Raw genomic sequence first — 57,671 nt, 5'->3', positions numbered from 1 at the left:
CATCGCTAGAGGTCTCCCCGCTTTCATACGGACTTCGCTGCCGTTTTGCCGGACCCAACCTGCTTCCTCAAGCTTTTTTTCCGCCATGCCCGGATCGTAGTTCCGCTGCTTCAACTCGACATTGGCATAGTTGACGTTGGAAGAAAACAGCGTATTTGCGGGCGTCTCCGTGTCGTCAAAGATTTGCTTGCTGATTGTTTCTCTGTCAATCGAGTGCCAAATCGCTTCGCGTACCGCCTTTTCATGCACAGGGCTATCCGCTTTGCTGCTGTTGGCCGCAATTATTTTCGTATTCATCGGCTCGCTGCGAATAATCCGGTAATCCCCTGAATCCGCCAGCTGCTTCATGGCTTCCACATCAATGCTGTCCGCGCCCCAATCATCCGTAAAGACGAAGTTAACCTCGCCTTTTTTCAGTGCCAAAAATGTCGTTTCTCCCGCTGGCAGCACCTTTGAAACAATCCTCTTCACTTTTGGCACACCGCCCCAGTAATTTTCATTGGCTTCAAATACGGCATATTGATCGGTTTTATGTTCGGTAAGCTTGTAAGGGCCTGTGCCGTGATAACCGCTGACACCGTCTTTGGTTTCCCCATTGATAAAGTCTTTGGGGGAGATGAACACATAAGGTCTCGTCATCGATAATTCGACCAAAGCCGGGTAATAGGGCTCCGATAACACCAATTCAACCGTATGCTCATCGATCACGTTGCAGCTTACGATCCTGGTCGACAGCTTGATCCAGGAATGCTTGCCGGCATTACTCTGCACTGCATCCATATTTTTCTTTACCGCTTCCGCGTTAAACGGTTCTCCATTATGGAAGGTCACGTCCTTTCTTAAATGAAAGGTGTAAACCTTCCCATCCTCAGAGATGTCCCAGGATTCGGCCAGCAACGGCTTGATCCCGTCTTTCGTGTTTTCAACCAGTGATTCGTATACCATCCCTTGCGCAGGCATGGACCCCGGATACAGATGGGGATTCATATCATTGATATCTCTTGCTGTCGCGGATATCAGTTCTTGAACTTTGTCTGTTGCTCCTGTTTTTTGACTGTTGCCTTCCCCGCAGCCGATCAGCAGCAGCACCAATAATGTCATGACTGCAGATACTGAAATTGTCATTTTTCTTTTCATCATAAAAAACAGTCCCCCCACGGTACTTCTCGTTTACTCGTTTTTTAGTTGAAATCATTCGGTTCCACACTCGTTGCGGTCTCGCCGCTGATCATCTTCACATCCTCTTCGAAGCTTTGCACGGCAAAGGCGTCGGATAACGATTTGCCCTTTAGTGCATGGGCAGCTTCCTTCAGCTTTTGCTCATAGATGGCGATAAATTTATCGATTGTCGGACATTTTAAGCCCAATCCCCTCGCAATCCCTTGTATGATCTTAATCCGGTAGTAATCTTCTTTGGGCATTCGCGGAACATCCCATTCTCCTTCCCTGTTTACGAAAACCTGCCGGATGGGAACCGCAGAGAAATCGAAGTACCGTCCCTCCGTGTCCGGTTCAGAGAATGGATCGATCAACAATGAAGCATATCGGATGTACAACAAATATTCCTGGTGAACCGGTTCCAAATGAATGAAGTTCTCGATATCATGACGCGACAGGCTTTCCGGCCTGACCGGATAGTTGTCATCTGTCATGAACTTCAGCAGATTCACACCCTTGAACCCCAGCCTTTCGATGATTTGCGTCAATTCCTTCCAGGCTGCCAGCATGTCGCGAATCATGGCCTGTGTAATGGGCCCTTCGGGAAAAAGCTTGTACACGTATTTCTTGCCGGGTGCCTTATCGAATACGGCGTTAAGCGAAAAAGCGTTCATAAATAGCGGCGGGTGGACGTACAAAGAAATATTTCTGCTCTCCGCTTCGATGGGGGAAGACATGACTTCCAAGCCGATGCCCAATTGCCCGAACAGCTTGTAGAGCCTTTTGACGTTATGTGAAGAACCTTGAGTCGAACCGATGAAAACCTTTCTTTTTACCCCGGTAGTGATCACGCGATTCGAAGGCTCCCCGCTCTTCCAGCGCGTATCGCCCAAGTAGGTGGAGAAGCTGATGATTTCCGCCTCCGATTGAAGCTCATTTATGTAATGATGGACCAAATGGTTTGAACCGAAGGTCGGGGAAATTAAAATGATGCACTTCGCCTGCTTTAAAATCCGGGTATCGAGCCGGCGCAAGACTTCGAGATATACATCTGTTGTAACTGACAATATAACGGTATCCCATTCGCCCGTCACAGTTTCGTACCCGTGAAACACATCGTCCACGAGGCATTCTCCTTCCAACTGCCGATGTTTTGCATTTTGAGTCTCTGCAAATATCCGCTTTTGGCTGCTCTGAAGGGACGCATAGAATAAATCAGAACGAAGGGAATCTCTTCCCGCAATTCCTATGCAGCAATTCAACCTATTGTTTAGCAAGACGGCCAGCTGAACGGTAGTTGGTCCTGTTCCTAGGATTAGAGTCCGGTTAAAATTGTCCATACGAACCTCCTTTTTCGATGTGGGATTTATACTTTTTTGTATAAAGCGATATCAAATACATGGTCGGGACGCAAAATGGTATCAGCCAGCCTCCACTTGCGCTCATCCACAGCTTGCATAGGATAATTGAATAGAGATTTCAACGAGTCTCCGTATCTCATCGCCACAACCACGTTCTCATGGGTTAGCGGATGCAGCCGATCCAGCAGCTCATACTTGTCAGCGACCGTTGAACTAAAAATGATATGGGTCACATTCCTTATCTCAAACTGTTCTGCACTCCCCTTATCCAACCTGATACGCAAGCCGCTGCCCAGCTTTTCTGTTACCCTTCGTCCAAGCTCGACGGCCTCCTCGTCAATGTCTATGCCCACGACTTCAGCATTTGTTCGCTTCGCAATCAACAAAGGCGTCATCGGGAATGAACCCGAACCTACCATAAACACCTTAGAATCAGGGGTAACCTGAAAGCTTCCGAATTCTTGTTCGATGCAGTCTTCAATATTTTTAAAATAATCGGTCCGTCCGGCATTTCCGTTCAACAGCATCATTGCACGATACTTTTCCATAATGGCAACACATTGCGCCGACGTCTTTCTTAACTTCGCCACAAGCTGGCTGATGTCATCAGCGCTTTGTTTCTCGAGCTGCTCCCACGCCGGTTGATTCTTCTTATCGGTGATGAAAGCAGCGTAAGCGTCGACGGTGAACGCCAGCTCCGAGCTGTGATGGACAGTGCCGTCGTAACTTGCCGCCAGAGTTTTGAACTTATCCAGATATCCCTTCATTAAATCCAAAAGTCTTGCTGTCCTGTTCATCCGTTCTCCTCGCTCCCGTGTCAATTTAGATATTGAGATATGCCTGGCCCTGCGCTACGATTTCAACGCTGCCTTCAATGCTCAAATTTGTAATCTCATTATTGCTGCTATCGGCAGCAACGTGAATGATTCCGCCTGGTTGGTTGATTTGCACCGCAATTGCGCCTTTGTTTTTCCAAGCCATGTAGGCTCCAAGTGAAGCTGTTCCTGAGCCGCATCCTTTTTCCCAAATCATGCTGTCCAGCGATGGCACATAAATAAGTGGAGCCAATTCGTTAGCTGCCGGCCTGAACAATAAAACTCCGATTACACTGAAACCTGATGTTGTTCCAAGTAATTTGGCTAATCTCTGTGCCTTTTTCCTCACAGCTTTGTTGAACCTATCCACTTCGAGCACAAGATGAAAGAATTCATGGTACCTGACAATAGCAATCGTTAGATCCTCGCCTTCATACCTTACGGTCTGCTGTTCTATTTTCCGGGGGACAGGCATATCCATCCGGCAGATATAGCCTTCCTTGATTTTCTTGACCTGACAGCTAACTATTTGCTCACTCCCCGATGCCTCCAATTCGATGTTCATCACACCACCCGCAGCGATCCCTTTCTCGGACGCTATTAAGGCGGCCAAAGCCATGCAAGCATTACCACAAAACTCACCTCCCGCCATTTGAAGATGAGCAGCCGCTTCAGGTTTAACCGGCTGTTCGATGAAGCCCACTTGTTCGGCATAAACGTTCTCATAGGACATCACTTTTGAAGCAATGTGGGCATATTCCTCCGCACGATGCTTTGTTGTTACAAGAATGGTCATGTTTTGTGTGGGGTTTACTTTGACAAATTCGATTTCCCGCCTCATCTCCATCTCCCATCCATCAAAAATAATGATTGAACTCCTTGTATTTAATAGTAATAATTACAATTAACTGTTGTAAATTATATCCACCTTATATGTTGTCGTCAATATAAAAAATTACGGGTTATTCTCGTATGGTTCATAAATTTGACAATTTGCTCGTCAACTTCTATACTTTTAATAGTAATTTTTACTATTAAGGGAGGACCCTTAGCTAAGGAGTGAAATTAATGGCAACTTTACAAGACCCCCGCATTCCCGTAACGGTATTGACCGGGTTTCTCGGCGCAGGAAAAACAACACTGCTTAATCATGTATTAACTGCAGAGCATGGCCAGAAAATTGCGGTCATTGTCAACGAATTCGGAGAAGTTGGCATCGATAACCAGCTTGTCGTGGGAGTTGACGAAGAAATCTTTGAAATGAACAACGGCTGCATTTGCTGTACGGTCCGGGGCGATCTCATCCGCATTCTCGGTGATCTGAAGGATGCGAAGCTCGGAAAGGGAGGCCGCAAGGCCGACTTTGACCGTGTGCTGATTGAAACCACTGGCCTGGCCGATCCTGCTCCGGTGGCGCAAACCTTTTTTGTCGACGATGAAATCGCCGAATTCTATAATCTCGATGCGGTCGTTGCGCTTGTGGATGCCAAGCATGCGGGCCAGCACCTGGATGAAGGCCATGAAGCGCAGGAGCAGGTCGCTTTCGCCGATGTGCTGCTTTTAAACAAAACCGATCTCGTTTCGGAAGAGGAGCTCGTGCATCTGGAGCAGCGCTTGCACGCGATGAACCAGGCGGCCAAGATCTACCGCACCCGCCATTCCCAAATCGAAATCGAACACATTCTGGGCATTGGCGCTTTCGATTTGGAGAAAAAACTGGAGATTGAACCCGGCTTTTTGGAAGAAGACCATCATGATCATGATGACGAGGTTTCCTCCGTCTTTTTCCGCGAGTCCCGCCCGCTTGATCTAAAAAAGGTGGAGCGTTTCATTCATGAATGGCTGGTGGATCATGGTGTGGATACATTCCGCTACAAAGGGGTCTTAAATATCAAAGGCACTAACAAAAGAGTGGTATTCCAAGGAATACATATGCTGTTTGGTGCGTACCCGGACCGGGACTGGAGACTGGATGAAGCACGGGTCAGCGAATTCGTCATCATCGGCAGAAATTTGGATGAAGAGTGGTTCCGCACACAGTTTGCCGCTTGTGTGGCAGAATAGAAGGATATAAGCACTTTCCCCATGCAGACAGCTAAGGCCGTCCAGGTAGAATAACTCTACTTCGGACGGCCTCTTTTTTCACTTTCTGACAGCAGATTACTTTTCCTGACCTGTAACCGAAAGCCCGGAGGATACAAAGCGTTCATCGAACGAGTAAACGATTTGCTCCTCCAAGCGGCCTCCGGCAGCATGTCGACGGACCAGCTCCCTGCCCAGCTCGGGAGTGATATGTTTATACCAAACGCCTTCCGGATAAGCGATTACCACACAGGCATCGGCACAGCGTCCGTTGCAGCGTGTGCGCGTCGTATGTATTTGCCGGTCCGCTGCGAGCAAGGCAATCTCGTCCCTTATAGCTTGCGTCACTTCTTCGGCCTGCCGCCGCATGCAGCTGCTTCCATTACAAATAAGGAGATGGCAATTTGTTTCTTCCAAATTCCAGGTTGTCATAATAATCCTCCTTCTTGAACAGCCTCTCCCCTCACAAGTATGCTTTTGTGGAGAGAACATGCTCACTTACGGATTTGTTTTTCAGGATACAAACCTGCTGCCAGCGTCTTTAACGCGATCGGGGCCCGTATGCCGATTGTCTGACGGAGCCTTACTATCAAAAGAGTCGTTCATTTGGGCCATAAAAAAACTCCCCTGGGCGAAACAGGATTTCATGATTTCACCTGTCTGCCTATAGAGGAGCATTTGAACATTTCTGATTTAATCAGCATCTAAAGAGTTGATTTTCTTTTTACATTCAGGAGAAACAGGTATGTCATCGTCTATTTCCTCTTCTTTTTTCGAGGATTTCCCCCCATCTTTTCTATCTTCGGCCTTTCGCGAAAACTCAGGTAAATAGTAAAGAAAAAAATCAAAAAACTGTTCCTTAAAGACTAATAAATCCCCTTGCTCTTGTTCTTCCTTTTTATTTAATTTCATGGTTTCACCATCATCTCTTTTCCATAAATAGGGAATATCTTAAAAAACGATCTTTAGCTATAACTGCATCCATTTGTCCTTAAAGAATAAAGTAAAGACACGCACCGCAATGATCTTCACGATCATATAGAGAGGAATAACAACGATCATCGCAATAATGCCCCCAATATCGCCGGCGGCCAGCACCAGGATGATGGTCGTGAGCGGGTGAATGTCCAGGCTTTTCCCGAACACATAAGGGGCGATCAAGTTGTCTTGAATCTGCTGGGCTACAAGTATAATAACAAGGGACCATATAGCCGTTGATGGCGACTGCGTCAGACCGACAATGATGATCGGAATCGCGGACAGGATGGCTCCTATAAAAGGCACAAAATTCGCGATCACGGCTACCGCCGTCAGTAAAAAGGCGTATGGCAGGCCAATAAGAATAAAGCCGAAGTACATCAGCACCCCTAACGCCAGATTGATCAGCACTCTCCCGATAATAAATCCGCTCAGCACTTGATCAATTTCTGTGATGATGGAACGGGTATCGTCTTGGAAACGGGTTGGCGCCGCACCGACGATCCGCTTGCCTAACTTTCCCTCTTCCTTGAGCATGAAGAACAGGAGGATCGGGAACGTGAACAGCACAACCGTGAAGTTGGATACAAAGGAGACAACTCCTCCTACAGAGTTCGTCAAAAGTGCGAGACCCTTGTTCAAATAATCGGTCACCGAAGACAGCGGGCTGGCGCCCTCCGGAAACAGCGATGAGAGAAATCCGCTTTGCTCCAGCTCGTTGATCGTCTCCCCCAAGGCATCGAACAGGTTCGGGATATTATTCAGAAAGCTGATCAATTGCTCCTGGAGCCGTGGCCACTGGCTGGCGCTGAACCAAACCAGCGCGAGAGCGAAGAGCAAATAAATAAGCAGAATCGAAGCGGTCCGGTTAATCCTGTATTTTGCCATATATCTGACGAGCGGCCTGATCAGGTAGTAGAAGAATACCGCGAGCAGCAACGGAACAGCTACCACCTGAATCAATGAAAGCAATGGCTGAAAAACAAAGTTTACCTTCGAGCCTAAATAAATGATTAACAGCACGAAGATGATGAATAGGGTGAAACGCAGAACCTTGTTTTTTATAAACAATGACTTCCCTCCAACGGACCAAGTATTATTTTTCTAGGTTTATCCCGTTCAAATTTCTCTCGCAGATTGCTGATATGTACCATGATGGTACTATATTCGTAAACATAATGATCCCCCCATACGGTTTCAGATATACACTTACAGTAGTGGAAGCAGGTGACGCCCATAATATACCATGCCAAGTCATACAAATAACATTTTATGTACTTATGCATTTTTTCTCCCAGAACGCAAAAAAGCCGTGAGCACAAAATATGCACCATAGGCGCACTTTTTCCCTCACGTTTTTTTACATTAATCCAATTTTTCATCTTTTTTCGAGGGTTTATTGCCCTCTTTCCTGTTTTCTGCCTTGTGAGAAAACTCAGGTAAATAGTAAAGAAAAAAATCAAAAACCGGCTCCTTGAGACATAGATGCTCTTGTTCGTCCTTATGAATTGAATTCATTCCTCTCCCCCTTTGAGAGATTACACATCTCCTGATTTAGATGTTATATTAATGACCAAATAAAAAAATCGTACAAAAGGGCAAGACCCTTATGTACGACCGGGCAATCATAAATGGAGAATCCCCCGTTCTACGGAAACAGCCACTGCTTCCGAGCGGGAATCGACACCCAATTTGTTGTAGATATTTGTAAGATGAGCCTTTACGGTCCTTTCGGAAATGCCCAGATCAAAGGCTATTTCTTTGCTTCTGCAGCCGCGGGCGATCGATTGCAGAATGAACATTTCTTTCTCGCTAATTAAGCTTTGTTCGCGGACTGGAGCTGTAGCCGTCTCTTTTTTCAATCTGTCCGCAAACACTTTTGCCGTAATTTCCGGTTGAAGCAGAGTTTCTCCGCGCAGGGCGGATTCAAGTGTCCGAAATAAATTTTCCCGGCTTGTGTCCTTGAGTAAGTACCCTTTTGCTCCCAACGATAGGCCTTTAATCATTAAATCATCTTCATTATATGTCGTCAGAATAATGACAGGTGTCTTGTTATTTCTTTCTCTAAGCGCCTCCATGGTTTCGAGCCCACTCATTCCGGGCATGTTCAAATCCATCAATATGACATCCGGAGCCAACTCCTCGATTAGGCTGAGAGCAGTGCGTCCCTCTTCCGCTTCCCCGGCGACTTCGTATTGGCTGTCGGTTTCAAGAATAAGCTTTAATCCTTCCCTGACGACCCAATGATCATCAACAATGAACACTTTAAATTTCATAACGAGCCTCCTTTGCCAATGGCATCTCAATTTCGATAGATGTCCCTTCCCGTGCAGAGCTTTGAATGTTCATGCTTCCACCAAGCAATCGCACGCGCTCTTGTATCCCGATCAATCCGTAATGTCCGGCTTTTCTTCCAATGGTTTGAATGTTAAATCCTTTTCCATTGTCTCTTATTTGCATACGCAACACCTGTTCAATATTCATCATACGAATGTATACAATCTTGGCATGAGCATGCTTGGCCACGTTGGTTAAGCATTCTCTTACGATGTGCTGCGCATGCTCTGTAACCAGCGTAGATAATGAGGCTTTCACATCGAGTTCCAGGTCAACAGGGATGCCTGTAGCCATGGTGAATCGCTGTGCTTCTTCCCGAACAGCCTCCTTAAAATCAACTTCTACAGCGGATTTGGATCTGAGATCATCGATGGCTCTTCTCGCTTCGGACAGAGACCGTCTGGCCTGAGACATGGACTGCTGCACGATTTCATGCGCTCTTTTCGCTCCGCCTTTTGTCATGTGTGCATCGATGGCTTCCAGCTGCATAATAAGCCCCGCCAGTCCCTGGGCAAGCGTATCATGCAGGTCACGCGCCATACGCTGCCGTTCATTAGCCAGCGTAAGCTCCTCCACCTTCTGATGGGCGATCTCCAGCTCGCGGAGAAAGGTCTGGGTCCTGACTCTGGCATGGACCTGCTGATAGAAAAGCAGTGCATACGCAACGACCACGACAATCAGCATAATAAGAACAGGCATGAGAATGCCGATTTTTTCCCCATTATGAAACCAGATCACCACAGCACAAAACAGAAGATAGAGTGCCAGAAACAGCATCGTTACCTTCAACGGTTGATAATAAACGCCCACTCCTTGACCGATCAGAACGGGAATCAGGCAAACCAGGACAATCGGAAAGCCGACGGGCAGAAGAAATGAGCTTACAAAAATGATAGCCCCTTGCAGGACAAAATATAGCCAGGGCCCATACCTTACAAACCTGTGCCCAAACCAATATAGCCAGGGTCCGTACCTTACAAGCCTTTCCGAAAACCAATATAAACAGGAATGCACTGCCATTGCCACTGTAAACAGAATACTCCTCAGAAGCATCGGTTCACTGAGAAGCTGAAATATCATGACCTCGCTATATATGATGGCCACCCAAATCAGAACCGGAACTCTGGAAGTCAAGATTCTCTCCGTTTCATTTGGAGTGGCAGCTCTTTTATTATTCATTTTTCACCTCTATATGCCTATGCCAAAAAGAATGGTCATTCTATACAAGCATTATTATATAATACGGGAAAATGCCAACAAAAAAAACGTACACAAGGGCAGTTCTTGTGTACGTTCGGGCAATAGCTCATTCATTTCCAAAATTCGGGCGTGTTCATTGATTCAAGATAGATACCTGCGCACCGTCAGTAAGCATGGTGGCACCCTTTACAACGATTTGCTGCCCTTCCGAGAGACCTTCAGTTACTTCCACCTGTTTGGCACTCTCTTCTCCCGTCGTGATCTCCACCTGTTTGGCTGCATTCCCTTCTACAATGTAGACGTATTTTGTCCCCGCCTTTTCCGTTACAGCAGCCTGAGGAATAAGCAGCCCCTCCGCTGCCCCGGATTGGGTATATACATTGGCTACCATGCCTGCTTTAAGCGTATTAGACGGGTTTTCTATGGATATTTCAACTGGAAAAGCCCGCAGGTTTTCATCCATTACAGAGCTGATTGCTGTGACTTTGGCATTGATTCTTTTCTCCAGTGAAGGAATTTCCACCGCAACCGAGGATCCCAATTTCACATTCATCATTTCAGATTCGGCTAAATTTACTTTCACCAGGACCGGATTCGTATTTGCAATGGTGACCACGGATGCCTGTGAACTGACAAGCTGGCCTGCTGTTCCGTTAACGGCGGAGATGGTCCCCGACATCGGTGCTTTCACTGTCGCGTCCGTCAGTTGGCTGCGTGCTGTCTGCAGATTGGAGCGGGCTTGATTGACGCTCGCACGGGATACATCAACCGCGGATCCGTTACGGGCAAGCTGAAGCGACTTCACAGCGTTGTTATAGGTCGTCTGTGCGCTTTCCAAGGAAGATTGCGCATTTCTAAGCGTGAGTTTGGCATTATCCAGAGCGCTTTGCGCTTGTCTGGCCGTAGTCTGCGCCTGTTCAAGTTCCGTTTGGGATACGGCTCCGGCGGCAAACAACTGCTGAGTACGGTTCAGCATATTTTGTGCATCGCGCAGAGAGCTCTCTGCATCTGCAACGGAGCTTTTCGCTTGTTCAATTGAGCTTTGCTGCTGAACGAGGGCGCTTTTAGCCTGGTCTACGCCCGATTCAGCCTGCTGTACTGACTGCTCTGCACTATTCTGCGCTTGTTTCAGATCTGCTAGCGCCACGTTATAGGATTCTTGAGCCTGAGTAATGCTATCCTCAATGTCCTTCTGATCCAGTATAAACAGGACATCCCCCTTATTTATATTTTGGCCAATGTGCAAGTTGATGCTTGCGATCGCCCCGGTAATCTCCGGAGCAACCTGAACCGTTTTATTAGGAGTCAGCGAACCGACTATACCCGCCTCTGCTTCAATACTTCCCCTTGTTACCTGCCCAACTTCGATAGACACGGCTGCTTGTTCCGCGGGTGCAGCTGCCGGAGACTCTCCCCCGGAGCATCCGGCCAGCGCCGCGGATAAAGCAAAAGCCGATATCATGGTCATGCTTTTTGTATTCATTTTTTCCCACCTCACTATGTTCTGCTTTTAGGGCTGTACACTGTTTTGCTCAAGCTTGCCTTGCTTTCTGGCATCTCTTTCCTGCTGGCGTTTTATTTTGCGGTTGTTGTGTCTGACCGTCATGTTATCCAGCAAAATATAGACGACAGGAATCAGTATTAAGGTAATGATCGATGAGAAAGAAAGACCAAATACAACGATCATTGCCATAGGAGCTATTTCCTGGTTGCTTGGCTCTTGGGAAAATGCCACTGGCAGCAAAGCAAGAACTGTTGCAAGCATCGTCATCAGAATCGGCCGCAGCCGCTCGGTAGCCGCCATCAGGATCGCTTTTTCCCTGTCCATTCCTTCCTTGCGGAGTTGAATAATAAAATCAATCAAGACAATCGCATTGTTAACAACAAGTCCTGTGAGCATGATATATCCGATAATAGCCAGTACACTCAAAGTCGTTCCTGTTAATACCAATCCCAGTACTACACCTATAAAGGTTGGCGGGATGGAGAACATAATCACAAACGGTGTAAAGAGAGATTCGAACTGACCGGCCATAACCATATAAATCAGTACAATAGACAGCAGCATCGCAATACCGAGGTTTATAAATGATTCTATCATCTGCTCCTCTTCGCCACCGCTGGTGTCGGTAGAGTAGCCTTCAGGCAGCTGCAGATGGCTTAAGAGGTTGGCCACATCCCGATTAACAGCAGTTATGTCTCTGCCATCAATATCGCCCGTAATTTTAACCTGACGTACCTGATCTGCACGTGTAATCGTGTCAGGTACTTGCACTTGGCTTAAAGTTGCAACCGCAGACAGCGGAACGTCGAGTCCTTGGGCAGTTGTTATCCGCAGCCTTTCCAGGTAAGCGAAGTCCTGTTTGTATTGTTCGGGCAGTGAAATCCGAACATCAATCTGGTCATCTCCGGTACGGTACGTTGTAGCGACAGAGCCATCGAAGGAAGTACGCACAGCCGACAAAATTTGCGCTGCCGACAGTCCGTACCGGGCTGCAAGCTGGCGGTTAATGGTCACTTCATACTCTTCCCTTACAGAATCCAGTGTGCTGGCAACGTTAACTGTTCCTTCAATATTTTTAACTTGCTCGACGAGCTGATCGGAAAGCTCCCTTAATACGTCCATATCGTCGCCTTTTAAGTTGACTTGCACAGCAGCACCGGAAGAGAAGCTTTCTGACGCGCTGATTGTAACCTCCGCATCCGGCAGGCTGGTAATCTTGCCACGCAGTTCCGACACAACCTGGTCTGTAGAACGCGTGTGCCCTTCCACCAGGGTTACATTGAGTGTTGCTGCATTCGTCGGATTTACGGTACTGTACCCGCCAGCAGAACCTACGGTTGCCGTCATCTTATCCAATTCAGGGATATTCAATATTTCATTTTCGATTTGCTGGACGATCCTCTGGGTCTCCTCCAGCTTTGTTCCATTTGGCATTTTAACCGATACGCTGAATTGTCCTTGATCGCCACTTGGGATAAACTCCATCTTGACCAAAGTTGTCAGTGCTCCAGCACCTATAAACATCAGAAGGGTAGCCACGATGACGGTTTTTCTGCGATTCATGCTCCAATTCAGCGTTTTGCTGTAGCCTTGTTTGAACTTCTCGAATCCAATATTAAACCAAACGATCGGATTCACGCCGCGGTAAGCGCCTGACGTATATAGCGACTCATCCGGAACTTTGGGCAGGAAGCGGGAGCTCATCATCGGAACAAGCATTAAGGAAACAACCAATGCCGCGATGTGGGAGAAGATGACTGTCAAGGCTAGTGGTATGAACAGTTGCCCTGCAAGACCCTCTACAAACAGAACCGGGAGGAAAACCACAATCTGTGCGAGAGCAGACGCCATGACGGCATTGCCGACCTGCTTTGAACCTTCGAGAGCTGCCTGCAGCATGCTTTTCCCCTCATGCCGCTGTCTGAAAATATTCTCAATGATCACGACCGCAAAGTCTACAAAGGAACCCAACCCGAGCAGCAAACCGGCAAGAGAAATGATGTTAATGGTCTGATTTGTGAAATACATCATGATGAATGTAGCCACAAATGAAATCGGAATAACAATGGTCGCGATGATCGTCGAATGCGCGCTGTTCAGAAACAACAATAAGACAATGGCTGCGATAACAATTCCCAAGATTGTATGCTCTATTAACAGGTACATAGAATCGTTAATCGACTCAGAGGAATCTGTAACCAGCTCAAGCTCGGTGCCATCCGGCAGCTTCTGCCGGATGGAATCCAGGCTTTCCTTTACAGCCTTGGCAATCTGCAGCGTATTGCCTCCAGACGCTTTTGTGACCCCGATGTTGATACTCGGTTGTCCGTTGTAAGTAGAAATGGAAGTGACATCGGAGAAATCATCCACGATCGTAGCAATTTCTTTCAATTTGACTGTTCCCGAGCCAACTGGAATCGGAGTTTCTCCCATTTCTGAAACCGCCTTGTATTCTCCCTGAATACGAATCTGTACTTCAGTGCTTCCCTTTGCCACGGCCCCGGCGGAGCCCGACAGGTTATGATCTGAAAGCGCCTGGGTCACCTGGTCCAGTGTGATCCCATAGCTTTCAAGTTTCAATGGATCCAGCGTGATACGAATTAAACGGTCTTGCCCCCCTGTTACACTTACTGAGGCAACCCCAGCTATTCTTTCAAGACTCGGCTGGACAACATCCTCAGCAATTGGCTTTAAGGTATTAACATCTATATCCCCGGTTAAAGACAGGTTAATGATTGGCTCTGTATTTACGTTGAGCTTCATGATCCGTGGAGATTTGGCGGAATCCGGTAAAGAGTCCCTGACGCTGTCCAAGCTATCCCTGATATCTATCGTCGCCTGATCCAGATCAACGCCCCAATTGAACAGAACGGTAACCATGGATGATCCTTCCTGAGATTCAGAACTGATCGTATCCACGTTCTCTACCGAAGCAAGACTGCTTTCAATCGGTTTGGATACCAATTCCTCAACTTCCGACGGTGTAGCGCCCGGCACGCTGGTTACGACTGTTACAACAGGAGATTGCATTTCAGGCATCTGCTCAACCGGAATCCTTAACACAAAGATGCCGCCCCCGATCAATAAAGCCATAACCAGCATAAAGACGGTTACGGGACGGCGTATTGAAAACTGTGACATTTACTCACTCCCCAGTAATTTTTATATGTATAGATTGGGTTCTAACCATTCGTATTATAGGAAGTCACTCTTAAAATTGCTTAAATTCGATCTAAAGGTTGCCTAAAGAAAATTTTCCAGTTCATACCATGTCAGAAGGCACTTTGATTTGTGTAGAAATGAAAAAAAGCCGCAATATGCGGCTTCCTACACGTTTTTCTTTTCTTCAACTTCTGCGGAACTATTGTCTCTCAATTCGTCACATTTGACCGAGGATTTTTCAGGTAAATCGTACAGAAAAATATCAAAAAACTGTTCTTTAAAGACAAGTAAATCCCCTTGCTCTTGTTCTTCCTTATTATTTGATTTCATGGCCTCACCATCATCTCTATTTCATAAATAGCGAATATCTTGTAATAGCTTTGGCTATAGCTGCATCCACTTGTCCTTGAAGAACAAAGTAAAGACACGTACCGCAATGATCTTTAAGATCATATACAGGGGGATCACAATGATCATGCCGATAATGCCCCCAATATCGCCGGCGGCCAGCACCAAAATAATGGTCGTAAGCGGGTGAATGTCCAGGCTTTTCCCGAACACATAAGGGGCGACCAGGTTATCTTGAATCTGCTGGGCTACAAGTATGATAACAAGGGACCATATAGCCGTAGATGGCGACTGCGTCAAACCGACGATGACAATCGGGATTGCGGACAGGATGGCTCCTATAAAAGGCACAAAATTCGCAATTACGGCTACCGCCGTCAGTAAGAAGGCGTAAGGCAGATCAATAAGAATAAAACCAAAGTACATCAACACCCCTAACGCCAGATTAATCAGCACTCTCCCGATAATAAACCCGCTCAGCATTTGATCAATTTCGGTAATGATGGAACGGGTATCGTCTTGGAAACGGGTTGGCGCCGCACCGGCGATCCGCTTGCCTAACTTTCCTTCTTCCTTGAGCATGAAGAACAGGAGGATCGGGAACGTGAACAGCACAACCGTGAAGTCGGATACAAAGGAGACAACTCCTCCTACAGAGTTCGTCAAAAGTGCGAGACCCTTGTTCAAATAATCGGTTACCGAAGACAGCGGGCTGGCGCCCTCCGGAAACAACGAAGAGAGAAATCCGCTTTGCTCCAGCTCGTTGATTCTTTCCCCCAATTCATGGAACAGGTTCGGGATATTATTCAGAAAGCTGACCAATTGCTCCTGAAGCCGCGGCCACTGGCTGGCGCTGAACCAAACCAGCGCAAGAGCAAAGAGCAAATAAATAAGCAGAATCGAAGCGGTCCGGTTGATCCTGTACTTTGCCATATATCTGACGAGCGGCCTGATCAGGTAGTAGAAGAAAACTGCGAGCATGAATGGAATAGCCACAACCTGAATTAATGAAAGCAGCGGCTGAAAAACAAAGTTCACCTTCGAGCTTAAATAGATGATCAGCAGCACAAAAATGATGAAAATGGCAAAACGCAAGACTTTGTTCTTTATATACAATGGTTTCCCTCCAATAAACCCATTCTTAAATCCACTCTTATTTTTTTAGATGTATCGTAAATATGGATAATTCTTCATTCTCGGAGCGCAAGGTGAGTGTGCCGCCCATCTTTTCTGTATTCTTGAGTGCAATCGCAAGGCCTAGTCCAGTGCCGCCTGTATGGGTGCGGGCTTGGTCACCACGGACGAACGGATCAAAAATCGTGGCCCACAGCTCCTTCGGAATGCCGATACCGGTATCGGCAATTTCGATACGCACTTCCTCGTCATGTTCAACCAGTTCAACCCGTATATGAGTACCTGCCGGATTGTATAACAAAGCATTGGCGATCAGATTTTGGATCACCCGGCCCAGCAGCTCCGGATCGTATTGGGCATACACATCATGGTCGGGGACGGAAAAATCCAGCAGCAAACCATTTCGCTCCACATCATCATAGACATCGGCAATACGTTCCCGCAAAAACTCACCGATTTCTTTTCGCTCCACATGAGGCGTGAAATCAAGCGCATCCACCTTGAATAGCTCCAGCATATTCTGTATCAGTCTTGTCATCTGGGTGGACTTGTTATAAATGTAGAACAAATATTTATTTTGCCGCCCCCTGTCTTCCACTCTCCCTTCCACCAGTGCCTGTGCATATCCGTGAATGCTTGTAATCGGGGTTTTGAGATCATGGGACAAATCCATCATCAACCGCTGCTTGCTTTCCTGGGCAATACGCTTCTCATAAGTGGCTCTCTCGATGACATCCGCCATATAATTGAACGTTTCCCCGATAAGATTGAATTCTTTTTCGGCGGAAATAGACAGCCTTGTATTATAGTTGCCGGCAATCATTTCATGAAGTCCGTCCAGAATCGATGCCAACGGTTTCTTGATTCGGCGCGCAATCCAGTAGCTGTATACGAAGACCAGAAGCAAGATTGAACTGATGGCAATAAAAAGGAGAAGTGATACGATCCGGCTTATGGACGGGTCATCAACAACGGAGATGCTGATCAGTTCACGTGGGATCTTGACGATTAAATATTTGATCGTTTCCTCCGGATCATTGACGGCAGTTATAGAACAGTAGTAGGTCTGATCAGAATCATTTGCCAGCATATCATAGAGTTCAGCTTCTGAATATTTATACAGGGAGTCTTTTTTGTTCCCCACTACTTGCTCTACCTGTCTGTTCGCATCAAGAAGCTCAAGCCAGCCCCCGCTTTGTTGAAGCCTGTCCAGCTCGAGACCTCCCCCCTGTTTCCAGTCTGCTATATAGTCATGTGCCGCAACAGCATCGAGCCCGAGGTCGGTATCCCTCTCTTTTGAGACAATGTAATTAATACCGAGCGGGACCGTGAAGCGTAAAACAATAATCAGCAATATAAAGAACAGAATAAACAACAAAAAATCAATGACCAGAGAGGACTGCAGCTTCCGATTATTTCTAAATTTCCATAGGCGCTTCAATTTTATATCCCAATCCTCTTATCGTTTTTAAATATTGCGGCTTTCTTGAATCCTGTTCAATCTTCTCGCGGATATTGCTGATATGTACCATGATGGTGCTATCTTCGTATGCATAATAGTCCCCCCATACGGTTTCATATATACGTTTCCGGGTAAAAACACGGCCAGGCGCAGACATTAGCAGTTCCATTATTTTATACTCTGTGTATGTAAGAGCTACAGGTTCTCCCCGCTGAAAGAGAATGCACTGGTTTTGATCCAAGGCGAGCTCGCCCAGAACCAGCTGCCTATTTTCTCCTACAGAATTGGATGCCGTTTCAAAGCTGTAAGCCCGCCTGAGCAAGGCTTCCACACGGGCCACAATTTCCAGAGGATTAAAGGGCTTCGCTATGTAATCGTCAGCGCCCAGATTAAGGCCGAGAATTTTGTCAGTCGCCTGGTTTCTGGCTGATAAAAAAAGCACCGGCATCAGGTGGGACTTGCGTATTTTCTTCAGCAGCTGCAGCCCGTCAATTCCCGGCATCATGATGTCAAGGATGGCCAAATCAATACGCTCGCGCTGAATAATGTCCCATGCCATTTGCCCATGCACCGCACAGGTTACCTCATAATCCTTTTCAAGATATAATTGCAGCAGCTCCGCAATCTCCGGCTCATCATCTGCGATCAGGATACGATATTTCATAATTCCCCACTTTCATTAAGGTAAGTTATATCATCCCGGTTATTGTTTTTTCAGCTGGTTTCTCCACCATGAAAAAATTATAAGGATCCACTCTTAATATTGTATAAATTGAATCTAAAGATTATCTAAAGAAATTTATATTTCATTTTTTATTTCTACGTATACAATTCTGAGTCCGTTTCTTATCTTCGGCTTTTTTCGAAAACTCAGGTAAAAAATATAGAAAAAACGGCTTCGGTCTGCGGAGCCGATCGGATCGGTTCCTCCTGATTCCTGTATATGCTCGTTCAGCTGTGAAGTAAATTGGAACTAAACTCTGCCTCTTACTTTATTAAAAAAGGACGCTCCCTCACCTTCGCTTGGGCTACGTCCTCAACACTATATTCTTAAAGAACATAAGCAGCATGTAACTGCTTTAAACAAGAGCCTTTGCTTTACTAGAGCGTGTATTCAAACTCAAGCAAGCCATTGGCGAGAGGTCAAGACATACATTTAATAATGATCCAAATTTTCCTGCATTTGAGACAGCACATTCTCAAGCACCAGGCGTTCTTCTGCGCTGACATTGGCGAGCACTTTCTTCATAAAATGCTCTTTTACTTCCAGGGAAGATTCGATCTGTTCACGGCCATGATTGGTTAAGCAAACAAGTATTATACGGTTGTCCTCAGACTTCCTTCTTCTTAATACCATACCGTTGGCTTCAAGCTGTTTGACATGTCTTGTGATGGCCGCACTATCGATATTCATCTTTTTTTGAAGGTCACTTTGACTGATCTCGTCAACTTGATAGAGCACTGAGAGTATTTCCAATCGTGATTGGCTGATACCCGTGCTTGCTTCAAACTTCGTGCTAATCATTTTGTTTACCCAATACAGTTGAAGAAAAATCTCAGCTTCTTGTGAAGAACGTGTTCTCAAAACCATCCCATCTTTCCTGTTGCGTGATTATTGATGCATCAACAATTGATATCAGCAACAAATATACAACTATATATCCGTTTTTACAAGTGATCTTTTTGGACGCGGAAGCAGATCAGATGTTGTGCATAAATCTTTTTATTCAAATCAGTATTTTGCTAGAGTGCCGTCGTAATTAATCACTTGTCCATTATGATTTTCATCATCCAAAACAAAGCTCACGATCAACTCCGCAGCCTGAGCAGGTGTTTTTACAAAATCTCCGGTTATATGCCCATTCAAATCCGTCGAAACCGCCCCTGGCATCACCGCAAAAATCTCCACAGGTATATTCTGCTGCTCAAAACTCATTGCCCAAGACTTTGTCATAACATTCAAAGGTGCTTTGGCTGTTTGGTAGGCAAACGCATTGAAGAAAGGTAGTGGCTCAATAGGTATGCTGATATTTTCAATAGTGCCATGATTGGCGATCAATAGTGGCAGCAAGCCTTTTGAAAGTGCAAAAGGACCTATAAAGTCAACTTGATGGGTTGCCTGTAGCTCTTCAACCGTAAACTCCCATCCAGGTTTATGCATATCACCTGGAATACCCGCATTGTTAACCAAGAGCGTCAAATCAGGGTAATTCTGCTTAATTGTTGTCACTGCATGATCAATACTCTCCAGGTCAGCAATGTCCAATAGCACCAACTCTGCATCACCAAATTTTCGGAGGGCAGTTACTGCCGTTTCTCCTCGCTTCTGATCACGTGCCCCAACTAAAACACGATACCCCACTTCTAACAACTGCTTCGCAATCTCAAATCCAATACCTTTATTCGCACCAGTTACTAACGCTGTCTTTGTCATTTTTCATTCTCCTTTTTTCTATTTTTAATGTGTATTGCCAAATATCATCTTATGTTTATCGCCACACCACAATATCTTCGAGATGTTGTCTTGCTTTTGGACGTTTGGGATCATCTTGGCGATATCCGAAAGCGGCCATACAAGCTACGCCGAATTCGTTGCTGTTAATGATACCTTCCTGTTGTAAGATAGAGGTCACCTGCTTTTGATCAAAACCTTCGATCGGACAAGAATCAATACCAATTTGAGCCGCGGCTGTCATCATATTTCCCAATGCTATATATGTTTGTTTACATGCCCATTCAAAAATGAGTCGGTCATTATCTTCGAGTTCTGTTTCGATAAAGGATTTATAGATTCTGGAGGCAAACTGTACAACTTCTTCAGGCATATGTTGGATGTCTTTCATCATCTTTATAACGTGATCCGAATCAGACCGTAGTCCTCCTCTTCTTCTGGCCAAAATTATTACGAAATGGCTCGCAGTGGGCAGTTGTCCTTGAGCACCACCACATACTGGTCTTAATTTTTCACGAAGCGCAGCCTCCTGAATTACAACAAACTTCCAAGGCTCTAAACCAAAAGAGCTTGGCGATAATCTTCCGGTTTCCAAAATAAAATGAAAATCATCATCTGAGATCTTTTTGCTGGTATCAAATACCTTACAAGCATGTCTGAACTGGTAAGCTTTTAAAATTTCTTGTTTTTTATTTTCTGTTATCATGTGTAATCAGCCTTCCATCTCTTTTTTTAAAAGTTAAACGATTGATTCATCAATATTTGATGGATCATTTATTGATATATCAAATGTTGATGAATCAATAATATAATGCATGATATTTTTTTGCAAGTGATTCCTTTGCTTTGGCACTGAACTTCCCCTAGAAAGCGAAAAAGAGAAAGCGTCACCGCTATGGCAACGCTTTAGCAAATTTCACTTATATCAGGTGCTTCAGTCCTCTATAGGTAGAGGTATTGTGGTATTGCGAAGATCATATTTTCAAGCTTATGAACGCAGATCCTGAATCCCGGTGTTCGCCTTTACGAGAATTTCGTCGAATTTCGCGTCATCACGCGCGGAGGAGAAATACGTTCCCAGAAATGCGCCCAAAAATCCCAGCGGGATCGAAATAATGCCCGGGTTAGTAAGTGGGATTAGCGGAGTGCCTACTAGAATCGCTTTGCCAGCAACCGGGTCCCACACGTTGGGACTGATCATGACCAGAATGATCGCGCTTAATAGACCAACCAGCATGCCTGTAACCGCTCCTGCGGTGTTAAAACGTCTCCAGAATACGGTGAAGACAAGCACAGGCAGGTTTGCGCTGGCGGCAACGGCAAAGGCAAGCGATACGAGAAAAGCGACGTTGAGCTTTTGCGCAAACAGCGCTAATAAAATGGAGATTATAGCGACTCCGACGGAAGCCAGCTTAGCTGCTCTTACCTGCTCCTTTTCCTCTGCTGCGCCCTTCCGGATAATATGCGCGTAAAAATCATGCGCGAAGGCAGACGCCCCGGACAGTACCAAACCGGCGACGACAGCCAGAATGGTGGCGAACGCAACGGCAGACACAAAGGCAAACAGGAATTCCCCGCCGAGGGCTTTGGCCAGGAGCGGTGCGGCCATATTGCCTGCGGCGTTGGCTTCCACGATGGCGCTTTCCCCTACGAAAGCAGCAGCACCGAACCCGAGAAACAGCGTCAACACGTAAAACACTCCTATGATCCATGTGGCGACAACGACGGATTTTCTCGCCGTGGGCGCATCTTTAACGGTAAAAAAGCGGATCAAAATATGCGGAAGCCCTGCGGTTCCCAGCACCAGTGCCAGATTCAGCGAAATCGTGTCCAGTCCGTTGGCAAATTTATTGCCAGGGTGGAGAAAGGCTTCCTGAAGCGGTGTGGATGTCCGCATGTCATGAAACATTTGCCCGATATTGTAATCAAACCTGGCGAAGACGATCAGTGAAATGATGAAAGTACCTGCCATGAGGAGCACACATTTGATGATTTGCACCCAGCTTGTCGCCGTCATGCCGCCAAACACGACATAAATGGTCATCAAAACCCCAACAATGAGCACGGACATCGTATAATCAAGTCCCGGGATCAAAAGCTGGATCAAAGCTCCTGCGCCGACCAGTTGGGCGATCATGTAGAAAATGGAGATGACGATGGAGTTCAGGGCGGCGACGCCTCGGATCTTCTTCGTATTGAAGCGGGCGGCAATCATGTCAGCCATCGTATATTTACCCAGATTGCGCAAGGGCTCCGCGATGATGTACAACACGACCAGATAAGCGACAAGGAAGCCGATGCTGTAGAAAAATCCGTCAAACCCAAACAGTGCAATCATGCCCGCAATGCCCAGGAAGGAAGCGGCTGACATGTAATCGCCGGCGATGGCCAGCCCGTTCTGCCAGCCGGTCAATCCGCCGCCGGCGGTATAAAACTCGCTGGCTGTTTTTGTTTTTTTGGAGGCATAATAGGTAATCACGAGGGTGCCGAGTACGATCACTAGGAACAGGATAAATGCCGTATTCATAATGGACGCGCCCCCTCATCTTTTTGAGCTGTTTGCGCCCTAAGCTCATTGCACATGGCATCAAACTTGACCGACTGTCTGGTATATAGATAACACAGCACCCAGGTCATGATGAACTGCGCGAAGGCAAAAACCCATGCCCAGGTAACCGAGCCGAAAGCAGGTTGATTCAATACATCGGAGTAGGACGTCAAAATCGGAAGAGTAAAGTAAAACGCCAGAAAAAACACGGACAGCGGAATAATGAACCTTTTCTTCTTCGCCATCAGATTGCGGAAAGTTTCCGTTTTGGCAGCTTCGCTGTATGTCATTCGCTTGTTGTCCAAATAAATTCCCTCCTCAGCTCATATTTAATTCAGTCCCCATCGGATGGCGCGGCTGACTCCATAGTCCCCACCATTTTTTGATCGCCGTAACAAAAATGACGACTCCCAGTACAAGCATGATGATGGACAGGATACCATTGAGGACGTTATACCCCTTATTGCCTTCATTCAGATAGACATTGGCGATCATCCAGCAGCCTGCGTAATTGACGGTCACGAATAAATAAACGAGCGGGATGAAGCAGGTAAGTGCGTACCAGCGTTTATCCGCTATTTTCAAAATGACAGTAGCGCCGACAATGAGCCCAATGGAAGCCATCAGTTGGTTCGATACACCGAACAACGCCCATACGGAGCTGATGTCTCCGGACAAAAGCAGATACCCCCACATGAAGCAGGCCAAAGCGCTGGCAAAGATGGAACCCGGCAGCCAGTCGACCTTTTTCAGCGGTTTGTATACTTCTCCGAAAAAGTCCTGGATCAAATAACGAGCCACCCGTGTTCCCGCATCAATGGCGGTCAGAATAAACACAGCTTCGAACATAATGACAAATTGGAAAAAGTACGGCGCAAGTCCATGGAACCAGGGAATGCTGGTGAAAATATACGTCATGCCGACCGCAAGCGTTACGGCCCCGCCTGTTCTGCCCTCCAGATCCAGACCGATCTCCTGCGCCAGCTGCGGCAGATTGACGACATTCATGCCGAGGGTCTGAAACACTTGCGGTGTCGAGTTAATGGCAAAATAATCAGCAGGCTGCAGCGCCGCCGCGGCGATGAGCGCCATAATGCCAACCAGACACTCCACGAGCATCGCACCGAAGCCGACCGCTTTGATATCGCTCCAGCGGTTGATCATTTTCGGCGTGGTGCCGGAACCGACGAAGGCATGAAAGCCGGATATCGCGCCGCAGGCAATCGTGATGGAGATAAACGGCCAGACCGGCCCGGCAATGACTGGCCCCCCTCCTCCTACAAAGGAAGTGAAGGCAGGGAATTGGATGTCCGGATTAATAATAAAGACACCGATAATGAGCGCGATGAATACGCCGATTTTCATAAAGCTGCTTAAATAATCCCGTGGCGCAAGCAGCAGCCAGACCGGCAGCGCAGCCGCAAAGAAGGCATAGGTGGGAAGCATAAAGCCGAGCGTTCGTGTATCCAGCGTGAGCCATTCGCCGAGTACCGTCCCCTGAATACTGGGCCCGGCGAATACGCCGATCATCAGCAAAATAAAACCGAGTGTTGAGGCCAGCTTGAGATTTCCGGTCTTCTTGTAGAATAGACCGACGCCCATCGCGATCGGAATCGTTATGGCGACAGCGAACGTGCCCCAAGGGTTGTTTTCCAGCGCATGGAGGACAACCATGGATAATCCGGCCATCGTAATCGTGATAATGAACAGCATGGCGAGTCCCGTGCAGAAGCCAGTAACCGGCCCCAGCTCATCCTTGGCTACTTCGGAGAGCGATTTTCCCTGCTTGCGCATGGAGGCAAACAATACGACGATGTCGTGTACAGCACCGCCAATAACGGCCCCGATCAGCAGCCAGAGCAGCCCGGGCAGATAGCCGAACTGGGCGGCCAAAATAGGCCCGACCAGCGGCCCGGCTGCCGCAATGGCGGCAAAATGATGACCAAAGGTCACCCATTTGTTGGTCGGCACATAATCCTGCCCGTCATTTAACGCATGGGCCGGCGTCTCCTTGGCATCATCGAGCTTCAATACTTTGGCAGCCATAAAAGTGCCATACAGCCGATAGGCTATCATCAAAATACAAATCGATCCAATTACTATTGTAATCGCATTCATAAATCTGCACTCCTCTGCTTCTTCATAGCCCCCATTATAGGAGATGAAAATGAAGGCAGAGCATTTTCAAGCTGCAACGCACGCCTCTGAGTCTGACCTGCATAAATTCCGGCCTGAAGTGCACAGGCTTCTCAAAAGCCGAGCAATTGTTTCAATTCTTTCATATACGTTCTGCTCACAGGCACACGGGAGCCGTTTATTAAAATCAGGTTGCAGGTGGAGTGAAACCAGGGCTCGATTTCGGTGATGCTGTCCAGATTCACCAGATAAGCGCGGTGCACCCTCACGATAGCTGTATTTCCGACCCGCCGCTCCAGTGAGGTTAACGGCTCGTTTACCCGATAAACCTGATTTTCCGTCGTAATGATGGTCTTGCCGTCCTCGTAAGCCATATATAAAATCTGACCGACTGGAAGAAGCAAAATCCGCTCATCCACCGTAATGGCAAGCCTCTCCTTTCGCTCTGCGTATCTGGCGGCATCCACCAAATCAGCGTCCGCAGGCTGCCGGCGGATACCGGCCATTGCCGTAATTTTCTCCACCATTTGCCTGACCCGCTCTTCTTCAAATGGCTTTAAGATATAATCCGCGGCATTGAGATCAAAGGCCTGCAAAGCATATTCGTCATAGGCGGTGGCAAACACGATAACCGGCAGATGCTCCTCATTTTTTGTCATCAGTCCCCGCGCGATTTCCAGCCCGCTTTCATGATCAAGCTGGATATCCAGAAATACAACATCCGGACAGGAGCTGCGGATTTGCTCGACAGCCTGTTCAAGCCGATCCGCCACCCCAACGACTTGCACGCGTCCGGTCCGGCGAAGCAGGTACCCCAGTTCGTCCCGAGCGAGCGGCTCGTCATCCACGATAACTGCTTTAAGCATATAAATCCCTCCCTTGCGAATGTTGGATCGGCAGCCGGATGGTAATGGCTGTCCCTAAGCCTGGCTTGCTATGTATGCGGAAATCAGCTTCAGGCCCGAACATCTCCTCAATCCGTTTGCTGATATTGTAAAGAGCGGTTCCCGTTCCCCTGGCGGATTGAATCTCCCGCTTTCCGAGCTGCTGCAGCAGCTCAGGCTCAATGCCCTGTCCGTTATCTTCGGTCATGAGCACCATGTACTCATCTTCCCGGAATACGCTTAGAGTGACTTCTCCTTTGTCCCCCTCCTCATGGAACGGAAATGCATACCGCAAAGCATTCTCTACCAAGGGCTGCAGCAGGAAGGGCGGCACGCCGATTGTTTTGAGCGAAGGATCGATCTTCGTCTGCAGCGAAAATTTACCGGGAAAGCGGGCCTGCTCAATGGCGAGATAAGCATTCACATTTTCCAACTCCTTGTACAGCGGGATTAACAGCTGCTGCGCTCCCTGCAAATTGCTGCGAAAAAACGAGCTCATCTGAAGAAGCAACATTCGCGCCTTCTCCGGATCGGTACGGCAGAGGGCCGACACCGTATTGAACGCATTAAACAGGAAATGCGGATGGATTTGTGCCTGCAGCGCCTTGATCTCCGCATCCTTTAACCGTTTTCGCTGCTGCTCGGCTTCGGCCAGCTCCAACTGGGTTGAAAACAATCTGCCGAGCCCTTCCGCCACCTCCTGCTCAACCTGGTCCAATCGGCTGGGATTCTTGAAGTACAACTTTAAAGTCCCGACCGTTTTCTCATGTACTTTGAGCGGGAGAACAATGGCGGCCTCCAGGCAGCAGTCCGGCTGACTGCACTGGATTTCGTCACGGGATGAGGCCTTCATTACGCTTCCTGTCGACAATACTTTGCGGGTTAACCGGGTGGAAAGCTGCTCAAGCGGAACATGATGGTCCGAGCCTTCCCCGACATGAGCGAGAACCTGGTGACCGTTCGTAATGGAGATGGCATCGGCGTTCGTCCTGCTCAGGATGACAGCAGCTGCTTCCCGGCAGGAGTGCGGATTGAGCCCCTGCCGGAAATACGGCAGCGTCTGATCCGCAATCTCGAACACCTGATGGGTCTGCAGCGCCCGTGTGCGCGATTCTTCCTGCAGCACAGATTGGATGACCAGCATAAACAGCAGCATACCAAAGCCGTTAATGACAATCATCGGAACGGCAATAATGTTGACGAGGGACAGAGCCGCTGCAAACGGGCGGGCTGTAGCAAGAATAATCCCCATCTGGATACATTCCATAAGGATGCCGATGACGACCGTTTTCCACAAGGCGGATTTGTCCATAATTCGCAAGCGTCTGCCTATGAATCCGGTTACAATCCCGGCCAGGATGCTGGACATCCCGCAGGCAAAGGCTGTAAATCCCCCCAGAGTGAAGCGGTGCAGACCGGCAATGATTCCGACACCCGTGCCAACCAAGGGGCCGCCGAGCAGGCCGCCGACAACCACGCCCATAATGCGCGTATTGGCGATCGCACTGTCCACACTGATCCACGTCTGCCAGGCCTGTGTGCCCGTCTGCCCCGTTCCCTGGATTTCAACCCCTGTATAATTGCTGATCACTGCGAATGTGCCAAAAATAAAAATAAGCTTTATTTTATCTGTGAGCACATGCTGCCGGTGGATGATATGCCGGAACGATTTCAGACGGGACAATAAGAAGGCAACGATCAACAGAATCCCTACCCGCTCCAGCATCAGGGGAAGCAGGTTCATCATCTTGTCTCACCTTCTTCAAGTAAATGTAATTTTAATTATAGTGCATACTTTTCGATTTCAAAGCCCATATCCTCAATAATTTGATGATCCATAGATACGTCCTGTCCTTCTGTCGTTAAATAATCGCCTACAAACAGCGAATTTGCGGCATACAGCGATAACGGCTGCAGCGAGCGCAGGTTCACTTCACGTCCTCCGGCGATGCGAATTTCTTTAGACGGGCAAATGAAGCGGAAGAGCGCAATAACCTTCAACGCTTTTGAGGGCGGCGTCCGGTCCGTCTTTTCAAGCGGTGTGCCTGGAATGGCATTCAAAAAGTTAATCGGAATGGAATCCGCATCCAGCTCCCGCAAAGCAAAAGCCAGCTCCACAATTTCCAGGTCCGACTCCCCCATGCCGATGATGGCGCCAGAGCAAGGAGACATGCCATGCTGTTTAACCTGCTGCACGGTCTCCACCCGTTGATCGTATGTATGGGTTGTCGTAATCGATGGATAGTTCGTTCTGCTCGTATTCAAATTATGGTTATAACGGTGTATACCAGCCTCGGCCAGCTTCGCGGCTTGTCCCTCCTTTAATATACCAAGACAGGCACAGATTTTAAGCGGCATCGTATCACGGATTTCTTTTACGGCATCAACCACCTGATCCAACTCTTTATCCGTGGGGCCTTTGCCTGACGCCACAATACAGTAGGTGCCGGCCTGTCGGCTCATGGCCTCCCGCGCGCCTGCCAGCAGCGTCTCTTTATCAAGCATCGTATACTTCTTGATGGGAGCCGTCGAAACGATGGATTGGGAGCAGTACCCGCAGTCTTCAGGGCAATGGCCGCTTTTGGCGTTAATGATCATGTTCAATTTGACCTTTTTGCCGAAATAATGCTTTCGAACGGTGAAGGCCGCCTGTAAAATGCCTAAAATCTCCTCATCGTCCGCTTCCAGCACTGCAAGGCCTTCTTCAAGTGACAGTCGTTCCCCCAGCAGCGCCTTTTTTGCGAAATCGTTCCAGTCAATTCTTGTTTCTACAGCCATTCCATATCATCCTTTCCTGTTCGCCAGATCAATAAGTTTCTCAATTGTTCAATTCAACAGATATATTGTCAACCAAAATAATTGTATAAAGGTTGACAATATATCTGCCATTGTAACAGCTCTTTGTCCGGTCCGTAAAGAATTTCTGACAAGCTTATATCTCTCTGCGCAAAAAAAGACGGCCGCATCCATTTCAGCGGTCGTCTTATAAAGGATGATTTTTTACATTTTAGCCTTCCATTTTACGAGCCTTACAGCGTCCTGATCTCACGAAGCTCTCCCTTCAACCCGGGATGTATGCCCTGGGCTACTTTTTCGGTCTGCGTCTCATGCACCATAAGGAATTTATTCTTTTTGGCCAGCAGCACATTCTCTCTCTTGGAACCGGAAGCATCCAGCGGCTCGTTTGTCCCTTGGGGAAGTACCACGAGCGTAAGGTAACCGTCTTCTGTCACTTTACAAGGCGCATAATGGAGAGTTGTGGAATACAGCTCGATCACGGACCCCTTTGGTTGGAAAAAAGCCCTAGCATTGCCGCCGTAATAGTTATTATTCTGTATATCCTGCATCCGGCCGAGAAAATGAACGCAATCGGTTGCGGCAATGACAACCTCGCTCCCCTGATGATACTCCATCCCTGTGAGCTTCGCGTTCCGTCCGGCACAAAATCCGATTTGGATGGGAATCCCGCCATAGATTTCATTTTTAATCCGGTGGGCTGATGGGAACGCCTCCAGCTCTGCATCGGATGGAACATATTGGTTGCCTTCTTGCGGGATGGGGAATTTCCCCTGCGCACAGGCAATCAATTCAGTGACATCAATGTTGAGCCACACCCTCCCGAATGGCCGAAAAGCTTCGCTCAAAACATCATGGATTATGATGGGTTTATTCTTCCTGTTCAGTTGTTCCAGCATCATGGCCTCTCTCCTCCGTCCAGCAATTGTATTTATCTATTTTACAAAATCACGTCGATTAATGGATCAAGCGCCTTTACTTGAGTCGAGCCGGTGGTTTTTATGTCCGAATAAACCGGGGTATTGGTAACGATTACAGGTGTGATGGTGTCATAACCCAGTTCCTTGATTTTCTGAATATCGAACTCGACCAACAGCTGTCCTTTCTCGATCCGGTCGCCTTCTGCAATATGCATTTTGAAGTGCTGCCCCTTCAATTTGACGGTATCCAGTCCGATATGCACCAGCAGCTCTGTCCCCTGATCGGAAATCAGCCCGATCGCATGCCCTGTGCGGAATGCATTCGCGACCGTTCCAGCAAATGGGGCGATAAGCTTGCCATCATCTGGAATGATGGCGATGCCTTTCCCCATCGCTTCGCTGGAAAAGGCTTCATCCGCCACCTCAGAGAGCAGCTTGACATTTCCCGACAATGGGCTGGCAACCTGCTCCGTGCGGGCAACTGCTGCTGCGGCTTTATCATCGGCAGGCTGTTCCTGTCTTTCTTCAATGGTAGCGACCATTTCTTTTTCCATGGAATCATGGAACCCAAAGAAGTAGGTCCCTACCGCAGAAAAGATGTAAGCAATAATAATAGCAACGATAAAACCTGCAAACCCTGGACCGAAGAATATCGGCAGCGACGCAAGTCCGGGGATACCGGGAGCAATAGCCACAGAGCCGGCCCCGCCTGCAATTGCTCCGCCGATGGCCCCACCGATGGCGGCCCAGACAAACGGTTTTTTGTATCTTAAGCTGATGCCGTAAATAATCGGCTCCGTAATGCCGAACAAACCGGTGACGGCCGCAGGTCCGGCAATGGCTTTGATTTTAGGATTTTTTGTTTTCAGGAACACACCCAGCGCAGCCCCGGCTTGAGCAAAGTTGGAAGGCGCAAACAGCGGCTTGAGCGTATCCTGGCCATAAACTGCTATATTGTTGTACATAATCGGGATAAAGGCCCAATGAAGTCCAAAAATAATGAGCATCTGCCAGCCTGCACCTGCAATAATCCCCGCAATAATTGGGCTCAGGTTATACAGAACGGTATAACCCTTGGCCAACCCCAAGCTGGCGTAGATCCCAACTGGTCCCACAACGATAAGGGTCAGGGGAACGATGATCATAAGGCAAAACAAAGGTGTAAGAAAGTTGCGGACACTGCTGTGAATGACCTTGTTCAAGTAACGTTCCAGTATGGACAGCAGCCACACGGAAATAATGACAGGAATGACTGAGGAAGTATAACTCATCAGCACGACCGGAATATTGAAAAAGGAAACGTCTGCTTTGTCGTTATAAAGCTGAATGATGTTTGGATAGACCAGAGCCCCAGCAACGGCCAGTGCCACAAATATATTGGCCCCGAACTTGCGGGCGGAAGTGACGGCAATAGCCATGGGAAGGAAATAAAAGATACTGTCCGCCGCCGCATACCAGATCATGTAGGTGCCGCTCTCCTTGGAGAGCCAGCCCAATGTTGTCAGCATCAGCAACAGACCCTTCAAAATACCCGAAGCTGCCAATGCGCCCAGAAATGGTGTAAATATGCCGGAAATAATATCGACAGCCTTGTTGAACCAGTTGCCCTGTTCATTAGACGAGGTTTCAGAAGCGGAATCTTCACTGAAGCTGCCAGCTTTTACAATTTCTTTGTAGACGTCGCCCACCGTATTGCCGATCACGACCTGATACTGTCCGCCGCTCTCCACAACAGTGATTACACCTGGAAGATTGGCGGTTTTCTTTTTATCGGCCGCCTTGCCGTCTTTCAATTTAAAGCGCAGTCTCGTTGCGCAATGGACAACGCTTGCAACATTGTCTTTTCCTCCGACAGAAGCCAATATGTCTTTTGCCAGTTTCTCGTTGTTCACGATGATCTACCCCTTTTTTGTTGGCCTGCATGCAAATATACAGCTATAAGTAACCGCTTCCAAAACGGATAGGAAAACGACCCTATAAAGCTATTTGAGTATATAGAGTCGTTTGCAACCAGTCTTACCGGCTTCGGCCTACCATTCTCTTGATGGTATGTCTTCTTCCCTTGATCGATAAAGCGAGCTGATACACGTTTTCCGGCAACGGCGTGCCTGCATAACCGCCATCGCCGATGGCATGAATATCCGCGCCTGTCTGCTTCATCATGAGAGCGATCATGGCAATCGTCTGCACGTCCGCCCCTTCAACCGAGCTGTTCAGGAAGGACAGCGCCAGTGTACCCGGTTTGTAGGAATGTACAAATTCCACACAGCTTCTGACATGCTCGACTGTAATCCCGTGTCTGGAGCCCGGCGCCGGCAGCGTAATCACATCCGCGCCTGCATCGATCAGGTCCTTGATAATTTCATGGGAAGGCCGTTCACTTAGCGGATCTGCCAATACCTTTTCAATCGTGCCGTCCTCCCACTTGCCTGCACAGATCAGCATTTGGTCTCCCAGCGTTTCTTTAGCCAGCTTCGTGGCTGCGATGATTCTCTCGAACGTTGTGCCAGCCGACGGATTTCCGCCAAGCACGATGAAGTCTGCCCCAATCTCCAGCGCGCGCAGGAAATTTTCTTTGGACGCAACCCTGCCCTCTTTCGCTTCTACATATTTTTCACCGGCCACTTTGGCATCCGGACTTGGACATTCGAAATAAATGCCGAGCGGAACCCCTGCCCACTCCTTGATTTGCTGCAGACTGTACGGCTTATCCGCCATATTGCCGTGTTTCATTTCCCGGAGTCCGATATTGGACTGCTCATTCACCATGTCAAACCCGTTAAGCATGACCATATCCGCCCCGAAAGCGGCCTGGATCTCCGCGTTGGTAACCCCGTCAACCAGTCCGGTGTTAATTTTGACCAGATGCTGGCCCATAACGACCCGTCCTTCTGATGCAAAAATGGACTCTTTTAATTCCGCCGCGTTCATATTCAAAATATCGCTCTTCGTGCAGGCAATCAGTCTCTTAGCCATAAAATCTCCTCCAGTATGTGGTTTGGTAGTTACTGTAAATTAACATAAGTATTGCTGTTCAATATCGGCAATCATATGGATGCGGTCTGCGTGCCGCCCTCCCTCGAATTCGGCGTCCAGCCATGATTTCACAATCATTTTAGCCAATTCGCTTCCCACGACACGGGCCCCAAATGCCAGAATATTGGTGTTGTTATGCTCTTTGGATAACTTGGCCGAGTACGGCTCGCTGCATACAACAGCCCGTATTCCTTTGACTTTATTGGCAGAAATCGATATTCCCACACCTGTCCCGCAAATCAGGATTCCCGCATCTGCCTGCTTGCCGGCCACCGCTTCAGCCACCAGCTTGCCGTACTTGGGATAGTCGGTGCGTTCGGAGGTTTGCGGCCCATAGTCCACCACCTCATGCCCCAGCTCTTCGAGATAAGCAGAAATGACGGATTTCATTTCTACAGCGACGTGATCGCTTCCAATTGCAATTTTCATGATAGGATGCCCCCTTGAACATAGTCGTTCTTTAATCTGCTAATAATTTGCTTGTAGGATTCATTTTTCCCGAACAGTGTGGACGTGCCGAGCACAAATCCTTCGACTCCATAGCCTGACAGCTCAGTGATTTTTTCCTCAGAGATGGCCCCATCGACAACCATGGTAAAGGAAAGGCCTTTGTTCGTTCTTAGCTCATTCAAATCCTTAATTTTATCATTTACGAATGGCAAATATTTCTGACCGGCGAAGCCCGGATTTACCGTCATCACCAGCACATAATCGACCAGACTCAGAAGCGCATCCACCGATGAAATCGAAGTTCCCGGGTTGAGGGCAATGCCTGCTTTTACGTTATGAGCTTTGATGCGATCGATGGTCCGTGTCGGATGCTGGTCAGCTTCGGGATGAAAATATATAATGTCGGCTCCTTTGGCGGCGAACAAATCAATGTAATCACCGGGGCGATCAATCATCAGGTGAACATCTACCGGTTTCTTGGTCTGACTGCGAATCCATTCCAAATCCTGCAGTCCCATTCCGAAATTGGGGACAAATTTACCGTCCATAATGTCGATATGATAGATGTCCACATTGGCTTCATCCAAAGCGGCTACTTCCTCCGCTAATGATTTAAAGCTGGCACACATCATCGAAGGACAGAACAGCTTGCTCATATGATCACTTCCTTTATTGAGTAATCCCTTGTTGGGTAATCGTTTACTCATCATGCAAAAAAGATTGCAAAACCGCTTGGGTGAACGGTTTTACAAACAAGACGTGACGTCATCATTCAAGTTAAGTGGTCTTTCTCTCCACCAGACTTACTGGAATCACATGGTGCTGTCCGTGTTTGACACTGGACCCGTCAATCATATCAAGTAGCGCTGTACAGGCATTTTTGGCCAGCAGGGTCTCGTCCTGATCAATCGTTGTCAACGGCGGGTTGCAGTATTTGGAGATCTGGTTGTTATCAAAGCCGACGATTTTCACTTGTTCCGGAACCTGGTACCCATTTTGCTGCAGGGTAAGCAATGCACCCAATGCAAGCCAGTCGTTTGTAGCGAAGATGCCGTCAAACTCCAGTTTGGAATCAATGACTTCCTGGAGTGCGGTCTGGGCTGCCCCCAAATTATTTTCCTGTTCATCAATATATACGACATGCTTTTCCGTGATCGGGAATCCATTTTGCGTTAATGCTGCCCTGTATCCCTGAAGCCGTTCATTTACGGAGGACAGGTTTTTTCTTTTGGTCAGCAAAAGGATGTTCTTGCACCCTTTCCGGATCAAGGCTTCTGTCGCCAACCGCCCTCCTTCATGGTGGTCAGACTCAATGAAGGCCACGTTTTGGTTGATTTTCGGACGTCTGTCGATGCAGACAATCGGCACATTCCGCCGCAGCATATCGGTCAGCACCTCTTCCTGACCTGAAATGCAGATCAGACCGTCGATCATTTTTCCGTCCAGCATGCGCATGTATTCCTTTTCCTTCTCCGCATTTTTGGCTGTATTGCAGATAATGGTGGAATAGCCTTCTTCAAAGAAAATGCGTTCGATTTCCTGAACGATGGAAGCGAAAAATTCATTGCTGATATCCGGCACCAATAACCCAATCGTTTGTGACTTCTTCATGCGCAGGCTCTTGGCTACCGTGTTGATTTCATAATGATGTTGATTGATCACATCCATAACCTTCTGCCTGGTTTCATCAGAAAAACGTCCGTTATTATTAATAACGCGCGAAACCGTAGCCACAGAAACACCGCTCAGCCGAGCAATTTCCTTGATTGAAATCTTATTGCTCTTTTTCATCATGAGTGACCTCGCCTAATGAGTAATCGTTTACTCAACGTTAACATAACTTCATAAAACATGTCAAGCTATTGGAGTAAACGATTACTCAAACAAAACATAAACATCTCTCCTATTCCCCCTTTGAATCATAAAGCTTGCGTAAACGATTACTCAATGGCTGGACTTATACTATCATTTTATTTTTAGACTGTCAATTAGAGACCATTCAAAAAATTTCATCTTGAATTATATATTATATATTATATATAATTTGAACTGTGACTTATATATCTATATAAACTGGAGGCTTTATTATGGGAAGATTAACAGGAAAAGTAGCGCTTGTAACCGGAGCCGGCAATGGTCAAGGAGCGGCCGAAGCAAAGCTGATGGCGAAAGAAGGAGCCAAGGTCATAGCGACAGACATCAATTTTGAAAATGTCACAAAAGTCGTTGAGGAAATTAATGCCGAGAACCTTGGAAGCGCTCTCGCATTTAAGCATGATGTCTCTTCCAAAGAGGATTGGATTCAAGTCGTTGAAGAAGGCGTTAAAGCATTCGGGCCTATTACAGTGCTGGTTAACAACGCAGGCATCCTGGCTCCGACTACGTATGACAAACTAACCCATGAACATTGGAGCAAAGTAATGGATGTCAACGCATGGAGCCAGTTCGTCGGCATGCAGACCGTTATTCCTTATATGAAAAAAGCGGGCATCGGCTCGATCATCAACATCGCTTCGATGGCTGTTGTCAATTCAAGCGGCGCATTTACGGCATATACAGCCAGTAAGGGTGCAGTAGATGCTTTCTCAAGAGCAGCGGCCATTGAATTGGCTCCTTTCAATATTCGGGTCAATTCAGTACTGCCTGGCACTATCTATACTTCCATGGTTGAGGATGCATTCCCTGATCAAGAATCCATGGATGCAGCTGTGGCCTCCCAACCGCTGGGCCGAATGGGAAGACCTGTTGATGTCGCATACCTGGTGGTTTATTTGGCCAGCGATGAGGCCTATTTCACCACAGGAACCTCCCAGCTGATTGACGGCGGCTTCAATGTGCAAGCCAGCGGCTCCACCGCCAAAATCGACAGATAACCCGTGAATGCAGAAAAGCGCAGCCAAACCAGGTAAAACCTGGTGCCTGCGCTTTTTTTGCACTCTCCAGACATTTCAAGTATTTATCGAGTATCTTGTGACGTTCTCCAATTCTGCTGCTGCCAGATCCATGTTGCCCTCAATCAAGGCGTTGACCGCCGCTTGCAGATGATGCTGGCATTTTTCAGCCGTTTCCAGGCTTCTCCACCGTGACTGACAAAAGGCAGTAGTGATATATGTAATTTCCGAATAAAAACGAAGAAACGCCTTATTCTCCCCCACTACAAACAGATACCGGCAAAGTTCATCACACTTGACGAGATAATCAATAAGGTTGCCCTCTTTAAGCTGCTTATCTGCTTCTTCCAGGTAGCTGCGAAGCCTATCATGCTTATCGGAGTTCCATTTCTCCTTGGAATGACGCAAGACAATCGCATACAGTTCAATTAAGGCATTTGCATAATCAGCAAGCTCCTGTCGGGAAATTGCTTTAACTCTCACGCCCTTCCGGGGTGCTCTCTCAAGAATCTCGTAATTCTGTAAAATATAGAAAGCTTCCCGAACGGGAATGTGGCTTACCTGCAATTCTTTTGCGATTTCGCTTTCGGTCAGGCGAGCACCTTGGGCTAACTCCTCAAGGAATATTTTCCTCAAAATATGATTGGCAATGGTATATGGCAATGGATTACCGCCTTGATGATCCATGTGCGAGAAGTTAATCAGGTCTTTCATTAAAAGACATTCCTTTCAGCTGCAGACTTGATGAAACCATTTAGCCTTCATCCATGGCTTTGCGGAGATCATAATCCTCCATATCGATATCCAGCTCCATTCCTAACGCCAGCTTGGCCAGTTGGCTACCGATAAAGGGGCCCATCGTCAAGCCGGACGCTCCAAGTCCGTTTGCTGTTATAAGACCGTCCCAGCCTGGAACAGCGCCGAGCACCGGCAGAAAACCGGGCGTAAAAGGCCGAAAGCCCACTCTTATCTCCTGAAAAGTGCAGTTTGCCAAGCCAGGCGCCACTTCCAGCCCTTTATTCACGACTTCCTGAATACCGCCTGCGGTTGCTCTTGTATCGTAGCCTTGCACTTCATTTTCATGAGTTGCCCCGATCACAATCTTCTGCTGGTCAAATGCCAGCAAATATTGATCAGAAGGCGGCATGACCACAGGCCAGCTGCCGGTGTCCTGCCGGTCAGGAATCTGCAGATGCATGATTTGCGCTTTTTGAAAACGAACCTTAAAGTCAATGCCCAAAGGCTGCAGCAATGCATTGGCCCATGCACCTGCACAAACGATGACTTCGTCTGCCGGGCAGCTGTCTGCATCAACAGTGACTCCTATGACACGGTTTGACTGATACTCAAGCTTGGCATCCCCGTGGATCAGGACGGCTCCGTTTCTTTGTGCAGACCGGAGCAGCGCGTCGCGCAGTGCACGGCCATCAATGCGGGCGGCCCCGCTAATATGTACAGAGGAATAACCCTCCGTCAACAGAGGGAAGGATTTTTGAGTTGCTTGTGCATCAAGCCGGGTAATGTCACCAATTTCCGGTGCATCCGGTTTGCGGAGCTGCGCCCTCCCCACCATGCTGCTGATTTTCTCTAAATCTTCATGAATGCTGAGTGCCCCCACCTGTGCATAGCCTGTCTCGGTTTCGCCCTCGCTTTGCAGCTCTTGGATCAGTCCGGGGTAAAAACGCGCGCCCGCCTTGGCCAGCCGGTACCATGCCTGATTGCGCCGCTGGGACAGCCATGGGCAAATGATGCCAGCGGCTGCATCCGTAGCCTGCCCTATATCTTTACGGTCCACAATCAGCACCTCTGCCCCCATTTTGGCCAGCTGATACGCTGTCGATGCCCCGAGAATTCCTGCTCCAATGACGATGACTTTTTTCATTATGACATTCCTTTCCTCAATCACTCCCTCCATTATAGCGGACACAGCAGGAAAGTATAATCATGTAGAAGCCTTCTTTGGGGGATCTTTCTATTCTTTATTTTGAAAAACTAAACTTGTTGCTTCTTTTGTATCGTTTGCCTCGCCATGGCCTGCACCGAATAAGTTCAAAATGACAACTCCAATCACGATTAAAGCAATGCCTACAATGCTGCCTGTATTGATTTTTTCTTTCCAGATCAATACCGAAATCAGCACCGTGGCAACCGCGCCTACACCTGACCAGATAGCATAAGTCATATTTAAGGGGAGCGTTTTGAGAGTTAAAGAAAGACAAAAGAAAGAGATACCGAATGCAACGATAGTAAATATAGTTGGATATAATTTACTAAAACCTTCCGAAGCTTTAAGCATTGAAGTTCCAATTAATTCACCAATAATAGAGATTGCCAAAAAAAGATATGCCATTATTCTTCCTCCTCTACACTTGCCTGTAACGCTTTAACAACTTTTTGTCTTTAAGTATCATTTACGATTTTCAGAATTTTTAGTTGCTTTGAGCTTTGAACTAACAGGCTTTTTTTCCTTGGTCTGAGCACTTTTTTTGCTTTTTACAGCTTTTTTCGCAGCCAATTGTTCCGCTTCTTCTTTAAGCTGCTGCGCTTGGCGATTCTTTTCTTCTATCAGCTGTTTCTGCTTTTTCACATACTCAGCAAGTACGGTTTCATGAAGAACCGGATTGCGCATTTTAAGATGATGCTCAAATGCTTCCGGATACAGAAACGTCTTTGGGCCAATGGAAGAAAACAGCACCGTAATCCGTCCGTCGCCGTGTTTTACAACTTGTCCGGCACCGAATTGGGAATGATCCACCTGTTCATTGATTAAATTCGCTTTGTTCATGGCTTTCCTTTCCTTTGTCCTTCATTTTTAGGAAGCAACTTCTATAAATAGAATTGGATATAAAAATACTATAGCACATGCCTGTCAAGACCCAGCGCATTCCAGTTTAAAAGTCAAGAGAAATACTTTCTGCTTAAACTCCGGATCGTCCCGTCCCCTCCTCTTCAGTTGACAAGCTCACCTTCAAAAACCTATAATTCCTTTAATTAAACTATATAGTTTATTATTATACTTATAAGTTTATTTTTCGGGAGGAAGATCATTTTGTTAAAACGCAACCTTCACCTTTTAGTGATTGGCGCAATGCTGCTAACCAGCTCTGCATGCTCGTCGTCAGGTTCCACAGAAACCAGCAGCGATGATGCGACCGGAGCGAATGTTGCAACCACAACGGTCCAGAAACAATCGGTATCCGCCGTCAAAAATCTTTCCGGTACGCTTGAAGCTTATAAAGAAGTATCCGTCGCATTCGAGTTATCAGGCTTAGTTGAGAAAGCTTCCTTTGAGGTTGGAGATGCGGTCTCTCAAAATCAGGTGTTATCCAAAATGGATAGCGCAAATGTTCAGCTTCAACTGGAGCAAGCAAACCATTCCATTGCCGAGGCTCAGTCAGGCCTCAAAAATGCCGCTGCCGCGATGGCTGGCGCCGAAGCCTCCATATCCTCTGCCGAGTCTCAGATTTCTTCTGCTACTGCTTCATTAAACAAAACAGTTAAAGGAGCAAGGCAGCAGGAACTTGAGCAGGCTCGTACCAAGGTGGAAAGAGCACAGGCGGCACTGACCAGATCCAGGACGGATGCGGCCCGAGTACAATCGCTTTATGAACAAGGAGTTACCACGAAGGAGGAACAGGAACGAGCACAGCTTGCGCTCACGAATGCTTCCAAGGACGTTGAGGATGCGCGGAATGCCCTGTCCCTGCTGGAAGAAGGAGCTACCAAGGAGGACCTTGAAACGGCAAAATCCGGAGTTCGGCAGGCCCAGGCCGCAAAAGCATCTGCTGCCGCTACGCTGCAGCAGGCTGAAGCAGCGCATGACCAGGCTTCCGCTCAGTATGAGCAAGCGATCGTGGCTAAAAAGGAAGCCGAGCTTTCCCTGTCCAAAACCTCTTTGAAATCTCCAATATCAGGGGTGGTTCTGGAAAAAAAGGTAACTGCCGGTGAACTGGCCGCTTCCGGACAACCCGCTTACCGGATCGGTCAAATCGACAAATTGAAGGTGCTGCTGCCCGTGCCGGATCATGAGATTGATCAATGGAAAAAAGGGGACAAAGTGAGCCTGACCCTGTACGGTCAGCAACGGGAAGGAACGGTCAGCAGAATATACCCGGCTACCAATTCCGATACGGGCTCCATCAATGTGGAGGTTACAGTCTCGAATCCCAAGCATGACTGGGCACCGGGCCAGGTGGTCCAAGCGGGTCTTAGCACTCAGCAAAACGAGAAGCTCCTGATCCCTGCCAAAGCAGTCCTTAGCAGCGGTAGTGAGACGTATGTGTATAAAGTTATAAACAATAAAGCTGTAAAAACGGTAGTGGAAATTGGCGAGCTGACCGGCAATAAGCTGGAAATTACGGACGGTCTTGCCGTTGGCGACATTATTGTCACGACAGGCGCCAGCTCCATTTACGATGGTATAGTCGTTCAGCCCGCGGAGGAACAAACCAATGATTGAATATTTTATCCGCAAACGGAAGCTGACCGTGTTTATTTTTGTTATGGCTATCGGTTTTGGAATTTTCGAGCTTACGCAGCTTTCCAGACAGGAAATGCCCAATATTATTCAAAAAACGGCCGTGGTCACAACGATATATCCGGGCGCATCCCCCGAAAAGGTGGAGCGGGAAATTACCACCCCGCTGGAACAGAAATTCAGAGAAGCGGAAAACATCAAAACACTGGAATCCACCTCCGCATATGGGATGTCGACCATCCGTATTGAAACGGAAGGCACGGCGGACGCCAAAGCTGTCTGGGAGGAAATTCGGCAGAAAATCAATGATATTGAAGCTGCGCTTCCTGAAGAAGCACAAAAGCCGGTCATCAATGAAAACCTGAATAAAACCTTCATTCATTCATATGCCATCACAGCTGGTTCATCTGAACAGCTATATAAGCTGCATGATTTGGTGCAGAAATGGAAAGACCAGCTCAGTACCGTAGACGGTGTCTCCCAAATCATCGTCCAGGGGCTTCCGGATCAGGAGGTGCGGATCCAGATTGACGCCGCCAAGCTGCAGCAGTATCAGATTACCTGGGAGCAATTCATGCAGGCGGTGCAAAATGAAAATGAGCGCAGTCCGCTTGGAGATCTGGATTACAATGAGTTGACGTATCAGCTGAATGTGGATCAGTCGCAGAGTGCGGAAGATTTGAACCGGATTATGATCAAACAAACCGCTGATGGAACCCCCGTATATCTGGCGGATGTCAGCACTGTGCTGCTCTCCCATAGCCAGTCCGATTATTTGGCTTATTATAACGGCAAGCCAGCAGTCATTTTGACGATTATGGGAAATACAGGGGCTGATGTGGAGAAAATCTTTGAAAGGGTCAATGAGGAAGTGGTCGCCTTAAAAGATACCCTGCCTCAGCATTATCAGCTGCAGACCCTGTTTTCACAGACGGATCGCGTAGCCGATATTTTTCATCACCTGTCACGGGAAATGATGTTTGCTATAGCTTCCGTTATTCTCGTATGTACGCTGGGGCTGAACCTGGTAACTTCTTCGTTTGTGGCGCTGGCGATTCCCATTTCTATCGCCATTGGGCTGATTATTTTGCCGCTGCTTGGTGTTACGCTCAACCAGGTTACCGTCATCGGATTGATTATTGTCATGGGCATTCTGGTGGATGATGCGGTGGTCGTCAATGACAATATTGAGCGGAGATTGCAGACGCTTGGAGAATCTCCCGCAGAAGCGGCTTTGCGCGGAACGAGGGAAGTTGCGATCTCCATTTTAACGGCTACACTGGCTACTGTGGCTTCTTTTGGCCCCCTGCTCTTTTTGACTGGTGATGCCGGTTCGTTTGCCAAACCGCTGCCTTACGCTGTTATCTTTACCCTGTTGGCCTCCATGCTGATGTCGCTGACCATTATTCCTATTTTCAGGGAATGGTATGGAACAAGACGCCGGCGCAATACGAAAACAGAGCAGACTCCCCGTCCATCGGGGCTGCTGGGCAGGCAAATTGATGGCATGCGCAATTTCTATTCCGGCAAGCTTATTCCGAAAGTGATTCAGCGTCCCTCCGTCTATGCGGCAGGCGGACTGCTGATCAGCACCCTGTTATACGGGCTGCTTGCTTTGATTCCCCTGGACCTTTTCCCGGAAACGGAGGATCCGCAGGTAAGCATCAATGTGCGGACACCTGTGGGCACTTCCATTGCAGAGACTCGGGAAATTACGGCCGAGCTCGCCGGCTGGATACAGAAGCAGCCGAATATCCGGACCGTGACTTATGCGGCAGGCGGCAGTGCTCCCATGTTGTTTCAGGATATGACCGCCGATGACCGAACCGGTCCAACCGTCGGACAGGTTGCAGTTGTCGGTGTTGAAGGAAAATTTAAGGCAGATGAAGCCGTGGCGGAATGGTCGGCCGAACTGAAGGAACGTTTTCCGGGCCAATCCATCACACTTAAAATTCCCGAGATGGGGCTTCCGCTCGGCAAGCCGATATCCATCCGGGTCTCCGGCAATGATCTGCCTCAGCTGCAGAACCTGGCCGATTCCGTCAAACGAGAAGTCATAAATACCCCGGGTGCGCAGAACGTACACCACAGTATGGAAAACGAAAACTTTACCCTCGACTTCCGGGTGGATAAACAGGCTATGGATCATTATAAGGTCAGCTACAGCAGCCTGACCAATACCCTGTTGCTGATGGGCAACGGACTGCAGTTTAGCGAATTTGACACAGGCAGCGATCTGATTCAAATGAAAATGACGCTTGGCAAACCTGATGAAGACCCTGAAGTTCTGTTTCAGCAATTGAATGTGACTAATGCGGCCGGAACACAAATCCCGCTCACACAGCTGGCTGAGATGAAGCCGTCTTTTGAAACCCAGCAAATAAATCATTATAATTTAAAGCGTACTGTCACCATCGATGCTGATTTATACGGCCGCACTGCTAATGAGATTATGCGGGAATTACGAAATAACTTGCAAAACACCTCCTTCCCGCCCGGATACAGCTGGGACATTGGCGGTGAAGTGCATGGCCAGAATGATGTATTGTCCGAAATAGCAAAGCTATATGTAGTCGTGATCTTCCTGATTTTCCTGCTGATCTTCCTGCAGTTCTATTCTTTCTCTGCTCCGGTCATCATCATGACGACGGTTTATATGGCGGCAGCTGGCGGATTCCTGGGACTGTTCATTTTAAACATGCCGATAAGCTTTATGGGGATATTGGGAATGACGGCGCTTGCGGGCATAGTTGTGCGTAATGGAATTGTACTGCTGGAGTTCATTGAGGACGCGCGCCGGGAAGGCGCCGATCTGGAAGAAGCGGTGATCGGGGCCACTCATGCACGTTTCCGGCCCATTCTGCTTACCTCTGTAACGGCCATTGTAGGCATGATTCCGATTGCAACCATTGGTGAGCTATTGTTCAGGCCACTGGCTTACACCATCATATTTGGTTTAATGTACTCCACCCTGCTCACCATGTTTGTCGTGCCTTCACTGTATCTGCTTGTCGCCAGATTCAAACTAAGAAGGCAGGCCGCAAATGAAGCCGCGAACGTTCAGCACAATGTTACCATATAAATCTTTATTTTAAGTGAGGGACCATGAAAAAAGTAACCAGCGAAGAAATAATTCAGGCCGCCCTTTCCCTGTTTTCCGAGAAAGGTTATGAGGCCACTTCCGTGGATGAGATCGCCCGTCAAAGCGGTATGGTGAAGGCGTCATTTTATAAATATTTTAAAAGCAAGGAAGAATTGCTGCAGGGCACGATTGCTTTTGTTCAGGAAGACATGGAGAAGGAGCTGGAAAAGGTATATCTGAACTCCAGGCTGTCTCCCCGTGAGAAGCTGACCCAATTTTTTGTGATTGTTCTTGAGCGTGTCTATCAGAGCAAAATGCATCTGCTCATTTTTTCCGTACCGCTGCTAGGCTCGACCGATGAGAAGATCGCGCAGGCCGTAGACAGTCTGGAGAACAGTTTATCCAACCGGATTCTGGACCTGATGATGAACCTGTACGGGGAAGAATGGAGCGACTATTATTACGATATTATTTTTGTCATCAAAAGCATGATCATCAGTTATGTGCGAATGAGTGGTCAGGAGTTTCGCGCTTCCGAGCATCAGCTGCTGGCTGATTTTGTCATGAGCATTACAGACATCCTGATGCAGGGAATGACCAACCCGGATCATCATCATGAAATCATGTGGAAACCTTCTACGGAGGAACAAGGAAAGCCATGGAGCAAGTGGCAGCAGGTGGATTCGATTTTACATCGCATGCACACCATTATTGGAAAGCTTAATCTGCAGGATGCCGATAAACATGATTACTTCAGCATCTTGGAGAAGCTGCAAAGCGAGCTGGCCGAAACATTACACGAAACCGCTCATGTCAAAGCCTTGTTGCTCTTTCTGGAACAGGTGGCTGAACTGCGGGAATACTGTCAGGAGTTAAAAATCGTCTTAAATTCATAATAATTGAGTGCGTTCATCATTTCAATGTGTGGGCAAGAAGACGCTCATCCTTCTGCAATAACCCGGGTTAATTCAGGGATCAAGGATTCGGCGGCTTCTTCGCCCGCAGCAATACATTCCTTTATTTTGGTAAAATCAAAGGCCGCATATTGGCCTACCTCAGGGCGAATGACGAGATCAGCCATATGCAGGCTGCTATGCTTCCGTTCCGCCGTCATCAAGCTATAAGAGCGATAGACCACTTCAATCATGTTGCGTGGAGGTTTCTTTTCATGCTCACGGGCTACATCAACGGCAATAATGAAATCGACATCTTCCTTGCGCATATCCTGAATTGGCAAGTTATTCAGTACGCCGCCGTCTACAAGCATTTGATCGTTTAACATTAGAGGAGCAAATACCCCGGGAAAAGCCGAAGTCGCTCGCAGCACGGTTCCAAGATCACCTTTATCCAGAGTAACCTGCTTGCCTTCCATCAAGTCCACCGCGATCGCTTTAAAATGGATGGGAAATTGCTCAATTTTCAACTCCGCTTTATTCTGTTTCTCCAACAAATCACCTATTACCTGAATGATCCCATTTCCCGCAATCAGGCCTCGCTGCCATATGCCAACATCAATAAACCGATATTTTGGAGTATGTATAAATGTATGTTCAATCTCCGAGACTGAAATACCCGCAGCGAAAAGCCCGCCAATAACCCCTCCCATGCTGGTGCCAATGACACAGTGAATGGGAATCGTATGCTTCTCCAACGATTTTAACACACCTAAATGCGCCAGCCCGCGAACGGCCCCACCGCCTAAAACCAGACCTATTTTTCTCATATGTCATCCCATCCTGTTGTCCGTTATATTTCGATTTCATCCAATGACTCAAGTCCGCTGACGGGATGAAGCTTTCCCTTATAAGCAAAGGAAGCCCTGCCGGTCTCTTCGGATACGACCAGTACCACAGCATCAGATTGTTCCGTGAGCCCCAATGCGGCCCTGTGCCTTGTGCCCAGCTTTTGGTCACCTGCGATTTGACTGGATAAAGGCAATACATTGGCTGCAGACACAATAATGTCATTATGGATAAGGATTGCACCGTCATGCAGCGGATTTCCCGGATAAAAGATAGCCTCTAATAAAGAAAAAGTAACAGTTGCGCCAATCGGTATACCTGAGTGGATCAGCCCTTCTAATGAATCATTGCGCTGGATGACAATCAGGGCACCGTGCCTGCGGTTCATGAGATCCTAAACGGTGATGGACAAGGCCTCATAATTCATTGTAAAAGCAGATAGATAACACTGCAGATAAAATGACGCAGCCAGGGATTCCTTTACGAGGGCCTTTCTGAATGGGGGCAATTTATAAGTAAGTTTCCTTAATAAATATTACACAATTACTTGATTAAAGTGAATTAATACTCATTCTTTTCATTATTAACAATTGATAAACAAGGCGTTTTTTATAATTATAGAATGATCAATGTGATCGGCTGCTTTTGTTCAACTAACGGGAAACGTTAGTTTAATTCCAGCGGCAGTCTAAGCCTTTTTTGAAAAGGTGACTAATTAGTTTATTTTCGGCAATTGATGCCTCGTTTCTAATTGAATCAGCATTTTAAGGTACATTTATTATTCCTCTGGTTTTAGTGGTCCGTAAAAATAAGAAGCTGTTGCTCCCCCATCAATTAAAAAGTCAGAACCGGTAATGAAAGCCCCATGTGGTATCATCAGCAACTCAGCAGCATTTGCAACCTCATCAGCTGTTCCTGGAAGTCCAGCAGGGCACTTGGCAAACATATTTTTATAGAACTCTCCTCTTGGACCATTGAACTCGTCTATTGCCAATGGTGTTACGATAATTCCTGGAGAAATGGAGTTGATACGAGCTTCTCTTTCTCCCCAGCGTATAGATTCATACATAACACGCTTCACATTGCAGCGTTTCGCCAGTTGATAAGCATGCAACGTATCCTTGATATTTTCTGGTTTAAGGACTTCTAAATTAAGTAGTTCTTCAGTTGGTGTCGTTGCTAGCTGCTCATCAATTAAAGTTCCCAATGGAGGCATTCTATGTCCAGATTGACTGGAAATTGTCACACCGACTCCTCCAGGAGCAATGATCTTACCTACTTCCTCTAACAATACTGCAGTTCCGTACAAATCCACCTTCAAAATCACTTCAATAGTTGTCTGACTAGGTGACACTCCGGCTGCATTGATAAGAGCAGTAATTTCACCATATTTTTGACCTTCTGCAATAAAATTTAATATGGATTCTCTGGAGGAAATGTCCGCTTCGATAGGTACCGCATCGAATCCTGCTTCATTCATTATTTTTGTAATTACCTTGGCATTCTCTAGGTTCTTATCACCAATAATGATTTTCTTACCAAACCCGATTCTTCTAGCTATTGCCATGCCAATTTGTCCGGCACCAGTCCAAAGTACAGCTTCTTTCATTGTATTGCCTCCTCATTTATATTCTAGAATTAATTCACTTTGCTAATGGTTCGATTTGGTCAGTCGAACCAAAATTCCATGCAATTAAGGCTAAACAGTGGGGTGCTTTACTTGAGAGAATATGTAATTACGTTAAATAGAAAGATGCTACTTATTCGTATTGGAAGTTGAAAAAACCTATATCTTGTAAAACAGATAACTAAAGCAAGACGCAGGGATATCTCGGTTTCAACATAGATATGAAATATAGCTATACTTTCACATCATAGTAGTGATTTATCTTTGTTTATGGTTTTTTAATAATTGCTGGTAAAGAAGTATGAATAGCTTTTAGAGAAAATGTGGCGGCAAACGCCAGCTTAAACTTATCGCAGCGTAGGCGGCCCGTCACATAATCTGTTACTTCACTTACAACAAATCCTTGGATCCTTAAGTCCTTTCCAATGCCATGTGCAATCAGAAAGGACGTTATAAACCCACCCAATACCCGTATTAAATGATATCAGAGATTTTGACAGCTCCTTTGACATCCTTATTAGAGGTTGATTTGATGCTGCCAAGGTGCTTCACCATTTCAGATTCTTATCGTTTTATTTGGTCGCCCATTAGCAGATGCGGTACATAAAGTTCTTCCCGACTTGCAATTTCACTTGGATCCAATTTCACTGACACCGCAGTTACAGCGTCCTCCAAATGATGAATTTTGATTGTTCCTATTATTAGAATCATTACCAGTTTTTTTACAGGAGCCACTTCAGAGCAACCGGTGCCCGACGAAACTTCGCGTTTCTCTGCAATTTCAGTTACTTTCTCTACAACCCCGCGGTCTGGTCTGCCATTTTCGAATAAAAAGCCTGACCCACCCTGTCATTTTTGGAGCGATATGTTTATTCGCTCCAATCCCGTGTTAAATGGCCTTTGGCCAGAGCACTCCAGGGGATAACGCCAATGCCTTCTGTATAGCATAACGTCAGCATCTTTCTAACTGAACAGCCTACGGATTCCATTTAGAAAAACGGCAGCCAATCAATTGGCTGCCATTTAATTCTTTTGCTTATTAATTGCATGGAGTCGTCACCTTTCGATTTAGTTAGTAGGGAGCAAACATTTTACCGAGATAACGGCTCTTTTTCTATCATTTAACGGTAATCAACAGGCGTGTACATAAGCTTACTTATCAAATTGTTTAAATGTCTTTACGATATTTTCTATCGTAAATCCATACTCTTGTAGTAATTTATTAGCTGGAGCAGATGCACCAAAATGATCAATGGTAATCATTTTTCCAGCTTGTCCAACATACTCTCTCCAGCCAAATGCAGAGCCTAATTCGATGGCAACACGAGCTGTTACATGACCAGGGATCACACTTTCCTTATATTCTACTGATTGTTGTTCGAACAGATCCCAGCTTGGCATACTGACAACAGAAACATATATACCTTCACTTTCCAGCACTTGCTGTGCCTCAAGAGCAAGTGATACCTCTGAACCCGTTGTAAGTAATAGGCCTGCCACTTCTCCTTTTGATTGTGACACGACATAAGCACCCTTCTTTACACCTTCATACACAAGTTCTTGATCAACCTTTAGAGTTGGAAGATCTTGACGAGTTAATATTAAAGCAGTAGGGTGATCCTGACTTTCAAGAGCTAGACGCCATGCCGCAGCTGTTTCCTTCGCCTCGGCCGGTCTAATGACTGAAATACCAGGCATTGAACGTAATGCAGCTAAATGCTCGATTGGCTGATGAGTTGGTCCATCTTCACCTACAGCAATACTGTCATGTGTAAATACATACGTGACCGGCAATTTCATCAGGGCGGCTAGACGGATCGCTGGCCGTAAATAATCTGAGAAAACAAAGAAGGTTGCTCCAAATACTTTCATGCCGCCGTGAAGTGCCATTCCGTTTAAAGCTGCGCCCATTGCAAATTCACGAACACCAAACCAAATATTCCGTGCTGCGTAACCATCTAACGCAAAGTTCTTTTCCGAAGCAATCAGTGTTTTATTTGATCCTGCCAGGTCTGCAGAACCACCGATCATTTGGGGAATTGCTTTTGCTGCCGCATTTAAAACTTTGCTTGAGGATGCTCTCGTTGCCATTATTGAACCTGTTTCAAATACAGGCAGTGATTCTTGCCAATCATCTGGTAATCTACCTGTTACAGCACTTTCAAATTGAGCAGCAAGCTCGGGATAGGCTGCTTTGTATCCTTCAAATAATTCATTCCAAGCTTGTTCTTTTGCATTCCCTTTTTCTGCGATAAATGCAAAATGCTTTTCTACTTCTTCCGGTACAAAGAATGGTTCTTCCGATTCCCATAGATAGGCAGCTTTTGTTAGTTTCACTTCGTCCGCTCCAAGAGGCGCACCATGAATCTCTGAGGAACCTGATTTATTAGGAGAACCGAAGCCAATTGTGGTTTTTACTTCAATTAAAGTAGGATGCTCCAGATCTGCCTTCGCTACTTGAATCGCTTGTTGAATGGCTTCGATATCATTGCCGTCTTCCACACGCAGAACTTGCCATCCGTATGCTATGAACCGACCAGCTACACTTTCCGAGAAAGATAGACTTAAGTCACCATCCAGTGAAATATCATTGGAATCATACAATACAACCAAACGACCTAATTTTAAGTGACCTGCTAATGAAGCTGCTTCAGCGGATACACCCTCCATTAAATCGCCATCACCACATAGGCTGTACGTATAATGGTCAATCACATTGAACTTTTCTTTGTTGTACGTTTCAGCAAGGTGACATTCTGCCATAGCCATACCAACTGCCATGGCAATACCTTGACCAAGTGGGCCTGTTGTGGCATCTACACCTGCTGTATGTCCGAACTCAGGATGCCCAGGTGTTTTACTACCCCATTGACGGAAATTTTTCAAATCATCAATTGTTAAGCCATAGCCGAATAAATGAAGAATACTATATAAAAGAGCAGATCCATGACCAGCAGACAAGATAAATCGATCACGGTTAATCCACAATGGATTTGTTGGATTTATATTCATTTCCTTTGACCACAACGTATAAGCCAATGGAGCAGCCCCCATTGTAATTCCTGGGTGACCGGAGTTTGCTTCTTCAATTGCGTCAATGGATAGAGTTCTAATGGTATTGATTGCCAATTGGTCAATCGTTTGTTTCGTTTGTAATGGTTTCAACCTATGCCACTCCTTTATTATTTTTTAAGTGATTTCTTTTTCTTTTTAAAAAAATGAAAGAGGTGGGCGTTATCCCAACCTCTTTACATTTTTAAGATATTACTTTCCCCGTCTTATCCTCATAATCTTTACACATGATTTCCCATGATTTGACGATATCCTCATCTAATCCGAATAAACCGCTACGACCTATAATATAAATATCAGGTCCGGCTGCATCAATTCTTTTAAAGGTTTTCCGGCCAGATGATCCATCCATTTCAATGACATAGTGATATCCTTTTTCTTCACGCAGGTCTCTTAATGCTGAAATCTTATCCAAGGTGCTTTCAATAAATCGCTGCCCAGCAAACCCTGGATCTACTGTCATAATTGTAATTTTATCTACTAATTCAATATAAGGAAAAATCGTTTCAATAGGCGTTTCCGGATTTAATACTACCCCTGCTTTTAATCCGGCATCATGTATTTGATCAATTAATCGAAAAGCCAAACCATCTAATACCTCTGCATGCATGCAAATCCATTCGCACTTGATATCAATTAATTGTTGAACCCAGAAACTTGGATTCGTTACCATAAGATGAACGGACATAGGTAAATCACTGATTTTTCGCACTTCTTGGATAAACCATGGGGATAATGTAATATTCGGAACATAATGTCCATCCATGATATCAATATGATAAGAATCTACATGACGGTTTAAAAAAGTGATTTGTTCTTTAAACTTATCCAAGTCCATTGTCATCAACGAAGGTGAAAACTCCACTTTTTTCATAATATTTGTATCCTCCAAAAAGATATTTTATTTATAATTATGGCGGGGTTTGTCGTCCTCCATCATTCACTGGCTTAAGGTATTTAGATGATTTGAATATCATCTAAATCAATATCATCTTCTTCAACGTCTACTTTTTCATCTTCCTGATTTACATTTTTCTTAAGCAAAGCCAAGCTAACCCCTGTTACAAGAACATTCACAAGTATAGCTACTGCTCCAGTCCACGGTTGAGACATCGTTGGTAACATCAAAACGCCACCAAATGGAACCTGGGCATCTGCTCCTAACACCATTGTGGTTGCTCCACCTGCCGCTCCACCAATCGCTACTGCAATTACACAACGAACAATATCATTCATAACAATTGGAATGATACCTTCAACAATATTAATAACACCCATGGGAACTGCTGATTTCAAAGTCTCGACTTCTGAGCGTGAATAGATATTTTTTCTGAATATTTTTGCTATAAAGTAAGCTAACCCAAATCCGATGGGTGTTGCTGTATTTACTAATTGCAAGGCTGTAATAGGTCCATTAATCCCTTCTGCCTGTAATGTCAATACAAAGGCAAATGCAGTCTTGTTAAGAGGACCACCAAAATCAACTCCACTTAATAAACCAATAATTGCGCCAAATACTAATTTAGAAGAAGATCCTAGACCATTTAATGCATCTGTTAATAAGGATGTAAAAGCAGCGATCGGGATACCAATAATGTATACCATGATTAACCCGCCAATAATGGAACTGAAAAATGGTACTATTACAGTTGGCAATAATCCCTTAGCCCAGTTAGGAACTTTAATATGTTTAATAATAGCTATGGTCAGGTATCCCGCTACAAATCCCCCTAAAATCCCACCAATGAAACCAGCACCAATTGCGTTAGCCGTCAGACCAATAATAAAGCCTGGAGCGATCCCCGGTTTCCCTGCAATTGAATAAGAAATTCCTGTAGAAATAACGGCAGGCAGCAAACCCAAACCAAGAGCCCCCATTCTGGCCAGAGCATCCCAAAATGTAAAACTTCCTGTTAAGTCAGCACTGCTATCACCTCCAAATCCCATACCAATTGCGATTAAAAAACCGGCACCACAAACAACTGGGATCAAATATGAAATTGCTGTCAATAAATGACCTTTAAGATTTAATTTTTTTATTGCACTCATTTTACCCCTCCTTTTCCTACTGACTACAAGTCTACTTAATTACATAAAGCGGCCTGTACATCTTCAGCATTTGTGGATTGTAGCATTTTCTCAATTACATCATCATTACCTAATTTCCTTGCAAATAATGTTAATATTTTTAAATGATTTTGCGATCCACCCTTTTCATTTCCTACAGCAAAAAGAATGATACCTTTAACTCCATTCCCGTCGAGTGTCTCCCATGGGATTTCACTCTGATTAATCCCGATAGCAACTCCTATTTTTTTCACAGCAGCACTCTTACCATGGGGGATAGCAATATAATTTCCGATTCCAGTCTGTCCCACTGCCTCCCTTTCATAAATATCTTTTAAAAACCCATTAATGTCGGTAATATATTCATTTTGCAGCAACACTTCTGCTAATTCTTGAATTGCTTCTTCCTTACTACTAGCATTCATGTTGGTTTTGATTGTGCTTAAATCTATAATATCTTTAACTTCCATTTTCTCTCTCTCCTTATTTACGATTATTTTTCTTGACTTACAACTTCTGCAGCTTTTTCAATTAATTTATTTGGTGATTTAACAGCTATTTCTGTCGTAACCTGGATGATTTTCTTCCCTTCAAAACGTTCTCGTCCTGAGATTTTAACATCCACGGCCAAGATAACGACGTCTGCTTCATCGATCTGTTTTTGAGTCAGTTCATTCTCTATTCCAATCGTTCCTTGCGTTTCAATATGAATTTCATGGCCTGCTTTCTTTCCTGCATTCTGCAATTTTTCTTGTGCGATATATGTGTGTGCGATCCCAACTGTGCATGCTGCAACTCCTACTATTTTCATGATTATTCCTCCTGTTTTTTTATAATTTCTTTAATAAAATCTTCTTTTTCATGACTATTCAATAATCGGGTTATATACACTTCATCTGCTAAAGCTTTAGTGAACAAAGAAACTGCCTTCTTTATTGGAACGCTTTCATTTTCCTTTAATAAAAGGACAATCAATAAACAGATATCTTTTGTCTGGCAATCCCATGACTCTATTGGAGTTGCTAAGTGAATAAATAGAATTTGGCTTCTCTTTATTTGATCGCTTTCGATATGGGGTAGCATGACATGTTCAGCGATTAATGTGCTGCCTACCTTTTCTCTTTCGGTTAATTGATTGATGACCTCTTCTTTTTGCGAAGGACTATCCTGGCATACGATTTCAGAGATAAAAGAGAATGCTTCATCTTTTGTTTTTAACTCACAATTAAAATAAACTTGATAAAGCGAATTAATTTCCATGATAAATTTCCTCTATTTTTCTTTGAAGCCTCTTCTGGTCATCTATTGTGAACATCGCACTCACTAATAAATATGGAGTTGTAACTTCTTCCTTAATATGAACAGTAGTCAGGATCAATTCAGCATCCGAGTATTTCTCTTTTAACATTTGGACATTTCGTGATGCTACTACATCAACAATTTTCAACTCGGGAAATTTCTTTGAAACTTTTGCTTTTAAAAGTTCTGAAGTTCCAATTCCTGTCGTACACATGATTAGTGTTTTTATCAGGCGCTGATGTTGGCCTGTTTCAATTGCTTTTGCGAAATAGAGGGTGAGAAACCCATTCTCATCGTCATTTATGGCTGGTAAATTGAATTTCTCACTTACCAATTTGGATTCGTTTGTTACTCCCCAAAATACTTCTTCATACGTTACCTTAATCTGACTAAGCAAGCTGTTTTTAACTCGAATTTTATGCTCTAATCGATTAAGCAACGGTTTAATATGGTTTGCTAAATCAATAAAAATAGACTGACTGTCGATATCAATTCCTAAGCTAGTACTCATTCCTTCAATATATGCTTTCGTTATTTGGATAACTTCTGAGGAAAACGTGGAAGTTATCGCAAGAGATCCTTGCATTCTTGATGAAACCAAGTACTGATATAGAAAATAAATCTCACTATCTGGCAAAGGACTGTTTAAATATTTTTCAATATTATGGACAATAACTTTTGCAATAGGATACAAAATATCTCTTTTCATGTTTTCCATTTCTTCATTAGATATTTTATCAGTGAACAGTCTAGCAGGAACTTTTCTCGAGCGGCTTAATAGTATATACAAGTGCGAGAAAATGTTCACATTATATGGGTAGGGAATCGTTATATCTAAATCTTCTTCGATCTTTCTTAATTGATCCAATATAAGCAAAACATCGTACTGATTGAAATTAAGTTCTTGATTCCTTTTCAAATCATCAATATCAATCGTATTAAAAATTTCAATAATATCCTTGATGGCCTTTCGAATATTAACTTCTTCTCCTAGTATGGCTAGTGTTCTGTTTTTTCGCTCTAGAATTAAATTATACTTTTTAAGCTCTTCGCTCATTATTTGTTCGTCATTAAAAGTAACGGAGTCTCCTACATAATATTTACTAAATAAGTGATAAATATTTATAGGCTTAGGCGAAGATAACAATAATTCTTCCATAATCCGTTTACGTCTCTCGTTAGGAGAAAATTGTTTTTCTTTGTATTTATTATTGCCTTTTTGATAATTAATAAATTTTTCGTAATTTAGTTTATACCCTCTCCCCCTTTCAGATATAATTAATGGGCCGTCCAAGCTCTCGTTGTTAATTTTGTTTATTAACCGATATACTGTTTTTTGAGAAACATTTAGTACTTCTAGGAGATCCTCCGAAGTTACATAACCTTGATTTTTCGAAAGAAACAGTAACAATTCTTGTTCGTGGTTACCTTTTGAACTCATCTCCTTGCCTCCCTGATGTAATAATACCGTATAATATAACAAACAATTCGCTGGAAAATGACCGTTGCAACGGTCCTTTTTTAGATATTCTACGACCCTGGGAATTTCCCAGTGAAACTTTAACCTAAAATAGAAGATAAAGAACCCTGAGTCCTACGCTGAATGCATAGCGACCCTCCTATAGGTAAGCGCGCCAGAACTACAAACGAGCACACCTAACAAAAAGAAGTGCAGCATAATTAGGCACAACAGTGCTAACTGTATCAAAAAGTTACTTTAGCAGTGCGTAACCATTAAAGCGGCAGACAACTGCTCGTAAAACAGCATTGGCGCAGTTCCAAAAAACGTTGGAATATTCAAATGCTGCTTGATTCTACGAAAAACGATCTTGATCTGCCAACGCGTCTATTAATCTGTGCAATTTTTTCTGCTGCAACCTGTATACTCCAATATTCATACTGATCTGTGCCCATCCCGCTTTATACAGGATACACTCTGCCATACGGCTGATTTACGCTAATGAGTCGACATCAACTACTTCAAAAACTTATACTTGATATAGATCTCCTTTATTTGATTCTCTTTGAAGTTATGGATATCTAAAAAGGGCTGAGCTAGCACCAGCCAGGGATTCCGCTTTTTTGTACGAGTCGCCAATTTTCTCGAATTCAGATAAATGGCATTCTCCTTCATGATCAATGGCTTCCGTGAGACGAAGTATGTCCTGGGCGATTAGATTCAGATATTTTTTCAACTCGTCTTTTATGGGGGCGGCATCGCAATTTTTGGGCATAAGGCAGCACCTCATATGTATACAATATTGGTCTCATTATGCCCGTATGAATCAGGTTAGATGCAGCGGCTTGGAAAGATTTGCTTTAAATGATGCTTCATATGCTGCAAATAATCCTCAATAAGCCACTCCAATGTTTTTATCTCTCCATTTGGCAGCTTCACGGTCAGAGATAGGGCCGTTTCTCTTGGCAGGCTTGCAATAACCCGGACAATGGAACGGTTCAGGCTGACCCACAGATTAATAATCTCATCTATTGAGGTTTGCTCATAGTTTTGCTTTGCCACCCACTCATCCTGATCGTAGGGAGTGATGGTGAGCTGTGCTCAAGGCCATTTTATTACCCCTTCCGTAGTTTTCCGAAATATAACAAAAAAAAGAAAACCTGCAACAAAACGCTGCAGGTTAAGCAACTACCCTTTGACGGCACTGATTTCACGTATCTCATCCTGAAAAAAACGGTTGGAGATGATATACTGCACAATTTCCGAATGCTCTCCGTTCAGACTAATGACATTCGTCTGCAGCGCAACCCCTGTCACTTCGGCGACATCGATCGGCGAAAGAAGCCCTTCACGCACTTCTTTGCGTGCACACACCCCTGGCAGGAAGCAGATCCCGGCTTTGTTCAACACAAGCTGCTTCGCTGTCTCCGCATTATCGGTATGAATATGAATGGCCGGAGGTTTGTTCAGGCTTTGGAAAACGCGGTGTATCCGCAGCCAATCCAGCGCACCGCATTCAAAGAAGACGAACGGCTCATCTGCAATCCTGTCCAGCGATACCTCCCCCATTCGGGCAAGGGGATGGTCCGCAGACGTATAGAGGCGAATCGGGTCCTCATAATATTTCACGGATTGCAGGTATGGATGACTTATACCTCGGACAAAACCGATATCCAGCTCCCTGTTCAATACTTTTGCCGCAATGTCGTCCGTACCGGCCGTCGTCACCTTGATTTGCAGCCCCGGATATTCCCCTTTCAGCTTGGGGAGCAGCTCCGGAATAATGTAGTTGGAGACGGATACGGTACATCCGATCCGCAGCTCATTTGGAATCGTCCCCTGCTTCTGGATATGCTGCTTCCCCTTCTGGTAAATTTGCAGCACCTGCTGTGCATACGGCAGAAACTGCCTTCCTTTCTCGGTCAGCTGCACCTGCTTGCCCAGCCGGTCGAACAAGCGGCAGTCCAGCTCCCGTTCCAGGGTTTGAATTCTTGCGGTGACCGACGGCTGCGACAGGAACAATATTTCCGCTGCCTTGTTAAAGCTGCCATAATGATATACATAGACAAAAGCTTCAATATTCTCGATATTCATGGGCATTTCTCCTGATCAAATCAGAGTAGGATTATCGTTCCGAAACAAAAAGAGACCTTCAAAGCATAGCAAGCCCATGTATCTTTCTGGGTTGTATGCCTTGCAGGTCTCCGGTTGACCGGTTGATTATTCTATACTTTAAACGCAATAACCAAGTATGTCAATCAGATATTAGTGATTAAATTATGTGGCCAGATCGTGCTTGGAATTTCACGGCGCAGCACAGGAGCGACCTCGGAAGCAAAGCGCTCCATTTGCTCCCGCTGCTCCGCTTCGCTTAGGCCGTCTACGCTGATGGAGAGCACCTGATGCCCGAAAGCATCATGATATTTTAAAATCTTCTCGATCACGCTATCGGGGCTTCCCACGAGAATTGGCCCATCCTTCAAATTGTCCTCAAGGCTATCAAATGGAGACCGGTTGTGCTTCGCTGCATCCGTAGCATGGAATGTCTCGTAGTAAGGACGATAGCGCCTAATCGCCTCCTCTGTCGTGTTGGACAGGTAAAGGCTCCCCGCTCCAGCACCGACAATCGCATCCTTGGGGTCGCGTCCGTAATATTGCCAGCGCTCACGGTAATGGTCGATGAGCGCTTTGTATTTCGCAAGCGGGTGAAAGGAATTGGATGAAAACAGCGGCTCGCCGTATTTTGCGGCCAGCTCGGTGGACAGCGGACTGGAGGCGCTGCCATGCCAGACCGGAATTTGCTTCTGATATGGCCGGGGCATTGCGGTGACTTCATACAGAGGCGGACGGTATTTTCCCTGCCAGGTAACGTTCTCTTCACTCCATAATCTTCTGAGCAGTTCGTATCTCTCGGCAAGAGATTCCCATTGTTCCTCCTCCGTAATGCCGAAAAGCGGATAATGGCGTGGATCATTGCCTTTGCCGATAATCATCTCCAGACGCCCTCCGGAAAGATGATCCAATGTCGCGTAGTCCTCGGCCACCCGTACCGGATCAAGGACACTGAGCACCGTAACTGTCGTTAACAAACGGATTCGCATCGTTCTGGCTGCAATGGCGGTTAAGAGGATCGGAGGTGAAGAGGACAGAAACGGAGGCCCGTGCCGCTCCCCTACACCATAGGCGTCAAAA

The 57,671-nt window shown here is 46.1% G+C and carries 53 protein-coding genes and 1 pseudogene (2 of these 54 cut by a window edge); 5 read left to right on the top strand and 49 right to left on the bottom strand.

Going from position 1 to position 57,671, the window contains the following annotated elements; all coding sequences use genetic code 11:
* The 4 genes in view from cntA to ACI1P2_RS05610 are tightly spaced (at most 44 nt apart) and all read right to left on the bottom strand, a layout consistent with a single transcriptional unit that may run on beyond the window.
* Nucleotides 1-1,137, bottom strand: partial view of a staphylopine-dependent metal ABC transporter substrate-binding lipoprotein gene (cntA, locus tag ACI1P2_RS05625; RefSeq protein ID WP_355317954.1) — the 5' portion only. Its footprint begins 474 nt before the window's first position; only the first 1,137 of its 1,611 coding nucleotides appear in the window; the start codon lies at nt 1,135-1,137; its stop codon lies beyond the left edge, outside the window.
* Between the two features lie 44 nt (nt 1,138-1,181).
* On the bottom strand, nt 1,182-2,498 hold the full coding sequence (locus ACI1P2_RS05620) for an opine metallophore biosynthesis dehydrogenase (RefSeq protein WP_355317661.1): 1,317 nt from the start codon (nt 2,496-2,498) through the stop codon (nt 1,182-1,184).
* Between the two features lie 26 nt (nt 2,499-2,524).
* Nucleotides 2,525-3,316 (bottom strand): methyltransferase domain-containing protein, encoded by a 792-nt coding sequence (locus ACI1P2_RS05615; RefSeq protein WP_355317660.1) that lies wholly within the window; start codon nt 3,314-3,316, stop codon nt 2,525-2,527.
* A gap of 25 nt (nt 3,317-3,341) precedes the next feature.
* The gene (locus tag ACI1P2_RS05610; protein ID WP_355317658.1) at nt 3,342-4,175 is read right to left on the bottom strand and encodes a diaminopimelate epimerase; all 834 of its coding nucleotides are present in this window, start codon (nt 4,173-4,175) and stop codon (nt 3,342-3,344) included.
* Nucleotides 4,176-4,402: 227 nt separating this feature from the next.
* Between ACI1P2_RS05610 and ACI1P2_RS05605 the strand changes: the two genes are divergently transcribed.
* Nucleotides 4,403-5,398 (top strand): CobW family GTP-binding protein, encoded by a 996-nt coding sequence (locus ACI1P2_RS05605; RefSeq protein ID WP_355317656.1) that lies wholly within the window; start codon nt 4,403-4,405, stop codon nt 5,396-5,398.
* A 96-nt stretch (nt 5,399-5,494) separates the two neighbouring features.
* Here the strand turns inward: ACI1P2_RS05605 and ACI1P2_RS05600 are convergent, their stop codons facing one another.
* The 27 genes from ACI1P2_RS05600 to ACI1P2_RS05470 form a co-directional block, all read right to left on the bottom strand.
* A complete protein-coding gene (locus ACI1P2_RS05600) occupies nt 5,495-5,848 on the bottom strand; it encodes a (2Fe-2S) ferredoxin domain-containing protein (protein ID WP_355317654.1) in 354 nt (117 codons plus the stop codon).
* Nucleotides 5,849-6,109: 261 nt separating this feature from the next.
* Nucleotides 6,110-6,328, bottom strand: a complete 219-nt coding sequence (locus ACI1P2_RS05595; protein ID WP_355317652.1) for a hypothetical protein — start codon at nt 6,326-6,328, stop codon at nt 6,110-6,112.
* A gap of 57 nt (nt 6,329-6,385) precedes the next feature.
* Complete coding sequence (locus tag ACI1P2_RS05590; protein ID WP_355317650.1) at nt 6,386-7,465, bottom strand: AI-2E family transporter; 1,080 nt, start codon at nt 7,463-7,465, stop codon at nt 6,386-6,388.
* A complete protein-coding gene (locus ACI1P2_RS05585) occupies nt 7,456-7,632 on the bottom strand; it encodes a helix-turn-helix domain-containing protein (RefSeq protein ID WP_408976151.1) in 177 nt (58 codons plus the stop codon). The genes ACI1P2_RS05590 and ACI1P2_RS05585 overlap by 10 nt, the downstream gene beginning before the upstream one ends.
* 387 nt (nt 7,633-8,019) lie before the next feature.
* Nucleotides 8,020-8,670 carry a response regulator transcription factor gene (locus ACI1P2_RS05580; RefSeq protein ID WP_355317648.1) on the bottom strand — a complete coding sequence of 217 codons (651 nt, stop codon included), beginning with the start codon at nt 8,668-8,670 and terminating at the stop codon, nt 8,020-8,022.
* Entirely contained in the window at nt 8,660-9,865 is a 1,206-nt protein-coding gene (locus tag ACI1P2_RS05575) for a sensor histidine kinase (protein ID WP_408976140.1), read from the bottom strand. Before ACI1P2_RS05575 ends, ACI1P2_RS05580 begins: the two co-directional genes overlap by 11 nt.
* A gap of 199 nt (nt 9,866-10,064) precedes the next feature.
* Nucleotides 10,065-11,414 (bottom strand): efflux RND transporter periplasmic adaptor subunit, encoded by a 1,350-nt coding sequence (locus ACI1P2_RS05570; protein WP_355317644.1) that lies wholly within the window; start codon nt 11,412-11,414, stop codon nt 10,065-10,067.
* 27 nt (nt 11,415-11,441) lie between these two features.
* On the bottom strand, nt 11,442-14,576 hold the full coding sequence (locus ACI1P2_RS05565; protein ID WP_355317642.1) for an efflux RND transporter permease subunit: 3,135 nt from the start codon (nt 14,574-14,576) through the stop codon (nt 11,442-11,444).
* A gap of 186 nt (nt 14,577-14,762) precedes the next feature.
* Nucleotides 14,763-14,927, bottom strand: a complete 165-nt coding sequence (locus ACI1P2_RS05560) for a hypothetical protein (RefSeq protein WP_355317640.1) — start codon at nt 14,925-14,927, stop codon at nt 14,763-14,765.
* Between the two features lie 54 nt (nt 14,928-14,981).
* Nucleotides 14,982-16,061, bottom strand: a complete 1,080-nt coding sequence (locus ACI1P2_RS05555) for an AI-2E family transporter (protein ID WP_355317638.1) — start codon at nt 16,059-16,061, stop codon at nt 14,982-14,984.
* Between the two features lie 37 nt (nt 16,062-16,098).
* On the bottom strand, nt 16,099-17,454 hold the full coding sequence (locus tag ACI1P2_RS05550; RefSeq protein ID WP_355317636.1) for a sensor histidine kinase: 1,356 nt from the start codon (nt 17,452-17,454) through the stop codon (nt 16,099-16,101).
* 43 nt (nt 17,455-17,497) lie between these two features.
* A complete protein-coding gene (locus ACI1P2_RS05545) occupies nt 17,498-18,205 on the bottom strand; it encodes a response regulator transcription factor (protein ID WP_355317635.1) in 708 nt (235 codons plus the stop codon).
* 492 nt (nt 18,206-18,697) lie between these two features.
* Nucleotides 18,698-19,126 (bottom strand): MarR family winged helix-turn-helix transcriptional regulator, encoded by a 429-nt coding sequence (locus tag ACI1P2_RS05540; RefSeq protein WP_355317952.1) that lies wholly within the window; start codon nt 19,124-19,126, stop codon nt 18,698-18,700.
* A 147-nt stretch (nt 19,127-19,273) separates the two neighbouring features.
* The gene (locus ACI1P2_RS05535; protein ID WP_355317633.1) at nt 19,274-19,975 is read right to left on the bottom strand and encodes an SDR family NAD(P)-dependent oxidoreductase; all 702 of its coding nucleotides are present in this window, start codon (nt 19,973-19,975) and stop codon (nt 19,274-19,276) included.
* Nucleotides 19,976-20,030: 55 nt separating this feature from the next.
* Nucleotides 20,031-20,699, bottom strand: coding sequence for an NAD(P)H-dependent oxidoreductase (locus ACI1P2_RS05530; protein WP_355317631.1), 669 nt, complete (start codon nt 20,697-20,699; stop codon nt 20,031-20,033).
* 282 nt (nt 20,700-20,981) lie between these two features.
* Nucleotides 20,982-22,520 carry a solute symporter family protein gene (locus ACI1P2_RS05525; RefSeq protein WP_355317629.1) on the bottom strand — a complete coding sequence of 513 codons (1,539 nt, stop codon included), beginning with the start codon at nt 22,518-22,520 and terminating at the stop codon, nt 20,982-20,984.
* Nucleotides 22,517-22,831 (bottom strand): DUF485 domain-containing protein, encoded by a 315-nt coding sequence (locus ACI1P2_RS05520; protein WP_355317950.1) that lies wholly within the window; start codon nt 22,829-22,831, stop codon nt 22,517-22,519. The genes ACI1P2_RS05525 and ACI1P2_RS05520 overlap by 4 nt, the downstream gene beginning before the upstream one ends.
* A gap of 28 nt (nt 22,832-22,859) precedes the next feature.
* A complete protein-coding gene (gene cstA / locus ACI1P2_RS05515; protein WP_355317627.1) occupies nt 22,860-24,659 on the bottom strand; it encodes a carbon starvation protein CstA in 1,800 nt (599 codons plus the stop codon).
* A 131-nt stretch (nt 24,660-24,790) separates the two neighbouring features.
* Nucleotides 24,791-25,543, bottom strand: coding sequence for a LytR/AlgR family response regulator transcription factor (locus ACI1P2_RS05510; protein WP_355317626.1), 753 nt, complete (start codon nt 25,541-25,543; stop codon nt 24,791-24,793).
* Nucleotides 25,536-27,308 carry a sensor histidine kinase gene (locus tag ACI1P2_RS05505; protein WP_355317624.1) on the bottom strand — a complete coding sequence of 591 codons (1,773 nt, stop codon included), beginning with the start codon at nt 27,306-27,308 and terminating at the stop codon, nt 25,536-25,538. Before ACI1P2_RS05505 ends, ACI1P2_RS05510 begins: the two co-directional genes overlap by 8 nt.
* A 35-nt stretch (nt 27,309-27,343) precedes the next feature.
* Complete coding sequence (bioB, locus tag ACI1P2_RS05500; RefSeq protein WP_355317622.1) at nt 27,344-28,339, bottom strand: biotin synthase BioB; 996 nt, start codon at nt 28,337-28,339, stop codon at nt 27,344-27,346.
* A gap of 251 nt (nt 28,340-28,590) precedes the next feature.
* The gene (locus tag ACI1P2_RS05495) at nt 28,591-29,259 is read right to left on the bottom strand and encodes a DUF4867 family protein (protein WP_355317621.1); all 669 of its coding nucleotides are present in this window, start codon (nt 29,257-29,259) and stop codon (nt 28,591-28,593) included.
* Between the two features lie 38 nt (nt 29,260-29,297).
* Nucleotides 29,298-31,169 carry a beta-glucoside-specific PTS transporter subunit IIABC gene (locus ACI1P2_RS05490; RefSeq protein WP_355317619.1) on the bottom strand — a complete coding sequence of 624 codons (1,872 nt, stop codon included), beginning with the start codon at nt 31,167-31,169 and terminating at the stop codon, nt 29,298-29,300.
* A 124-nt stretch (nt 31,170-31,293) separates the two neighbouring features.
* Nucleotides 31,294-32,253 (bottom strand): DUF7916 family protein, encoded by a 960-nt coding sequence (locus tag ACI1P2_RS05485; RefSeq protein ID WP_355317617.1) that lies wholly within the window; start codon nt 32,251-32,253, stop codon nt 31,294-31,296.
* Nucleotides 32,254-32,292: 39 nt separating this feature from the next.
* On the bottom strand, nt 32,293-32,742 hold the full coding sequence (gene rpiB, locus ACI1P2_RS05480; protein WP_355317615.1) for a ribose 5-phosphate isomerase B: 450 nt from the start codon (nt 32,740-32,742) through the stop codon (nt 32,293-32,295).
* The gene (gene rpe / locus ACI1P2_RS05475; RefSeq protein WP_355317614.1) at nt 32,739-33,419 is read right to left on the bottom strand and encodes a ribulose-phosphate 3-epimerase; all 681 of its coding nucleotides are present in this window, start codon (nt 33,417-33,419) and stop codon (nt 32,739-32,741) included. The genes rpiB and rpe overlap by 4 nt, the downstream gene beginning before the upstream one ends.
* A gap of 121 nt (nt 33,420-33,540) precedes the next feature.
* A complete protein-coding gene (locus tag ACI1P2_RS05470; RefSeq protein WP_408976139.1) occupies nt 33,541-34,554 on the bottom strand; it encodes a LacI family DNA-binding transcriptional regulator in 1,014 nt (337 codons plus the stop codon).
* A gap of 296 nt (nt 34,555-34,850) precedes the next feature.
* On the opposite strand from ACI1P2_RS05470, the gene ACI1P2_RS05465 reads away from it, so the two are divergent.
* A complete protein-coding gene (locus ACI1P2_RS05465; RefSeq protein WP_355317610.1) occupies nt 34,851-35,636 on the top strand; it encodes an SDR family NAD(P)-dependent oxidoreductase in 786 nt (261 codons plus the stop codon).
* A 75-nt stretch (nt 35,637-35,711) separates the two neighbouring features.
* On the opposite strand, the gene ACI1P2_RS05460 is transcribed toward ACI1P2_RS05465, so the two are convergent.
* The 4 genes from ACI1P2_RS05460 to ACI1P2_RS05445 all read right to left on the bottom strand — a co-directional run bounded on the left by ACI1P2_RS05460 (nt 35,712) and on the right by ACI1P2_RS05445 (nt 38,439).
* Nucleotides 35,712-36,368 carry a GntR family transcriptional regulator gene (locus tag ACI1P2_RS05460; protein ID WP_355317608.1) on the bottom strand — a complete coding sequence of 219 codons (657 nt, stop codon included), beginning with the start codon at nt 36,366-36,368 and terminating at the stop codon, nt 35,712-35,714.
* A 40-nt stretch (nt 36,369-36,408) separates the two neighbouring features.
* Nucleotides 36,409-37,536, bottom strand: a complete 1,128-nt coding sequence (locus ACI1P2_RS05455; protein WP_355317607.1) for an NAD(P)/FAD-dependent oxidoreductase — start codon at nt 37,534-37,536, stop codon at nt 36,409-36,411.
* Nucleotides 37,537-37,626: 90 nt separating this feature from the next.
* Complete coding sequence (locus ACI1P2_RS05450) at nt 37,627-38,004, bottom strand: DMT family transporter (protein ID WP_355317605.1); 378 nt, start codon at nt 38,002-38,004, stop codon at nt 37,627-37,629.
* A gap of 57 nt (nt 38,005-38,061) precedes the next feature.
* A complete protein-coding gene (locus tag ACI1P2_RS05445; protein ID WP_355317603.1) occupies nt 38,062-38,439 on the bottom strand; it encodes a hypothetical protein in 378 nt (125 codons plus the stop codon).
* A gap of 264 nt (nt 38,440-38,703) precedes the next feature.
* On the opposite strand from ACI1P2_RS05445, the gene ACI1P2_RS05440 reads away from it, so the two are divergent.
* From ACI1P2_RS05440 to ACI1P2_RS05430, 3 genes are read left to right on the top strand one after another with little or no spacing between them, the layout of a single operon-like run.
* Nucleotides 38,704-40,113 (top strand): efflux RND transporter periplasmic adaptor subunit, encoded by a 1,410-nt coding sequence (locus tag ACI1P2_RS05440; protein WP_355317602.1) that lies wholly within the window; start codon nt 38,704-38,706, stop codon nt 40,111-40,113.
* Nucleotides 40,106-43,213 carry an efflux RND transporter permease subunit gene (locus ACI1P2_RS05435; RefSeq protein WP_355317601.1) on the top strand — a complete coding sequence of 1,036 codons (3,108 nt, stop codon included), beginning with the start codon at nt 40,106-40,108 and terminating at the stop codon, nt 43,211-43,213. Before ACI1P2_RS05440 ends, ACI1P2_RS05435 begins: the two co-directional genes overlap by 8 nt.
* Nucleotides 43,214-43,236: 23 nt before the next feature.
* Nucleotides 43,237-44,109, top strand: a complete 873-nt coding sequence (locus tag ACI1P2_RS05430) for a TetR/AcrR family transcriptional regulator (protein WP_355317599.1) — start codon at nt 43,237-43,239, stop codon at nt 44,107-44,109.
* Nucleotides 44,110-44,153: 44 nt separating this feature from the next.
* On the opposite strand, the gene ACI1P2_RS05425 is transcribed toward ACI1P2_RS05430, so the two are convergent.
* The 14 genes and pseudogenes from ACI1P2_RS05425 to ACI1P2_RS05360 form a co-directional block, all read right to left on the bottom strand.
* Nucleotides 44,154-44,936 (bottom strand): patatin-like phospholipase family protein, encoded by a 783-nt coding sequence (locus ACI1P2_RS05425; protein ID WP_355317597.1) that lies wholly within the window; start codon nt 44,934-44,936, stop codon nt 44,154-44,156.
* Between the two features lie 23 nt (nt 44,937-44,959).
* A pseudogene (cdaS, locus tag ACI1P2_RS05420) lies at nt 44,960-45,433 on the bottom strand (sporulation-specific diadenylate cyclase CdaS); the annotation flags it as partial.
* Nucleotides 45,434-45,733: 300 nt separating this feature from the next.
* The gene (locus ACI1P2_RS05415; protein WP_355317595.1) at nt 45,734-46,564 is read right to left on the bottom strand and encodes an SDR family oxidoreductase; all 831 of its coding nucleotides are present in this window, start codon (nt 46,562-46,564) and stop codon (nt 45,734-45,736) included.
* Between the two features lie 1,170 nt (nt 46,565-47,734).
* Nucleotides 47,735-49,747, bottom strand: a complete 2,013-nt coding sequence (gene tkt, locus ACI1P2_RS05410; RefSeq protein ID WP_355317593.1) for a transketolase — start codon at nt 49,745-49,747, stop codon at nt 47,735-47,737.
* A 91-nt stretch (nt 49,748-49,838) separates the two neighbouring features.
* Nucleotides 49,839-50,528: a D-allulose 6-phosphate 3-epimerase gene (gene alsE / locus ACI1P2_RS05405; protein WP_282189340.1), complete on the bottom strand. Its 690-nt coding sequence runs from the start codon at nt 50,526-50,528 to the stop codon at nt 49,839-49,841.
* An 83-nt stretch (nt 50,529-50,611) separates the two neighbouring features.
* Nucleotides 50,612-51,703, bottom strand: coding sequence for a PTS fructose transporter subunit IIC (locus ACI1P2_RS05400; RefSeq protein WP_355317591.1), 1,092 nt, complete (start codon nt 51,701-51,703; stop codon nt 50,612-50,614).
* A gap of 35 nt (nt 51,704-51,738) precedes the next feature.
* Nucleotides 51,739-52,191 (bottom strand): fructose PTS transporter subunit IIA, encoded by a 453-nt coding sequence (locus tag ACI1P2_RS05395; protein ID WP_355317589.1) that lies wholly within the window; start codon nt 52,189-52,191, stop codon nt 51,739-51,741.
* A 23-nt stretch (nt 52,192-52,214) separates the two neighbouring features.
* Nucleotides 52,215-52,532 carry a PTS fructose transporter subunit IIB gene (locus tag ACI1P2_RS05390; RefSeq protein WP_355317587.1) on the bottom strand — a complete coding sequence of 106 codons (318 nt, stop codon included), beginning with the start codon at nt 52,530-52,532 and terminating at the stop codon, nt 52,215-52,217.
* 2 nt (nt 52,533-52,534) lie between these two features.
* Nucleotides 52,535-52,981, bottom strand: coding sequence for a PTS sugar transporter subunit IIA (locus tag ACI1P2_RS05385; protein WP_355317585.1), 447 nt, complete (start codon nt 52,979-52,981; stop codon nt 52,535-52,537).
* The gene (locus ACI1P2_RS05380; protein WP_355317583.1) at nt 52,971-54,461 is read right to left on the bottom strand and encodes a BglG family transcription antiterminator; all 1,491 of its coding nucleotides are present in this window, start codon (nt 54,459-54,461) and stop codon (nt 52,971-52,973) included. Before ACI1P2_RS05380 ends, ACI1P2_RS05385 begins: the two co-directional genes overlap by 11 nt.
* A 589-nt stretch (nt 54,462-55,050) precedes the next feature.
* Nucleotides 55,051-55,254 carry a diadenylate cyclase domain-containing protein gene (locus ACI1P2_RS05375; protein ID WP_355317581.1) on the bottom strand — a complete coding sequence of 68 codons (204 nt, stop codon included), beginning with the start codon at nt 55,252-55,254 and terminating at the stop codon, nt 55,051-55,053.
* A 56-nt stretch (nt 55,255-55,310) separates the two neighbouring features.
* Nucleotides 55,311-55,541 (bottom strand): hypothetical protein, encoded by a 231-nt coding sequence (locus ACI1P2_RS05370; RefSeq protein WP_408976138.1) that lies wholly within the window; start codon nt 55,539-55,541, stop codon nt 55,311-55,313.
* A 126-nt stretch (nt 55,542-55,667) separates the two neighbouring features.
* Nucleotides 55,668-56,573: a LysR family transcriptional regulator gene (locus ACI1P2_RS05365; protein WP_355317579.1), complete on the bottom strand. Its 906-nt coding sequence runs from the start codon at nt 56,571-56,573 to the stop codon at nt 55,668-55,670.
* Nucleotides 56,574-56,737: 164 nt separating this feature from the next.
* A protein-coding gene (locus ACI1P2_RS05360) for an LLM class flavin-dependent oxidoreductase (protein ID WP_355317577.1) crosses the window boundary here: on the bottom strand, nt 56,738-57,671 show its 3' portion. 122 nt of this gene lie beyond the right edge of the window; the window shows 934 of its 1,056 coding nt (coding positions 123-1,056); its start codon lies off the right edge, out of view; the stop codon is at nt 56,738-56,740.

The organism is Paenibacillus jiangxiensis (genome assembly GCF_046098255.1).
Lineage (GTDB): Bacteria > Bacillota > Bacilli > Paenibacillales > Paenibacillaceae > Paenibacillus > Paenibacillus jiagnxiensis.
This window is presented reverse-complemented; position numbering and strand designations above follow the sequence as displayed.

Coding starts and splice junctions, on each gene's coding strand:
- ACI1P2_RS05365 (WP_355317579.1), bottom strand. CDS start 56,573: ATGAATATCGAGAATATTGAAGCTTTTGTCTATGTATATCATTATGGC.
- ACI1P2_RS05615 (WP_355317660.1), bottom strand. CDS start 3,316: ATGAACAGGACAGCAAGACTTTTGGATTTAATGAAGGGATATCTGGAT.
- ACI1P2_RS05415 (WP_355317595.1), bottom strand. CDS start 46,564: ATGAAAGAAGCTGTACTTTGGACTGGTGCCGGACAAATTGGCATGGCA.
- ACI1P2_RS05570 (WP_355317644.1), bottom strand. CDS start 11,414: ATGAATACAAAAAGCATGACCATGATATCGGCTTTTGCTTTATCCGCG.
- ACI1P2_RS05395 (WP_355317589.1), bottom strand. CDS start 52,191: ATGGAAGTTAAAGATATTATAGATTTAAGCACAATCAAAACCAACATG.
- ACI1P2_RS05495 (WP_355317621.1), bottom strand. CDS start 29,259: ATGATGCTGGAACAACTGAACAGGAAGAATAAACCCATCATAATCCAT.
- ACI1P2_RS05595 (WP_355317652.1), bottom strand. CDS start 6,328: ATGAAATTAAATAAAAAGGAAGAACAAGAGCAAGGGGATTTATTAGTC.
- ACI1P2_RS05605 (WP_355317656.1), top strand. CDS start 4,403: ATGGCAACTTTACAAGACCCCCGCATTCCCGTAACGGTATTGACCGGG.
- ACI1P2_RS05585 (WP_408976151.1), bottom strand. CDS start 7,632: ATGGGCGTCACCTGCTTCCACTACTGTAAGTGTATATCTGAAACCGTA.
- ACI1P2_RS05600 (WP_355317654.1), bottom strand. CDS start 5,848: ATGACAACCTGGAATTTGGAAGAAACAAATTGCCATCTCCTTATTTGT.
- ACI1P2_RS05375 (WP_355317581.1), bottom strand. CDS start 55,254: ATGCCCAAAAATTGCGATGCCGCCCCCATAAAAGACGAGTTGAAAAAA.
- alsE (WP_282189340.1), bottom strand. CDS start 50,528: ATGAAAAAAGTGGAGTTTTCACCTTCGTTGATGACAATGGACTTGGAT.
- ACI1P2_RS05580 (WP_355317648.1), bottom strand. CDS start 8,670: ATGAAATTTAAAGTGTTCATTGTTGATGATCATTGGGTCGTCAGGGAA.
- cstA (WP_355317627.1), bottom strand. CDS start 24,659: ATGAATGCGATTACAATAGTAATTGGATCGATTTGTATTTTGATGATA.
- ACI1P2_RS05620 (WP_355317661.1), bottom strand. CDS start 2,498: ATGGACAATTTTAACCGGACTCTAATCCTAGGAACAGGACCAACTACC.
- ACI1P2_RS05470 (WP_408976139.1), bottom strand. CDS start 34,554: ATGAAAAAGAGCAATAAGATTTCAATCAAGGAAATTGCTCGGCTGAGC.
- ACI1P2_RS05485 (WP_355317617.1), bottom strand. CDS start 32,253: ATGGCTAAGAGACTGATTGCCTGCACGAAGAGCGATATTTTGAATATG.
- ACI1P2_RS05545 (WP_355317635.1), bottom strand. CDS start 18,205: ATGAAATATCGTATCCTGATCGCAGATGATGAGCCGGAGATTGCGGAG.
- ACI1P2_RS05455 (WP_355317607.1), bottom strand. CDS start 37,536: ATGAAAAAAGTCATCGTCATTGGAGCAGGAATTCTCGGGGCATCGACA.
- ACI1P2_RS05530 (WP_355317631.1), bottom strand. CDS start 20,699: ATGATAACAGAAAATAAAAAACAAGAAATTTTAAAAGCTTACCAGTTC.
- ACI1P2_RS05535 (WP_355317633.1), bottom strand. CDS start 19,975: ATGACAAAGACAGCGTTAGTAACTGGTGCGAATAAAGGTATTGGATTT.
- ACI1P2_RS05525 (WP_355317629.1), bottom strand. CDS start 22,520: ATGAATACGGCATTTATCCTGTTCCTAGTGATCGTACTCGGCACCCTC.
- ACI1P2_RS05505 (WP_355317624.1), bottom strand. CDS start 27,308: ATGATGAACCTGCTTCCCCTGATGCTGGAGCGGGTAGGGATTCTGTTG.
- ACI1P2_RS05460 (WP_355317608.1), bottom strand. CDS start 36,368: ATGAAAGACCTGATTAACTTCTCGCACATGGATCATCAAGGCGGTAAT.
- ACI1P2_RS05560 (WP_355317640.1), bottom strand. CDS start 14,927: ATGAAATCAAATAATAAGGAAGAACAAGAGCAAGGGGATTTACTTGTC.
- ACI1P2_RS05390 (WP_355317587.1), bottom strand. CDS start 52,532: ATGAAAATAGTAGGAGTTGCAGCATGCACAGTTGGGATCGCACACACA.
- ACI1P2_RS05450 (WP_355317605.1), bottom strand. CDS start 38,004: ATGGCATATCTTTTTTTGGCAATCTCTATTATTGGTGAATTAATTGGA.
- ACI1P2_RS05510 (WP_355317626.1), bottom strand. CDS start 25,543: ATGCTTAAAGCAGTTATCGTGGATGACGAGCCGCTCGCTCGGGACGAA.
- ACI1P2_RS05465 (WP_355317610.1), top strand. CDS start 34,851: ATGGGAAGATTAACAGGAAAAGTAGCGCTTGTAACCGGAGCCGGCAAT.
- ACI1P2_RS05520 (WP_355317950.1), bottom strand. CDS start 22,831: ATGACATACAGCGAAGCTGCCAAAACGGAAACTTTCCGCAATCTGATG.
- ACI1P2_RS05400 (WP_355317591.1), bottom strand. CDS start 51,703: ATGAGTGCAATAAAAAAATTAAATCTTAAAGGTCATTTATTGACAGCA.
- ACI1P2_RS05445 (WP_355317603.1), bottom strand. CDS start 38,439: ATGAACAAAGCGAATTTAATCAATGAACAGGTGGATCATTCCCAATTC.
- ACI1P2_RS05425 (WP_355317597.1), bottom strand. CDS start 44,936: ATGAGAAAAATAGGTCTGGTTTTAGGCGGTGGGGCCGTTCGCGGGCTG.
- ACI1P2_RS05435 (WP_355317601.1), top strand. CDS start 40,106: ATGATTGAATATTTTATCCGCAAACGGAAGCTGACCGTGTTTATTTTT.
- bioB (WP_355317622.1), bottom strand. CDS start 28,339: ATGGCTGTAGAAACAAGAATTGACTGGAACGATTTCGCAAAAAAGGCG.
- ACI1P2_RS05380 (WP_355317583.1), bottom strand. CDS start 54,461: ATGAGTTCAAAAGGTAACCACGAACAAGAATTGTTACTGTTTCTTTCG.
- rpe (WP_355317614.1), bottom strand. CDS start 33,419: ATGAGCAAGCTGTTCTGTCCTTCGATGATGTGTGCCAGCTTTAAATCA.
- rpiB (WP_355317615.1), bottom strand. CDS start 32,742: ATGAAAATTGCAATTGGAAGCGATCACGTCGCTGTAGAAATGAAATCC.
- ACI1P2_RS05385 (WP_355317585.1), bottom strand. CDS start 52,981: ATGGAAATTAATTCGCTTTATCAAGTTTATTTTAATTGTGAGTTAAAA.
- ACI1P2_RS05430 (WP_355317599.1), top strand. CDS start 43,237: ATGAAAAAAGTAACCAGCGAAGAAATAATTCAGGCCGCCCTTTCCCTG.
- ACI1P2_RS05610 (WP_355317658.1), bottom strand. CDS start 4,175: ATGAGGCGGGAAATCGAATTTGTCAAAGTAAACCCCACACAAAACATG.
- ACI1P2_RS05565 (WP_355317642.1), bottom strand. CDS start 14,576: ATGTCACAGTTTTCAATACGCCGTCCCGTAACCGTCTTTATGCTGGTT.